General features: G+C 62.1%; 58 protein-coding genes (2 of these 58 running past the window's edge). 31 read left to right on the top strand and 27 right to left on the bottom strand.

All coding sequences use genetic code 11. The features are described 5' to 3' along the window. The 5 genes from mgrA to CO666_RS15385 all read left to right on the top strand — a co-directional run. Positions 1 to 456, top strand: partial view of an L-glyceraldehyde 3-phosphate reductase gene (gene mgrA, locus CO666_RS15405; protein WP_097612961.1) — the end only. 576 nt of this gene lie to the left of the window's left edge; only the last 456 of its 1032 coding nucleotides appear in the window; the start codon falls outside the window, past its left edge; it ends in the stop codon at positions 454 to 456. A gap of 231 nt (positions 457 to 687) precedes the next feature. Further along, positions 688 to 2301, top strand: coding sequence for a glycoside hydrolase family 43 protein (locus tag CO666_RS15400; protein WP_097612960.1), 1614 nt, complete (start codon positions 688 to 690; stop codon positions 2299 to 2301). Positions 2302 to 2954: 653 nt separating this feature from the next. Further along, complete coding sequence (locus tag CO666_RS15395; protein WP_097612959.1) at positions 2955 to 3881, top strand: ABC transporter ATP-binding protein; 927 nt, start codon at positions 2955 to 2957, stop codon at positions 3879 to 3881. Beyond that, positions 3878 to 4639, top strand: coding sequence for an ABC transporter permease (locus CO666_RS15390; RefSeq protein WP_097612958.1), 762 nt, complete (start codon positions 3878 to 3880; stop codon positions 4637 to 4639). The genes CO666_RS15395 and CO666_RS15390 overlap by 4 nt, the downstream gene beginning before the upstream one ends. Positions 4640 to 4747: 108 nt before the next feature. After that, positions 4748 to 5485, top strand: coding sequence for an SDR family oxidoreductase (locus CO666_RS15385; RefSeq protein ID WP_097612957.1), 738 nt, complete (start codon positions 4748 to 4750; stop codon positions 5483 to 5485). On the opposite strand, the gene CO666_RS15380 is transcribed toward CO666_RS15385, so the two are convergent. The 5 genes from CO666_RS15380 to CO666_RS15360 all read right to left on the bottom strand — a co-directional run bounded on the left by CO666_RS15380 (position 5448) and on the right by CO666_RS15360 (position 8804). Beyond that, positions 5448 to 6365, bottom strand: a complete 918-nt coding sequence (locus CO666_RS15380) for a LysR family transcriptional regulator (protein WP_097612956.1) — start codon at positions 6363 to 6365, stop codon at positions 5448 to 5450. The genes CO666_RS15385 and CO666_RS15380 overlap by 38 nt on opposite strands. 116 nt (positions 6366 to 6481) lie before the next feature. Further along, complete coding sequence (locus CO666_RS15375) at positions 6482 to 6919, bottom strand: EamA family transporter (RefSeq protein WP_097612955.1); 438 nt, start codon at positions 6917 to 6919, stop codon at positions 6482 to 6484. A 161-nt stretch (positions 6920 to 7080) separates the two neighbouring features. Beyond that, complete coding sequence (locus CO666_RS15370) at positions 7081 to 7788, bottom strand: TIGR02281 family clan AA aspartic protease (protein WP_097612954.1); 708 nt, start codon at positions 7786 to 7788, stop codon at positions 7081 to 7083. After that, positions 7788 to 8003, bottom strand: a complete 216-nt coding sequence (locus CO666_RS15365) for a DUF1289 domain-containing protein (protein ID WP_097612953.1) — start codon at positions 8001 to 8003, stop codon at positions 7788 to 7790. Before CO666_RS15365 ends, CO666_RS15370 begins: the two co-directional genes overlap by 1 nt. 18 nt (positions 8004 to 8021) lie before the next feature. Continuing rightward, a complete protein-coding gene (locus CO666_RS15360; protein ID WP_097612952.1) occupies positions 8022 to 8804 on the bottom strand; it encodes an adenosylcobinamide-GDP ribazoletransferase in 783 nt (260 codons plus the stop codon). A 189-nt stretch (positions 8805 to 8993) separates the two neighbouring features. Here CO666_RS15360 and cobT point away from each other — a divergent pair, with 189 nt between their 5' ends. Together cobT and CO666_RS15350 are read left to right on the top strand one after the other, a co-directional pair. Next, positions 8994 to 10010 (top strand): nicotinate-nucleotide--dimethylbenzimidazole phosphoribosyltransferase, encoded by a 1017-nt coding sequence (gene cobT / locus CO666_RS15355; RefSeq protein ID WP_097612951.1) that lies wholly within the window; start codon positions 8994 to 8996, stop codon positions 10008 to 10010. Between the two features lie 159 nt (positions 10011 to 10169). Then, complete coding sequence (locus CO666_RS15350; protein ID WP_097612950.1) at positions 10170 to 10559, top strand: diacylglycerol kinase; 390 nt, start codon at positions 10170 to 10172, stop codon at positions 10557 to 10559. Between the two features lie 34 nt (positions 10560 to 10593). Here CO666_RS15350 and CO666_RS15345 read toward each other — a convergent pair whose 3' ends face one another. Beyond that, positions 10594 to 12129, bottom strand: coding sequence for a sensor histidine kinase (locus tag CO666_RS15345; protein ID WP_097612949.1), 1536 nt, complete (start codon positions 12127 to 12129; stop codon positions 10594 to 10596). A 106-nt stretch (positions 12130 to 12235) separates the two neighbouring features. Here CO666_RS15345 and CO666_RS15340 point away from each other — a divergent pair, with 106 nt between their 5' ends. From CO666_RS15340 to CO666_RS15315, 5 genes are all read left to right on the top strand, one after another. After that, on the top strand, positions 12236 to 12793 hold the full coding sequence (locus tag CO666_RS15340; RefSeq protein ID WP_097612948.1) for a thermonuclease family protein: 558 nt from the start codon (positions 12236 to 12238) through the stop codon (positions 12791 to 12793). Positions 12794 to 12797: 4 nt separating this feature from the next. After that, complete coding sequence (locus CO666_RS15335) at positions 12798 to 13430, top strand: uracil-DNA glycosylase family protein (protein WP_097612947.1); 633 nt, start codon at positions 12798 to 12800, stop codon at positions 13428 to 13430. 70 nt (positions 13431 to 13500) lie between these two features. After that, positions 13501 to 13989, top strand: coding sequence for an Lrp/AsnC family transcriptional regulator (locus CO666_RS15330; RefSeq protein ID WP_097612946.1), 489 nt, complete (start codon positions 13501 to 13503; stop codon positions 13987 to 13989). Between the two features lie 666 nt (positions 13990 to 14655). After that, a complete protein-coding gene (locus CO666_RS15320) occupies positions 14656 to 15678 on the top strand; it encodes a porin (RefSeq protein ID WP_097612945.1) in 1023 nt (340 codons plus the stop codon). A gap of 455 nt (positions 15679 to 16133) precedes the next feature. After that, positions 16134 to 17030 (top strand): LysR substrate-binding domain-containing protein, encoded by an 897-nt coding sequence (locus tag CO666_RS15315; RefSeq protein ID WP_097612944.1) that lies wholly within the window; start codon positions 16134 to 16136, stop codon positions 17028 to 17030. A 79-nt stretch (positions 17031 to 17109) separates the two neighbouring features. Here the strand turns inward: CO666_RS15315 and CO666_RS15310 are convergent, their stop codons facing one another. After that, positions 17110 to 17793, bottom strand: a complete 684-nt coding sequence (locus tag CO666_RS15310; RefSeq protein WP_097612943.1) for a DNA alkylation repair protein — start codon at positions 17791 to 17793, stop codon at positions 17110 to 17112. Continuing rightward, on the bottom strand, positions 17790 to 18659 hold the full coding sequence (locus CO666_RS15305; RefSeq protein WP_097612942.1) for an NAD(P)-dependent oxidoreductase: 870 nt from the start codon (positions 18657 to 18659) through the stop codon (positions 17790 to 17792). Before CO666_RS15305 ends, CO666_RS15310 begins: the two co-directional genes overlap by 4 nt. Before the next feature lie 163 nt (positions 18660 to 18822). Between CO666_RS15305 and CO666_RS15300 the strand changes: the two genes are divergently transcribed. The 7 genes from CO666_RS15300 to CO666_RS15265 all read left to right on the top strand — a co-directional run bounded on the left by CO666_RS15300 (position 18823) and on the right by CO666_RS15265 (position 23015). Continuing rightward, positions 18823 to 19194, top strand: a complete 372-nt coding sequence (locus CO666_RS15300) for a hypothetical protein (RefSeq protein WP_097612941.1) — start codon at positions 18823 to 18825, stop codon at positions 19192 to 19194. 337 nt (positions 19195 to 19531) lie between these two features. Then, positions 19532 to 20707, top strand: coding sequence for an FMNH2-dependent alkanesulfonate monooxygenase (gene ssuD / locus CO666_RS15290; protein WP_097612939.1), 1176 nt, complete (start codon positions 19532 to 19534; stop codon positions 20705 to 20707). 303 nt (positions 20708 to 21010) lie between these two features. After that, positions 21011 to 21334: an ArsR/SmtB family transcription factor gene (locus CO666_RS15285; protein ID WP_097612938.1), complete on the top strand. Its 324-nt coding sequence runs from the start codon at positions 21011 to 21013 to the stop codon at positions 21332 to 21334. After that, entirely contained in the window at positions 21331 to 21741 is a 411-nt protein-coding gene (locus CO666_RS15280) for an SRPBCC family protein (protein WP_097612937.1), read from the top strand. The genes CO666_RS15285 and CO666_RS15280 overlap by 4 nt, the downstream gene beginning before the upstream one ends. Positions 21742 to 21781: 40 nt before the next feature. After that, positions 21782 to 21988: a hypothetical protein gene (locus CO666_RS15275; RefSeq protein WP_097612936.1), complete on the top strand. Its 207-nt coding sequence runs from the start codon at positions 21782 to 21784 to the stop codon at positions 21986 to 21988. 11 nt (positions 21989 to 21999) lie between these two features. Next, positions 22000 to 22470: a DUF1801 domain-containing protein gene (locus CO666_RS15270; protein ID WP_097613050.1), complete on the top strand. Its 471-nt coding sequence runs from the start codon at positions 22000 to 22002 to the stop codon at positions 22468 to 22470. Between the two features lie 95 nt (positions 22471 to 22565). Beyond that, positions 22566 to 23015: a DUF1801 domain-containing protein gene (locus CO666_RS15265; protein ID WP_097612935.1), complete on the top strand. Its 450-nt coding sequence runs from the start codon at positions 22566 to 22568 to the stop codon at positions 23013 to 23015. Between the two features lie 11 nt (positions 23016 to 23026). Here the strand turns inward: CO666_RS15265 and CO666_RS15260 are convergent, their stop codons facing one another. The 4 genes from CO666_RS15260 to CO666_RS15245 form a co-directional block, all read right to left on the bottom strand. Further along, a complete protein-coding gene (locus CO666_RS15260; RefSeq protein ID WP_097612934.1) occupies positions 23027 to 23503 on the bottom strand; it encodes an SRPBCC family protein in 477 nt (158 codons plus the stop codon). Then, entirely contained in the window at positions 23500 to 23838 is a 339-nt protein-coding gene (locus CO666_RS15255; protein ID WP_097612933.1) for an ArsR/SmtB family transcription factor, read from the bottom strand. Before CO666_RS15255 ends, CO666_RS15260 begins: the two co-directional genes overlap by 4 nt. Continuing rightward, positions 23835 to 24521: a glutathione S-transferase family protein gene (locus CO666_RS15250; RefSeq protein ID WP_097612932.1), complete on the bottom strand. Its 687-nt coding sequence runs from the start codon at positions 24519 to 24521 to the stop codon at positions 23835 to 23837. The genes CO666_RS15255 and CO666_RS15250 overlap by 4 nt, the downstream gene beginning before the upstream one ends. 103 nt (positions 24522 to 24624) lie before the next feature. Further along, entirely contained in the window at positions 24625 to 25443 is an 819-nt protein-coding gene (locus CO666_RS15245) for a class I SAM-dependent methyltransferase (protein WP_097612931.1), read from the bottom strand. Between the two features lie 136 nt (positions 25444 to 25579). Between CO666_RS15245 and CO666_RS15240 the strand changes: the two genes are divergently transcribed. Then, positions 25580 to 26317, top strand: a complete 738-nt coding sequence (locus tag CO666_RS15240; RefSeq protein WP_097612930.1) for a DUF2270 domain-containing protein — start codon at positions 25580 to 25582, stop codon at positions 26315 to 26317. Positions 26318 to 26332: 15 nt separating this feature from the next. On the opposite strand, the gene CO666_RS15235 is transcribed toward CO666_RS15240, so the two are convergent. The 4 genes from CO666_RS15235 to CO666_RS15220 all read right to left on the bottom strand — a co-directional run bounded on the left by CO666_RS15235 (position 26333) and on the right by CO666_RS15220 (position 29341). Then, complete coding sequence (locus tag CO666_RS15235; RefSeq protein WP_097612929.1) at positions 26333 to 26599, bottom strand: usg protein; 267 nt, start codon at positions 26597 to 26599, stop codon at positions 26333 to 26335. Positions 26600 to 26819: 220 nt separating this feature from the next. Further along, complete coding sequence (locus tag CO666_RS15230; protein ID WP_097612928.1) at positions 26820 to 27650, bottom strand: ABC transporter permease; 831 nt, start codon at positions 27648 to 27650, stop codon at positions 26820 to 26822. Further along, the gene (locus tag CO666_RS15225) at positions 27647 to 28453 is read right to left on the bottom strand and encodes an ABC transporter permease (protein WP_097612927.1); all 807 of its coding nucleotides are present in this window, start codon (positions 28451 to 28453) and stop codon (positions 27647 to 27649) included. Before CO666_RS15225 ends, CO666_RS15230 begins: the two co-directional genes overlap by 4 nt. A 114-nt stretch (positions 28454 to 28567) precedes the next feature. Continuing rightward, entirely contained in the window at positions 28568 to 29341 is a 774-nt protein-coding gene (locus CO666_RS15220; protein WP_097612926.1) for a transporter substrate-binding domain-containing protein, read from the bottom strand. Between the two features lie 333 nt (positions 29342 to 29674). On the opposite strand from CO666_RS15220, the gene CO666_RS15215 reads away from it, so the two are divergent. Further along, positions 29675 to 31924 (top strand): OmpA family protein, encoded by a 2250-nt coding sequence (locus tag CO666_RS15215; RefSeq protein WP_097612925.1) that lies wholly within the window; start codon positions 29675 to 29677, stop codon positions 31922 to 31924. Between the two features lie 72 nt (positions 31925 to 31996). On the opposite strand, the gene CO666_RS15210 is transcribed toward CO666_RS15215, so the two are convergent. Continuing rightward, complete coding sequence (locus CO666_RS15210) at positions 31997 to 33760, bottom strand: cytochrome c biogenesis protein DipZ (RefSeq protein ID WP_097612924.1); 1764 nt, start codon at positions 33758 to 33760, stop codon at positions 31997 to 31999. A 358-nt stretch (positions 33761 to 34118) separates the two neighbouring features. Here CO666_RS15210 and CO666_RS15205 point away from each other — a divergent pair, with 358 nt between their 5' ends. The 4 genes from CO666_RS15205 (at position 34119) to maiA (ending at position 38025) form a co-directional block, all read left to right on the top strand. Then, positions 34119 to 35165: an alpha/beta fold hydrolase gene (locus tag CO666_RS15205; protein WP_097612923.1), complete on the top strand. Its 1047-nt coding sequence runs from the start codon at positions 34119 to 34121 to the stop codon at positions 35163 to 35165. A 90-nt stretch (positions 35166 to 35255) separates the two neighbouring features. Then, positions 35256 to 35996: a response regulator gene (locus tag CO666_RS15200; RefSeq protein WP_097612922.1), complete on the top strand. Its 741-nt coding sequence runs from the start codon at positions 35256 to 35258 to the stop codon at positions 35994 to 35996. Further along, positions 35993 to 37315 carry an ATP-binding protein gene (locus tag CO666_RS15195; protein WP_097612921.1) on the top strand — a complete coding sequence of 441 codons (1323 nt, stop codon included), beginning with the start codon at positions 35993 to 35995 and terminating at the stop codon, positions 37313 to 37315. The genes CO666_RS15200 and CO666_RS15195 overlap by 4 nt, the downstream gene beginning before the upstream one ends. A 74-nt stretch (positions 37316 to 37389) precedes the next feature. Beyond that, positions 37390 to 38025 carry a maleylacetoacetate isomerase gene (gene maiA, locus CO666_RS15190; protein ID WP_097612920.1) on the top strand — a complete coding sequence of 212 codons (636 nt, stop codon included), beginning with the start codon at positions 37390 to 37392 and terminating at the stop codon, positions 38023 to 38025. A 46-nt stretch (positions 38026 to 38071) separates the two neighbouring features. Here the strand turns inward: maiA and CO666_RS15185 are convergent, their stop codons facing one another. Both CO666_RS15185 and CO666_RS15180 read right to left on the bottom strand, forming a co-directional pair. After that, the gene (locus tag CO666_RS15185) at positions 38072 to 39061 is read right to left on the bottom strand and encodes an aldo/keto reductase (RefSeq protein ID WP_097612919.1); all 990 of its coding nucleotides are present in this window, start codon (positions 39059 to 39061) and stop codon (positions 38072 to 38074) included. Further along, positions 39048 to 39470, bottom strand: a complete 423-nt coding sequence (locus CO666_RS15180; RefSeq protein WP_097612918.1) for a (R)-mandelonitrile lyase — start codon at positions 39468 to 39470, stop codon at positions 39048 to 39050. Before CO666_RS15180 ends, CO666_RS15185 begins: the two co-directional genes overlap by 14 nt. Positions 39471 to 39617: 147 nt before the next feature. On the opposite strand from CO666_RS15180, the gene CO666_RS15175 reads away from it, so the two are divergent. The 3 genes from CO666_RS15175 (at position 39618) to CO666_RS15165 (ending at position 44316) form a co-directional block, all read left to right on the top strand. After that, the gene (locus CO666_RS15175) at positions 39618 to 40511 is read left to right on the top strand and encodes a LysR family transcriptional regulator (RefSeq protein ID WP_097612917.1); all 894 of its coding nucleotides are present in this window, start codon (positions 39618 to 39620) and stop codon (positions 40509 to 40511) included. A gap of 156 nt (positions 40512 to 40667) precedes the next feature. Beyond that, positions 40668 to 42179 carry an ATPase domain-containing protein gene (locus CO666_RS15170; RefSeq protein WP_097612916.1) on the top strand — a complete coding sequence of 504 codons (1512 nt, stop codon included), beginning with the start codon at positions 40668 to 40670 and terminating at the stop codon, positions 42177 to 42179. Continuing rightward, positions 42154 to 44316 carry a hybrid sensor histidine kinase/response regulator gene (locus CO666_RS15165; RefSeq protein ID WP_097612915.1) on the top strand — a complete coding sequence of 721 codons (2163 nt, stop codon included), beginning with the start codon at positions 42154 to 42156 and terminating at the stop codon, positions 44314 to 44316. The genes CO666_RS15170 and CO666_RS15165 overlap by 26 nt, the downstream gene beginning before the upstream one ends. On the opposite strand, the gene mobB is transcribed toward CO666_RS15165, so the two are convergent. The 3 genes from mobB to CO666_RS15150 are packed head-to-tail and all read right to left on the bottom strand — an operon-like array spanning position 44248 to position 46313. Beyond that, positions 44248 to 44769 carry a molybdopterin-guanine dinucleotide biosynthesis protein B gene (gene mobB, locus CO666_RS15160; RefSeq protein ID WP_097612914.1) on the bottom strand — a complete coding sequence of 174 codons (522 nt, stop codon included), beginning with the start codon at positions 44767 to 44769 and terminating at the stop codon, positions 44248 to 44250. The genes CO666_RS15165 and mobB overlap by 69 nt on opposite strands. Next, positions 44766 to 45395: a molybdenum cofactor guanylyltransferase MobA gene (gene mobA, locus CO666_RS15155; protein ID WP_097612913.1), complete on the bottom strand. Its 630-nt coding sequence runs from the start codon at positions 45393 to 45395 to the stop codon at positions 44766 to 44768. The genes mobB and mobA overlap by 4 nt, the downstream gene beginning before the upstream one ends. 9 nt (positions 45396 to 45404) lie before the next feature. Further along, on the bottom strand, positions 45405 to 46313 hold the full coding sequence (locus CO666_RS15150) for a DMT family transporter (protein WP_097612912.1): 909 nt from the start codon (positions 46311 to 46313) through the stop codon (positions 45405 to 45407). 340 nt (positions 46314 to 46653) lie between these two features. Here CO666_RS15150 and CO666_RS15145 point away from each other — a divergent pair, with 340 nt between their 5' ends. After that, on the top strand, positions 46654 to 47421 hold the full coding sequence (locus CO666_RS15145) for an SDR family oxidoreductase (RefSeq protein ID WP_097612911.1): 768 nt from the start codon (positions 46654 to 46656) through the stop codon (positions 47419 to 47421). 226 nt (positions 47422 to 47647) lie between these two features. Here CO666_RS15145 and CO666_RS15140 read toward each other — a convergent pair whose 3' ends face one another. The 5 genes from CO666_RS15140 to CO666_RS15115 all read right to left on the bottom strand — a co-directional run bounded on the left by CO666_RS15140 (position 47648) and on the right by CO666_RS15115 (position 53134). Next, entirely contained in the window at positions 47648 to 48430 is a 783-nt protein-coding gene (locus CO666_RS15140; RefSeq protein WP_097612910.1) for a glucose 1-dehydrogenase, read from the bottom strand. 180 nt (positions 48431 to 48610) lie between these two features. Next, positions 48611 to 49399, bottom strand: a complete 789-nt coding sequence (locus CO666_RS15130) for an SDR family oxidoreductase (protein WP_097612909.1) — start codon at positions 49397 to 49399, stop codon at positions 48611 to 48613. A gap of 99 nt (positions 49400 to 49498) precedes the next feature. Continuing rightward, positions 49499 to 50977 carry a sugar ABC transporter ATP-binding protein gene (locus CO666_RS15125; protein WP_097612908.1) on the bottom strand — a complete coding sequence of 493 codons (1479 nt, stop codon included), beginning with the start codon at positions 50975 to 50977 and terminating at the stop codon, positions 49499 to 49501. A 130-nt stretch (positions 50978 to 51107) separates the two neighbouring features. After that, on the bottom strand, positions 51108 to 52037 hold the full coding sequence (locus CO666_RS15120) for a sugar ABC transporter substrate-binding protein (RefSeq protein WP_003540275.1): 930 nt from the start codon (positions 52035 to 52037) through the stop codon (positions 51108 to 51110). Between the two features lie 116 nt (positions 52038 to 52153). Further along, the gene (locus CO666_RS15115; protein WP_097612907.1) at positions 52154 to 53134 is read right to left on the bottom strand and encodes an ABC transporter permease; all 981 of its coding nucleotides are present in this window, start codon (positions 53132 to 53134) and stop codon (positions 52154 to 52156) included. A 211-nt stretch (positions 53135 to 53345) separates the two neighbouring features. On the opposite strand from CO666_RS15115, the gene CO666_RS15110 reads away from it, so the two are divergent. Together CO666_RS15110 and CO666_RS15105 are read left to right on the top strand one after the other, a co-directional pair. Next, positions 53346 to 54158: a transketolase gene (locus CO666_RS15110; RefSeq protein WP_097612906.1), complete on the top strand. Its 813-nt coding sequence runs from the start codon at positions 53346 to 53348 to the stop codon at positions 54156 to 54158. Next, positions 54155 to 54950 carry the 5' portion of a transketolase family protein gene (locus CO666_RS15105; protein ID WP_097612905.1) on the top strand. It continues 161 nt past the right edge of the window, so 796 of the gene's 957 nt are visible here — the first part of the coding sequence; it begins with the start codon at positions 54155 to 54157; its stop codon lies beyond the right edge, outside the window. The genes CO666_RS15110 and CO666_RS15105 overlap by 4 nt, the downstream gene beginning before the upstream one ends.

Raw genomic sequence — 54950 nt, 5'->3', positions numbered from 1 at the left:
CAGCCGAGCTATTCCATGCTCAACCGCTGGGTGGAGGATGACAAGCTGCTCGATACGCTCGACGATGTCGGCATGGGGTCGATCGTGTTCTCGCCGCTTGCCCAGGGCATGCTGACGACCAAATATCTCGCCGGCATTCCCGAGGACAGCCGTGCGGCGCAGAACCATTTCCTCAAGCGCGATTTCATCCGCCCCTCGATCATCGACAATATCAGGAAGCTCAACGGGATCGCCGAGAAGCGCGGGCAGACCCTGGCCCAGATGGCGATTGCCTGGGTGCTGCGCGGCGGCCGCGTCACCTCGGCACTGATCGGCGCCAGCCGCTCGTCGCAGATCGTCGATTGCGTCAAGGCGCTGGATAACCTTGAATTCTCGGCTGAGGAGCTTGCAGAGATCGATGTCTATGCCAAGGAGGCAGACATCAACCTCTGGGCGAAGTCGGCGGAGCGGGAATAGGGAAGGCAGACTCGGAGTTTAAGGCAGCACGCTGCCACACCCTCCCTCATCTCTGTGCTCGTCACAGAGATCCAGCCAGCCCAAGTCTTTGGGCTGAAAAGACTCTTCTCGCCGCGCAGACGCGCGGCGGCCGGATTCCTGTGACGAGCACAGGAATGAGGGCGGAGCGGTGGGGCGACCCTCCGCTTTGACGTACGTACCACAACTATAATCTTGGAGGAGGCCGCATCCATGATCCGCAATCCCATCCTGCCCGGGTTCAACCCCGATCCGTCGATCTGCCGCGTCGGCGCGGACTATTACATCGCCACCTCGACCTTCGAATGGTATCCCGGCGTGCAGATCCACCATTCCCGCGATCTGGTGAACTGGACGCTGGTGCGCCGGCCGCTGGAGCGCCGATCGCAGCTCGATATGCGCGGCAATCCCGACAGCTGCGGCATCTGGGCGCCATGCCTGTCCTATGCCGACGGGCAGTTCTGGCTCGTTTATACCGACGTCAAGCGTTTCGACGGCAGTTTCAAGGACGCGCCGAACTACATCGTCACCGCGCCCTCGATCGAGGCCGAATGGTCGGATCCCGTCTATGTCAATTCCTCCGGCTTCGATCCGTCGCTCTTCCACGATGACGACGGCCGCAAATGGTTCGTCAACATGCAGTGGAACCACCGCACCGAGAGCTATGGCGGCTCGCCGAAATCGCCTGCTTTCGACGGCATCCTGCTGCAGGAATGGGACCCGGCAACGAAGGCGCTGAAGGGCCCGATCCGCAATATCTTCGCCGGCAGTCCGCTCGGCCTCGTCGAGGGGCCGCATCTCTTCAAGCGCAACGGCTGGTATTATCTGACGACCGCCGAGGGCGGTACCGGCTACGACCACGCCGTCACCATGGCCCGCTCACCCCGCATCGAAGGGCCTTATGAGATGCATCCGAACATGCACCTCATCACCTCCAAGGATCATCCCGGTGCGGTGCTGCAGCGGGCGGGGCATGGCCAATATGTCGAAACGCCCGATGGCGAGGCCTATCATACCCATCTCTGCGGCCGGCCGCTGCCGCCGAAGCGGCGCTGTACGCTGGGGCGCGAGACATCCTTGCAGAAATGCGTCTGGCGCGGTGATGACTGGCTCTATCTCGAAAACGGCACCTCAGTGCCCGATGTCGATGTGCCGGGCCTCTTTGGTGCTGTGCCAGTGGAAAAGCCGATGCGCAGTGAATACAGCTTCGATGGCGCGACATTGCCGGCCGATTTCCAGTGGCTGCGCACGCCCGAACCCGCGCGCATCTTCAACCTGACGGATCGTCCCGGCCATCTGCGTCTGATTGCGCGCGAAAGTATCGGTTCCTGGTTCGAGCAGTCGCTGGTCGCCCGCCGACAGGAGCATCACAGCTTCCGCGCCGAGACCGTGGTCGAATTCGCGCCCGACACCTATCAGCAGGTCGCCGGGCTGACGCATTATTACAATCGTCACAAGTTCCACGGCGTCGCCGTGACGCTGCACGAAACGCTCGGTCGCTGCGTCACGATCCTTTCCTGCAACGGCGACTATCCGAACGGACGTCTGAGCTTCCCCGCCGAAAGCGGCGTCGCCATCCCCGCCGAGGGCCGCGTGCAGATCGCCATGGAAATTCGCGAAAACGACCTGCAATTCTTCTGGCAGACGGAAGGCAAGGGCGCCTGGCAGCCGATCGGCCCGGTTCTCGACGCCGGCGTGATTTCCGACGAGGGCGGGCGCGGCGAACACGGCTCCTTCACCGGCGCCTTCGCCGGCGTGTTTGCGTTTGATACGTCGGGTTGGGCGAAGGTCGCGGATTTCGACTGGTTTGTTTATGACGAGTTGTGAGGGGTACCTGACCACCCGCCCTCGTCCTTCGAGGCTCCGGCCCTTGGCCTCCGCGCCTCAGGATGAGGGCTGATCGCTGTGCCGTGGGTGGTTATCCATCCGCCTCGTCGCGCTTGCTGTTGAGCCAAACGTCGCCCTCTCTCCGACCTCATCCTGAGGTGCCCCGCAGGGGCCTCGAAGGACGAGGGCGGCCACCGTGTTGGGATGCCCGTCCTGACGCTCCCAGCTATAAAAAGAAAGCCGGCGCAGAGGCCGGCTAAGACGAACGCGGCTGAACAGGGGATACTGGCCGGTTCCAAGCACTTGGTGACTGACAATAACTTTCACTACATGCCGAGGCAGCGGAAAAGGGCGCAACGAGAACGCCGGGAAGACGGCTCCGCAAAGAAGTGGGCGGCGGGCGGATGCCGCTGCTTGCCTCGGCTCTCTTATCGGGGATGAACATCACCGGATGATGACATTCCAAACCGGCCATAACTTTCTTTTCGAAGCAGGACCGGCCGCGGCGACATCACGGTGCGGTGACTTCGTAGTCGTTGGTGACGGTGTTGGTGCTGTGTGAATGCAGTGTTCACGTTCCCGAAGGATGTCAAAGCGACACGGACGAACTATATAGCGGCCGAAATACTTCCGAGAATCCGCAAGAGTTCCGCATGGCCCCCATCATTTCCGTTCAGAACCTCACCAAGACCTACGCCAATGGGTTCGAGGCCCTGAAAGGCATCACCCTCGACGTCGAAAAGGGCGAGATCCTGGCGCTGCTCGGGCCGAACGGCGCGGGCAAGACCACGCTGATCTCGATCATCTGCGGTATCGCCAATCCGAGCGGCGGCCAGGTGCTGGTCGCAGGCCACGACGTCGTCAAGGATTTTCGCGCCACGCGCGGGATGATCGGGCTGGTGCCGCAGGAACTGACCACCGATCAGTTCGAGACGGTGTTCAATACAGTGAGTTTTTCGCGCGGGCTGCACGGCAAGAAGGCCAACCCGGCCCATATCGAGAAGGTGCTGCGCGCACTTTCGCTCTGGGACAAGAAGGACAATATGCTGCGCCAGCTTTCCGGCGGCATGAAACGGCGGGTGCTGATCGCCAAGGCGCTGTCCCATGAGCCAGACATTCTTTTCCTCGACGAACCCACCGCCGGCGTCGACGTGACGCTGCGCAAGGACATGTGGCATGTCGTTCAGGAGCTCCGGGCCTCGGGCGTCACCATCATCCTGACCACCCACTATATCGAAGAAGCCGAGGAGATCGCCGATCGCGTCGGCGTCATCAATGGCGGGCAATTGCTGCTTGTCGAAGACAAGGCGGCGCTGATGGCCAAGCTCGGCCGCAAGCAGCTCATTCTCGATCTCGCCGAACCGCTCGAGCGGCTTCCGGATTGTTTTGCCGGCAACGGACTGACGCTGGAAGCGGACGGCAGCCGGCTGACCTATGATTTCGACGCCGACAACGAGCAAGAGAGCATCGCGGCACTCCTGACCCGCCTCGGTGAGAACAACATCCATTTCAAGGATCTCTCGACGCGGCAGAGTTCGCTCGAAGACATCTTCGTCGCGCTGGTGGGGGCGGGTAAATGAACGTCGAAGCGATCAAATCCATCTATTTTTTCGAGATGGCCCGCACGCGCCGTACGCTGCTGCAGAGTGTCATCTCGCCCGTCATCTCGACATCGCTCTATTTCATCGTTTTCGGTGCCGCGATCGGTTCGCGCATCCAGGAGGTGGAGGGGGTCTCTTACGGCGCTTTCATCACGCCCGGCCTGATCATGCTGACGCTGCTCGGCCAGTGCATCAGCAACGGCTCCTTCGGCATTTATTTCCCGAAATTCACCGGCACGATCTACGAAGTGCTTTCCGCGCCGGTGGCGATGGCCGAAATCCTGATCGGTTATGTCGGGGCAGCGGCGACCAAGGGCATGATCATCGGCTTCATCATCCTTCTCACCGCCAATTTCTTTGTCGATGTCAGGATCGAGCATCCTTTCATGATGATCCTGTTCTTCCTGCTGACGGCGATCACCTTCAGCCTGTTCGGCTTCATGATCGGCATCTGGGCCGGCAATTTCGAACAGCTGAACCTCATTCCGATGCTGGTCGTGCCGCCGCTGACCTTCCTCGGCGGCAGCTTCTATTCGGTCAACATGCTGCCGCCTTTCTGGCAGGCGGTCAGCCACCTCAATCCGGTGCTCTATCTCGTCAGCGGCTTCCGTTGGAGTTTCTACGGGATCGCCGACGTCAATCCGGCGATCAGCCTGGCGATGATTGCGGTGTTCTTGGGCGTATGCCTTGGAACGCTCGGCTGGATCTTCAAGACCGGTTATCGGCTGCGCAACTGATCGCTCCAAATAGCATCATCGGAAAATCCGATGATGCTATCGATTTCTTCCGTTTTTCTTCCGCTTCGGTCCAAGGCATCTGCTCTCCCAGCCAAAAGGAGAAGCGAGATGACTGGTATCGGGATCGAAGGTGCGAAGGTGATAATCGTCGGCGGCAGCTCCGGCATGGGGCTGGCGCTTGCCATGCGCCTGCTTGAGGAGGGGGCGTCGGTGACGATTGCGGGACGCAGCGAAGACAGGCTTGCTGCGGCGTGCCGTCACCTTGGCGGGCATTCGAAGCTTGTAACACATGTCGTGGATATAGCGCGGGAGGAAGAGGTCGCGGCGCTGTTTCGAAAGAGCGGGTCGGTCGACCATATCGTCAGCACGGCCGCCGATATCGAAGGAGCCTACCAGTTCCTGCCGTCGATCGAACTTGCGGCGGCGCAACGGGTGGTCGAGAGCAAGTTCTACGGGCCGCTGCTGCTGGCGAAATATGGCGCGGCCCGTCTGCCGCCATCAGGATCGATCACCTTTACCTCGGGTGTCGCGGCCTATCGGCCGGCGGCACGCGGATCGGTGGTCGCTGCCGTCAATGCGGCCCTCGAAGGCCTGGTCAGGGCGCTTGCCGTCGAACTGGCGCCGATCCGCATCAATGCTGTATCGCCGGGTTGGGTGGATACACCAATCTGGAACTTCGTTGCCGGAGACGCCAGGCAGGCGACGCTGGAGGCGATGGCGCAGCGCCTGCTGGCAGGGCGCGTCGGCCAGCCCGAAGACATCGCCGATGCGATCCGCTTCCTGATCGGTAACGGCTTCACCACCGGTACTATCCTGCATGTCGAAGGCGGGCATCGTCTGGTCTGATCGGCGAGAAGTGCTTGCTTGCCGATTGCAGCATGAGGGCGAGCGCCGGCGGCTGCACGCGCCGGCGCCGCCACATCATCACCAGCGTGGCGATGGGTGGTTCACCCGGCCATGGCAGCTCGATGACATCACCGCGTGCCGCCCCGACCGCAAGACCAGGGACCAGCCCGCAACCGGCGCCTGAGGCAACGAGCCGGATGATCGTCGCGATGCTGTCGACTTCCGTAACGATAGTCGGTGCGGGCACACCCGCCTCGGCAAAGGCGGTCTCAAACAAGTGGCGGTAAACGCAGCCGGATTCGGTGGCGATGAAGGGCGCAGTGCTCAATGCCGCGAGGCTTTCGTGTGGCAGGGCGCGCGCATTGCGGCTGGTGATCAGTACCAGTGGCTCGCTGGAGACTCGGCGCATGGCGAAGCGCTCATCCCGCTGCCCGCGATCGAAGGTGAAGGCAACGTCGATCGAGCCCTCATGCAACTGAGTAAGTAATTCGCCGCTGCCGCCGATCTTGAGCTTCAGGCCAAGACCCGGGTTCTGCTTGCCAAAGAGCGACAGCCACGGCGCCAGCCTTTCGGCGGCGATGGTTTCGAGGGTGCCCACGCTGACGGACTGTTCGACGTTGCCGGCGGCGGCACGGACGGCGCCTTTTGCCTCGTCGTTCAGCGCCAGGATTTCTTCCGCATAGGTCTTCAGCGCCGCCCCTGCCGCTGTCAGGGCAACGCCCTGCCGGGAGCGGAGGAAGAGTTCTGTGCCAAGCTCGTCTTCCAGCGCCTGTATCTGATCGCTGAGGCTCGACTGGGCGAGATTGACCTCGGCAGCGGCGCGCGTGAGATTTTCATGCCGGATGACCGCAAGGAATGTCTTCAATTGTCGTGGATTCATCTCGAACTCCGGTGGGCGCGCAGGCGCCTCGACGCAGGATATCAACAAAGCAGAACGTGCTGCAATGCAGGAGCGTTTTGGCGACGAAGGGCCAGTCTGTATTGGGCCAATCCCCCTCAGGCACTGCTGACGAGCAGGGCGCCCGACAGGATGAGGAGGGTGCCGGCGGCGAGCTTCATCACGTTAAGCTCGGAGGCTTCGCCGAGAAAGACGGCGCCGATTGCCAGCGTCACCAGCACGTTACAGCTCCAGATCGGCGCGAGTTTGGAGACCGGGACACCGTAGGCGGAGAGCGCGAAACTGATGAGGCCGGTGCCGGCGGCGAAGCAGGCGCCTGCTGTGGCGGCAAAACCGAGACCCCCGGCGGTCCAGGGGGCAGGTCGCCAGATCAGCGCGGCGGCCAGGCCGACGAGGGCGCAGGCGACGCCGAAGGCGATCAGATAGACGGCGGAACCGGTGGCGGCGACCGCGCTCTGCTTCTGAAAGATGGCGGTAATGCCCCAGAACAGGGCGGGCAGAATGCCGCCGATGACGATCGGCCAGAGTGAATGCATCGCGAAACTCCTGTCGCACCCATAGATCAAAGCCTCGCCGAAGGCGAAGGCCGGTCGAACCTGCGGTGCCACCAGACTAGGAGTTTCTTTTTGCTCTTTGTGGTCTTGTTGTTGCGCGTGAAGGTGACAGATCCGAATGCCGGCGTAAAGCTGCGCCGGGCTCAATCCCGCATACGCAATTCGTCGGTCTGCATCTGCAGCGAGCCCAGCGTTTCCAGGAAGCTCATGCCGAGCAGGCTCTGGTCGAGCCGGCCGTCCTCGGCGACGCTGGCTGCAACATTGTTGCGGACGATCGGGCCGATCGCCACCTGGTCGAGGGTGACGGGTGCCGCGCGGCCGCGGCCGTTGGCGGTCATGACGGTCATGGAATAGGTGAGGCGGGTAAGGTCGATGCCGATCCGCTCGGCATCTTCGCGCGAGAGCGCCACCATGCTGGCGCCGGTATCGACGAGCATCTCGATCGTTTGGCCGTTGACAGCGACATCGGCCTCGAAATGGCCGTTCAGCAGCTTGTGCAGGATAATTTCCTGGCCGCCCTCGCTTGTCGTGACGACGACCGCGTGACCGGGCACAAGGCCGGCAAGCAGCCGGTTGCCGACGGCAAGCGCTTCCTGGCGATAGAGATAGGTGGTGGCAAGTGCCAGGATGAGGACCAGCCATATCATCATCTGGCGCATCGTTTCACTGAGGCTGCGCCGGCTTGTCCAAATGCCGGCCGACAGCATCAATGCGATCGGCATGAGATAGACGACGCGGCCGAAATCATCGCTCTGCAGGCCGAGGATGCGCCCGCTGTCATTGTTGACGATCAGCATGGCAAGGCCGATGCCGATGCCGATGACGAAGAGGAAGACGATCAAACGCATCATCAAGGCCGCTCCGGCCCGCCGGCGAGAGTTGTATTCATGTGGTTCGACACTGCGGCGACGCCTGCAAGCCTTGCCGGCAGCAGCGCCATGATCTGTCTTCGCTCGGTGTCGGAGTAGTTCATCCAGCTGCCGATTTCCTGAAGAGTCCGGCCGCAGCCGGCGCAAAATCCGGTGGCGGAAACCAGGGAGCAGACGTGAATGCAGGGTGTTTGCATGAGCGATATATCGGGGTTTCAAAGAGCCGTGGCAAGGGCGCAAAGGGTGGCCACTTCACAAATCTGCTGCGTCGCGCCCAGCGTGTCGCCGGTGTGGCCGTCAAGCTTGCGACGGATGAAGGCGGTGAAGGCAAGGGCTGCGATGCCGGTCGCGAGCAGGCTTGCGACCAGCGGCCGCAGGCCGAATGCCGGCCAGATCAGAATGGCTGCGAGGAAGCCGGCCGAGGCGAGCGCAAATTGCATCGCCGCCTCGTCAGGCCGGCCGGTCGAGGGGGCCACGCCCTCGGCCTTGGCCGGCGGCAGTCGCTGCCAGTGCCAGGCGATGGCGCCGCGGCTGAGCGCGGCAACCGCGGGAACGGCAAGGGCTGCGGCAAGCGGCGAGGCGTGGCGGGCGAGGGCGGCAAGTGCCGCTGCGCGGATCGCGAAGGAGAGGATCAACGCTATCGCTGCATAGGTGCCGATCCGGCTATCCTTCATGATGATAAGGCTCTGCTCGCGGCTCTTGCCGCCGCCGATGCCGTCGGCCGTATCGGCCAGGCCGTCCTCATGCAGCGCGCCGGTGACGAGGACCTGGATGGAAAGCGTGATCAGGGCCGCCATCAGCGGATCGGCGCTGAGCCCCAAAAGCAGCAGCAGGGCGAGGGCGGGCGCGACACCGATGACGATGCCGGCGAAGGGAAAGGCGCGCACCAGCGGGCCGAGCCTGCCGTCATAGCCTTTGAACAGCGACTGCGGCATGGGAATGCGGCTGAGAAAGGCGACGGCGCGGGCGGTATCGACCGCATGGTCCTTGATCTTCATTCTGCTTCGTTCTGCCAGAGGTCTCGGCTTGTGGTCTCGGCTTATGGTCGCGGCGGCGCTTTTGCAGTTGTTCGCCTCGTCCGCCCGCTTTAAGAGAGTTGCCACCCGCAAGGAAGCTGATTTGCTCGACGCAAACAAGTGGTTTGCGTGGAAAAGACAGAATACCGGATTCATAGGAAAACCGCACAGATGAGCGTTTCAGGCCTGCCGTTCGACGATTTCCGTACCCTGCTCCGCGACCTGCCGGGGCCGGATGCCCGCGCGCTGGTGACCGCGCGCGAACGTGACGCGCAATTGACCAAGCCGCCGGGTGCGCTTGGAAGGCTGGAGGAAATCGCCTTCTGGCTTGCCGCCTGGACGGGCCGCGCCCCTGCCGTCAACCGGCCGCTGGTGGCAATCTTTGCCGGCAATCACGGCGTCACCCGGCAGGGTATCACGCCCTTTCCGCCCGCCGTGACCCAGCAGATGGTCGAGAATTTTGCGGCCGGAGGGGCTGCGATCAACCAGATCTGCGTCGCTTATGATCTCGGGCTGAAAGTCTTCGATCTGGCGCTCGAATATCCCACCGGCGACATCACCGAGGAGGCAGCACTTTCCGAGCGCGATTGCGCTGCCACCATGGCCTTCGGCATGGAGGCGATCGCCGGCGGCACCGACCTGCTCTGCATCGGTGAAATGGGCATCGGCAACACGACGATTGCCGCGGCGATCAACTATGCGCTCTACGGCGGTTCTGCGCGCGACTGGGTTGGACCCGGCACCGGTTCGGCAGGCGAGATGCTGGAGCGCAAGATCGCGGCGGTGGAAAAGGCGGTGGCGCTGCACAGCGATCATCTCGACGATCCCCTGGAGATCATGCGCCGGCTCGGAGGCCGCGAGATCGCGGCCATGGCCGGCGCCATCCTTGCCGCCCGCATGGAGCGCATTCCGGTGCTGATCGACGGTTATGTCGCGACGGCCGCTGCGGCAATCCTGAAAGCCGCCAATCCATCCGCGCTCGACCATTGCCTGATCGGACATGTTTCCGGCGAGCCCGGACATCTGCGCGCGATCGAGATGCTCGGCAAGACGCCGCTTCTGGCGCTCGGCATGCGGCTCGGCGAAGGTACGGGGGCCGCTCTTGCCGCCGGCATCGTCAAGGCGGCGGCGGCTTGCCATTCCGGCATGGCGACCTTCGCCCAGGCGGGTGTGACCAACAAGCATTGAGGCCGCGGTCGGCACCGCCGATCCCGCGGTCGGCACCGCCGATCCGCCTGCGTTCGCTTGCGCCGCCCAGGGGGATTCGCTATTTGCGTATTCGCTCATTGAAGGGGAGACGGCAAGCCTTCCCGGGTCTGTGACGCAACGGCAAGAGGAGAGGGCGTCTTGACCAAGCCTGCGGTGACGAAAGAGACCGGATTTCGGCATTTCTTCGCCGCGGCCAGCTATTCCTGGGCGGGCTTCCTGCGCGTGCTGAAAGAGGCGGCGTTCCGCCAGGAGCTTGGTTTCTTCGTTGTATCGATCGCAGCACTGGCGCTTGTTGGTGCAAGTGCCGGCGAGATCGTTGTCGCAGTGCTGCTGTTTCTCGGGCTGTTTTCGATGGAGGCGATGAATACCGCCGTCGAAGAGGTGATCGACCGGATATCACCGGAGATTTCGATCGTCGGCAAACATGCCAAGGATCTCGGTTCCTTTGCTGTGACCTGCATGATCGCCGCCTGCTGCCTCTATCTCGGCTTCGTCCTCGGCAAGCACCTGTTTTTCAGCCCCGCCTGATTTAGACTGGATCGGCCGAAATCACGCGGCTGAATCAGGCAAAACTCTTGCGTTTGCGAGAGACGGGATGAGCTTCTTCGACCGCCGGCAGGCTCTGGAGCACGCGCTTGGCCGGCAGGATGGCGATGACCTCGGTGCCCTCGCGCAGCTTCGATTTCAACAGGAACTGCCCGTCATGCTTGGCAAGGATCGCCTGCACGATCGGCAGGCCGAGGCCGGTGCCCTGTTCGGCGCTCTTGATGGCGATCGAGCCCTGACCGAAGGCCGAGAGCACGACGGGAATCTCTTCTTCCGGAATGCCGGGACCGTTGTCCTTGATCGAGATGTATTGTCCGCCGCCGGCCGTCCAGCCGACCTTGACGTGGATTTCGCCGCCTTGCGGCGTGAACTTGACGGCGTTGGAGAGAAGGTTGAGCACCACCTGGCGCATCGACTTCTCGTCTGCCCAGATGGCCGGCAGCTGCCGCTCGAATTGATCCGAAATGGCGATGTTCTTGGCGCGGGCGCGCAGCTGGACCATACCGATGCAATCTTCGGTGATATCGAGAAGCGAGATCGCCTCCTCGCTCAGCTCGTATTTGCCGGCCTCGATGCGGGAAAGGTCGAGGATCTCGTTGATGAGATCAAGCAGATGCTGGCCGGAGCGGTGGATATCGCCGGCATATTCCTTGTAGGTCGGATTGGCGAGCGGCCCCATGACTTCCGCCGACATCACTTCGGAGAAACCGAGAATGGCGTTGAGCGGGGTTCTGAGTTCGTGCGACATGGAGGCAAGGAAGCGGGATTTGGCGAGGTTTGCCTCCTCGGCGCGGCGGCGAGCCTCGTCCGACATCGATTTCGCCACTTCGAGCTCTGCGATCAGGTCGTCCTTCTCCGACTGGTAGGAAAGGATTCTGAGGTTCGACTTGAAGAGCCGGTCGCTGATATAATTGAAGAAGACGACGGTGGTGGTGAAGGCGCCGGTCAGGCTGATTTCAAGCAGGTCACGCGACAGGCCGCTCTTGCCGGCGAGTGCCAAAATCGCCGGCGCGAAGGCGACGAGCACGGCAGGCGTCAGCATGAAGTTCGACATTGCCGTGACGGAGAGTGCGATCAACAGCGTCGCACCCTTATAGAGGATGAAGCTCGACGGCTCGCAGCTATCGCAGCCCTGCAGCGCGAAGATGGCCCAGCAGCAGCCGAGCAGGAACTGGCCGGCGAGCAGCAAGCGGCGCCATTTGCGGGCGTTCTCGGAGGTGATTTCCTGCCGTCGTGCGCGCCGTGCGAGCAGGATATTACCGGCATGACAGGTGAGCGTCAGCAGCGCCCAGAAAAGCAATTGCGTGTTTTGAGTGAAATAGACGCCGAGGGCGGTGATGATGACGACGAAGAGCGGCATGATCGTCGCGCCCTGCAGCATCGACGCCACATACATCTTGAGCACGTCGCGGTCGAAGGAGGAATTGGACGCATGGCCGGACTGAAGACGTTCGCGCGTTTGCCGCACGGCCTTGGAAACGGCCTTGTTGCGGTGGCTGCGCGACCTGTCGACGATAATCTTGTCGGTCGATGTGCTTACGCCGGTACTCATGTGCACGTTGAAACTTCATCCCAGGGTGGATAAGAGCTTAACCGGCAATTCTTAAGAAGATGTTTGCCATCTTTGCCAAGGATTTGTTTTTTAAGGAGGCGAAAGCGTGACACGGGGCCTGCGCCTGATTCGCGACGGCGTGATTGCTTTTGCCCTGCTGGCGCTCTTGGCGCTGATGGCCGCCAAGCTCAACGACGCAGCGAGAATCGAGCGTTCTGGCGCTTTCCATGCTGCCGACGGCGACAGTTTGCTATTGGGAGACGAACGTTTGCGCCTCGAAGGCATAGATGCACCGGAACTCCACCAGAGCTGCGAAAGGGCAGGGAAGGCCTGGGCTTGCGGGCGGGCGGCGCGCGAGGCGCTGCAGGGCATGGTCCTGCCATCGGGAACGCTTTGCCAGGGCCGCCGGCGCGACCGCTACGAAAGGCTGCTTGTCGTCTGCCGGAGCGGGACGGGTGGCGATATCAATGCCGCCATGGTGCGCCTGGGCATGGCCATCTCCTATGGCGGTTATGGCAAGGAGGAGGCCGAGGCGAGGGCCGCGAAGGCGGGCCTCTGGGCCGGGGCTTTCGAGCGGCCGCGTGATGTGCGCGATCACGCGCGCCACAAATCCGGCTTCGACGGCGCCCTGCGTTTCATCCGGCAGATCGCCGGGTGGGAGTAAAGACATGACCGACGAAGCCACCCTGGAGATGCTGCGGAGCGAAATCGCGTCCTGCCGCATCTGTCGGGATATGCCGGCGAAAGGTCCTGAATATCGGCTGCCGCACGAGCCGCGGCCGGTGGCCGTGATCTCCTCGAAGGCGCGCATCCTGATCGCTGGGCAAGCGCCGGGGCTCAGGGTGCATGAGAGCGGCCTGCCGTTTGACGATGCCTCGGGCGACCGGTTGCGGTCCTGGCTCGACGTCGACAGGGCAAGCTTCTACGACCGCGACCGATTCGCCATCGTGCCGATGGGGTTCTGCTTTCCCGGCTATGACGACAAGGGCGCGGATCTGCCGCCGCGCCGCGAATGTGCGCCATTCTGGCGGCAAAGGGTGATTTCGGCGATGCCGCAGATCGAACTCGTGCTGGTCATCGGCCAATATGCGCAGGCCTGGCATATGGCTGACGAAAAGCAAGCCAATATGACCGAGACGGTGCGGGCATGGCGCGACAGCCTTCTGTCCGGCCGGTCGCCGGCGGTGCTGCCGCTGCCGCATCCGAGCTGGCGCAACAGCGGCTGGCTGAGCCGTAATCCCTGGTTCGAGGGCGAACTGCTACCGGTCTTGCGAGAACGGACGAAAAACCTGCTTTCCTGAAACAAAATTCTTTTCGTTGCGCGGAATCGCGCTATACAAAGAAAAATAATTCGAAAGGACTGTTGTGCGCATGGACCGCCTCGACCGCAAAATACTGCGTCTGCTGCAAGAAGATTCGACCCTCGCCGTGGCCGATCTCGCCAAGAAAGTCGGGCTTTCGACGACGCCTTGCTGGCGGCGCATCCAGAAGATGGAGGAAGACGGCGTCATCAAGCGGCGAGTCGCCATCCTTGATCCGGAGAAGGTCAACACCAAAGTCACCGTCTTCGTGTCGATTCGCACCGCCACACATTCGATCGAATGGCTGCGACGCTTTTCCGAGGTGGTTGCCGAATTCCCCGAAGTGGTCGAATTCTACCGGATGAGCGGGGATGTCGACTATCTCTTGCGAGTCGTCGTTCCCGATATCGCCGCCTATGACGCTTTCTACAAGCGGATGATTGCCAAGATCGAGATCCGCGACGTTTCTTCCGCCTTTGCAATGGAGCAGATCAAGTATTCGACCCAGCTGCCGCTCGAGTACATGATTCTGGAGAATGCCAAATCCAACGAGGATTGAAATCGGCGTGCGGCCTGCGGTCGCACGCCACAATTGCGCGAGGATCGAGCTGCCGGAGGCCATCCGGCCACATTTGAGCCCGATCTGGGAAGCGAGGGTGAGGCTGACTGTGGTTGCCACTGCAGAAAAGCCCTGGAAATAGCGAAAAAACGCTCGAATCGTGCCAAACTCTCAAAAATAAATAGCCTGGTAACGAATGTGAGGCTATGCTTATCGACAACCAGTGAGTGATGCGTCATCGTTTTGTCTCATTGGTATCGAATTCAGGACACCATGTTCTAAGCCGCTGCCTTGTATGTGTTGGTTAGCCGGCGGTAGAGTTTGCGCACTTCACCATTATGTTCGACGGGGGTCGAACGGTGGAGAAATTGACGAATGGGGTATAGTGTTTGCGGCTTGCGATGGGAGATTTCCGTCGCGGGGCCGTTTTCTGTTTTTGTCGTTTAAATAATTGAAATTGTTGTATAAAAATCACGCCTACGGGGAAAGTAACTTCGGTAGGCCCATCTCACGTGTATCGAGAATTGCTTGATAAGGCGGTGTATGGGATGACGGTTTGGCGGTTCGATCGATCCGCACGCCGAGATGGCTGTTCAAACTGGGCCGGCTTCAAATCGACTACCCGATTGGAAGCCAGCCCCGATCGACAAAGGAATGGATTGGTAAATGAACATCAGAATGGTTTTGCTTGCATCAGCAGCAGCATTTGCTGCATCGACGCCGGTTCTTGCAGCTGACGCTATTGTTGCTGCTGAGCCGGAACCGGTTGAATATGTTCGCGTCTGCGACGCTTACGGCACCGGCTACTTCTACATCCCGGGCACCGAAACCTGCCTCAAGATCGAAGGCTACATCCGTTTCCAGGTTAACGTTGGCGAAGACGTCGGCGGCGATTCGGACTGGGATGCAGTGACCCGCGGTCAGGTTCAGTTCACGGCCAAGAGCGACACCGAGTACGGTCCGCTGACCGGCGTTATCGTCATGCAGTTCAATGCTGACAACGCTACCGATCAGGACGCCGTCCTCGACTCCGCTTACCTCGACGTCGCGGGCTTCCGCGCCGGTCTCTTCTACAGCTGGTGGGACGATGGCCTCTCCGGCGAAACCGATGACATCGGTTCGGTCGTAACGCTGCACAACTCCCTCCGTTATCAGTACGAAAGCGGCACCTTCTACGCTGGCCTCAGCGTCGATGAACTGGAAGACGGCGTTTACAAGACCGGCGAAGAAGCCAACAACGTTGGTGTTGCCTTCGGCGTTGGCGGCACTGCCGGTGCGTTCAGCTACCAGGTTACCGGTGGCTGGGACTTCGACAACGAAGACGGCGCAATCCGTGCAATGGGTACGGTTGACATCGGTCCCGGTACGCTCGGCCTCGCTGGCGTATACTCTTCCGGCCCGAACTCCTACTACTCGTCGGCTGAATGGGCTGTTGCTGCTGAATACGCTATCAAGGCAACCGACAAGCTGAAGATCACCCCGGCCGTTCAGTACTACGGCAACTACTTCGGTGGCGACAAGGCTGTTCCGGACAACTTCGACGGTCTCGGCGATGCTTGGAAGGTCGGTCTGACGGTTGATTACCAGATCGTCGACAACTTCTACGCCAAGGCTTCGGTTCAGTACCTCGATCCGGATGATGGCGACGACTCCACGACGGGCTACTTCCGTCTGCAGCGTTCGTTCTAATCCACTTAGTGGATGCCCCCGGTTTTCGGGCCGGGGGCACTTCAAATCAGTTTCTGATCCGAGTGACCTCCGATCAGCTACGGGGACGGGTCCGGTCTTCCCTGCCGGACCGTCCTTGCAGCGTTTTGGCGCGCAGTCTTCAAGGCGGTCTCTCAGGATGGCCTTTTCCGAGGCGGTAGAACCGGCACCTTTGCGTATTGCATGTCGGTTTCTTGGAAACCCCGTTTCTCGCTGAACTCCCTTTTAAATTTCAAGAGCGCCGGCGCGATTGATCGCGTCATTGCGCGGACGGGAGCTGTTGGCCGCTTCTCGTCTTCGCCGTCGGCTGGTTTTGCCGCAACAGGTCGCGAAAAGAAAATCCAATGCCGACAATGTGATTACAGCTTTTGGTGAGAGTGGATACAACCCTTACAGAGGGGGCGGCATTCATTCCTTCACTCGGATAGCTTGTTCTTATGGACGATCTCAACGATTACTATTATTTCGCCGCTGTCGTCTCTAGCGGCGGCTTTGCTTCCGCAAGTCGCGATCTCAAGATACCGCGTTCTAAGCTGAGCAGGCGGGTCAGCCGGCTCGAGGACGGGCTTGGCGCAAGGCTGATAGAGCGCTCGACGCGTCACTTCCGGGTGACGGAGATCGGCCAGGCCTTCTACGAAAGATGCCAGACCATCCTGCAGGAGGCCGACCGCGCCAAGTCGATCGTCAGCGAGGCTCAGTCCGACCCGCAAGGTGTGGTCCGGATGGCTTGTCCGCTCGGTCTCGTCGATATTTCGGTCGGCGGAATCCTGCCTGAATTCCTGGAACGTTATCCGAAGATCAAGCTGCAGATCATCGGCTCCGACCGGCGCGCCGATCTCATCAACGAACGGATCGATCTTGAGGTGAGGGCGACCAACGAGCCGGAGACGCAGACGAGCCTGACGATGCGCAAGCTCGACCGTATCAGGCGCATCCTCGTTGCAAGTCCCTCGCTCATCGAGCGCACCGGCGGCCTGAATTGCGTGGACGAACTCGCCGAATTGCCGACGCTGGCAATGACCTCATGGGTGTCGTTCCACAGCTGGGAATTGATCGGCCCGAATGATGCCAGGCGGGTGATTCGGCATCAACCGCGGCTCACCTGCCGCAGTATGACCGCCATCCTCGACGCGGCCCGTGCCGGCCTCGGCTTTGGCCTTCTGCTCGAAAGTGCCTGCGAGGCGGATCTGCAGGCCGGCAGGCTGGTGCGGGTGCTGCCGGAATGGCAGTCGGAGGAAAGCCAGTTTTATATCGTCTTCACGACCGCCAAGGGTATGCCGCCGGCGGTCCGGGTGCTGATCGATTTCCTGGTCGAAAAATCCAAACATCATTGACGAAGAGCGAGGGCTTCGGCGTTGCTGCCGCGCGTCCGAAGAGATGCGCAAAGAGGGATGCGGTGGAGCCGGCTCCGCTCTATCTCAGCCGTGCCAGCAGCTTTTCGCCGGTCAGTTCCCTGCCGGCATCCTTGCCGATCCAGCGGGCGGTTTTGTCAGGGCTTTCCGCCAGGGTCCTTGCGAGTGCGAGCGCCGGCGCATGACAGGCAAGATTGCGCTTGCCGATACTGCGCAGTGCCCAATTGACGGCCTTGCGCACGAAGTTTCGAGGATCGCCGGAATGGGCTTCGATCAGCGGCATCCAGGCAAGGATGGCGGCGTCGGGCTCTTTCTTCCGATGAACGGCGGCGCCTGATATCATGGCGAAGGCCGCGCGTCTGACAAATTCGCGTTCATCGGCGGCGAATTCCGACACGAGCTCGTCGAGTCGGGCCTCGACGAAGAGATCGGCAGCGCAATCGACGATCTCCCAGGAGTTGAAATCATTGGCCCAATTCCGCGCATCATCCGCCGTCAACTGCTTCGGCTCTGAAGTAAAGAGGGCGAGCAGGCGGGCTTCGCGGATGTCACTGCGCCAGAGCTGCCTTGCCCTGGCGTGATCCTTTTTCGCTTGCCTGGCAACCGCCTTGACATCGGGATTGGGGATGCCGAGGGCGCGGTTCGTGGCAATGCCGAAGCGCGCCATGCCGACGATATTCTCCTCCGAACGCAGCGTTTCGAGATGTGCGATCAGTTCGGTTGCATCGGAGGAGGGGCCGATCATTTCTCGAGGCGGGCGAGCAGCGAGGATGTGTCCCAGCGATTGCCGCCCATCGCCTGGACGTCGCCGTAGAACTGATCGACGACGGCGGTGACCGGGAGCTTGGCGCCGTTGCGGCGGGCTTCGGTGAGCACGATGCCGAGATCCTTGCGCATCCAGTCCACAGCGAAGCCGAAATCATATTTACCGGCGTTCATCGTCTTGTGGCGGTTTTCCATCTGCCAGGAGCCGGCCGCCCCCTTGGAAATCACCTCGACGACTTTTTCGATATCGAGACCGGCGCGTTTGCCGAAATGCAGGCCTTCGGCAAGTCCCTGGACGAGGCCGGCGATGCAGATCTGGTTGACCATCTTGGTCAGTTGGCCCGCGCCCGCCGGCCCCATCAGCCCGACCATGCGGGCATAGGCGTCGATGACGGGTCTGGCGCGTTCGAAGACGGCCTCGTCGCCGCCGCACATGACGGTCAGGACACCGTTTTCGGCGCCGGCCTGGCCACCGGAGACCGGAGCGTCGATGAAGTCGACGCCTTTCTCCTTGGCCGCAGCATAAAGTTCGCGGGCGACCTCGGCGCTGGCGGTGGTGTTGTCGATCAGTGTCGAACCGGGCTTCATGCCGTGCAGGGCGCCATTCTCGCCCGATGTCACCGATCGGAGATCTTCGTCATTGCCGACGCAGACGAAAACGAAATCGGCCCCGGTGGCAGCCTCGGCCGGGGTGGGAGCGGACTTGCCGGAGAATTTCTCGGCCCAGGCGGCGGCTTTTTCGGCCGTCCGATTGTAGACGGTGACATCGTGGCCGCCCTTCGTCTTCAGATGACCGGCCATGGGAAAACCCATGACGCCGAGACCGATGAATGCGACTTTAGCCATATGTCCTATCCTTATCCCGAGTGCGAGGCTTCGAGGATTAACCGAAACGGCGAGAGCAGAAAAGCCGTGAAGGCCGACTTCGTTCCGATTGGCGCATCGAAGCTGGCCGTCATTCGCTCGAACCCTAGATTGAGAGGAAAGCACAATGTTTGCGGGAGGAGACATGGACGAAGTTCCGATGATCGAGCCGCGGCGCAGGGGCCGCAGCGGAATGCAGGCGATGCTTATTCCATCGCAGCAGATGGTCGCAGAGCAGATCAGGTCGGCGCCGGAAGGTGTTTTCACCGAGGTCGGCGTCCTTCGCCGCCGCCTCGCTGCCCAATATGGGGCGGATGCCTGTTGCCCGGTGACCGTGCAGCGGCATTTGCGCGCGATTGCCGAAATGTCCTTCGATGCGCTGGAAAAGGGTGAGCCGGTTTCGACCGTTACGCCCTATTGGCGCATGGTGGATCCTGCGAGCTTGCTTGCGACGCGCCTTGCAGGCGGCCCCGGCTTTATCCGGGAGCGGCTAGCCGTCGAACGTCGGGAGGTTTGACGGCAGGCGCTTGCCGAGGAGCGCCCGAACGGGGAAAATTATTCCTCGAAGCGGATGACAATGAAAAATTGATATTGTCGATATAATTCATAGTCTATGTCAGTATTCTGACCACCGAAGGCGACTCTCGAGTGCATCCGCCAGCCGCCATCGATCGACAGGATATTGCAAATGTTCACGCGCAGACAAAGCCCGGCATTCTTCCCATCGTTACCGCGATCCTCCCGAGCATGCGCGCGGGCGCGGTGGGCAGGCCCGTGCTGCACGTCGTCGCCCGACAAAGGCCGGCTTAGCCGCGCGAACTGAATTTCGAATTTCGCAGCAAAGGACCGTTTCCATGACCGCCACATCCGATCCCATTAATTTCCTCTGGTTCATCCCGACGTCGGGCGACGGCACCTATCTCGGTTCCGCGGATCTCAACCGCGCGCCCGAGATCGGCTATCTCACGCAGATCGCCCAGGCGGTCGACCGGCTCGGCTATTCCGGCGTGCTGCTGCCGACCGGGGTTGCCTGCGAGGAATCCTTCGTGACGGCGGCGGCTCTTGCCGCCAAGACCGAAAAACTGCAGTTTCTGGTGGCGATCCGTCCCGGCACTGCGTCACCCGCTTACTACGCTCGTCTTGCGACGACGCTCGACCGCATTTCCAACGGCCGTCTGTTGCTTAACATCGTCGTCGGCGGCAGCCCGGCGGAGCTTGCGGGCGACGGCATTCATCTTGAGCATGACGAGCGTTATGCCCATGCCGAGGAGTTCTTCACCGTCTTCGAGGAACTGCTGGACAAGGGGACTGCGAGTTTCGACGGCAAATACATCAAGGCGACCAATGCGCGCCTCGGCTTTCCCTCGGTGCAGAACCCGCGTCCGCCGCTTTATTTCGGCGGCTCGTCGGATGCCGGCATCGATTTCTCCGTCGGCCGCGTCGACAAGTACCTGACCTGGGGCGAACCGCCGGCGCAGGTGGCCGAGAAGGTCGCCAAGGTGCGCAAGGCCGCCGCCGAGCGTGGCCGCGAGGTGAGCTTCGGTATCCGCCTGCACTTCATCGTGCGCGAAACCGATGAGGAGGCATGGGAGGCGGCCGAGCGGCTGATCCGCCATCTCGACGACGATACGATCCGCGAGGCGCAGGAGCGCTTCGTCCATGAATCCGACTCGGTCGGCCAGAAGCGCATGGCAGCCCTTCATGGCGGCCGCCGTGACAAGCTCGAGGTCTCGCCGAACCTGTGGGCCGGCGTCGGCCTGGTACGTGCCGGCGCAGGCACTGCGCTTGTGGGTTCACCGAAAACGGTGGCCGCGCGCCTGCGCGAATATCAGGAGATCGGCATCGATACGGTGATCGGCTCCGGCTATCCGCACTTGGAGGAAGCCTATCGCGTCGCCGAGCTGCTCTTCCCCGAGCTCGGCATCACCCGCGAGCAGCAGCGCCTGGCCTTCAACAACGAGTTCGGCCGCAAGCAGATTTTTGCAGGCGGCAGCCATGGCGGCAATCTGAAAGTCGTTTCCGGTTCCTGAACCCGAACAAAGACGCCGAGCTTGATATCGCCGGAAGCCGTTTGCGGCTTTCGGCATTTTGTTGCCATCGACAGGGTCCTCCGCAGCCCGGGGGCCATCGGGAATGCGATCCGGTGATCCGGCAAAAGTCGATGCATAGCCAACAAGCTATGCACGGTCAGCGAATGATTTCTCGAACTTGTCTACGCTGTATGGCAGGCAACGCCTGTTACGGCTTGCTCTCTCTTTTTTTATTTATTGCTTGACGAACATATGTCTTTGCAGCTATGGGTTTATTCATAGCTAACGAGGTATGGGTTCCAAATGTCCAATGCTCCGGACGTACTGTTCAGGACACTTGCCGACCCCACCCGGCGGGCTCTTTTCGAGCGGCTGTGCCGGGAAGGCGAGAAGACGGTCGGGGCTCTGACTGCGCGGGCCGGGGTCTCGCAGCCGGTCGTCTCAAAGCATCTTGGCATTCTGAAGCAAGCCGGATTGGTGCGCGACCGGCACGAAGGCCGTCAGACCCATTATAGCGCGCAGCTCGGCGCACTTGCTCCGCTCATCGATTGGACGAGCGAGATGGCCGGGTTCTGGCAAAACCGCTTCAACGATCTCGAAGATTTGCTGAAAAGGATGGATCAATGACCGACATATCGACAGAAACGCGCTCCGTCGTCATCGAACGGGAATTTCCTTTTCCTTCGGAAAAGATCTGGCGGGCGCTGACCCAGCCGCACTTGATTCAGGAGTGGCTGATGAAGAGCGACTTCAAGCCGGTCGCGGACCATCGCTTCCGCTTCAACGCCGATTGGGGTTCGGTCGACTGCAAGGTTCTGGAGGTCGAGCCGAACAGGACCCTGTCCTATAGCTGGGATGCCTACGGTCTCGAAAGCACGGTCACCTGGACGCTCACCCCGACCGGCACGGGCACGCATCTGCGTATGGAGCAAGCGGGTTTCCGGCCGGATCAGCGGCAGGCTTTCGGCGGCGCCAGAAGTGGGTGGACACAGTTCCTTGCAAATCTGGAGCAGGTGCTGGCGCGGACGGAGTGAGGCCGCCCAAGCCGGGCTGATTTTAACGCGGGCGGTTCCATTGGACTTGAACAACTGGTTGCGGCAGATCCACTGCGGGCTGTCCGTTGCCTTTACCGTGGTGGTCATTCTCAATATTATCGCCATGGTACAGGAGAAATCGACCGTCTGGGTGGGCCTCTTGGCGCTGCTGCCGCTCGGCCTGCTTCTCGTGACCGGTCTCCACCTGTTCGTGCTGCCCTATGCTGCGAGGTGGGGCGGGAGATAGGAGTGAAGGCAATGGCCGGCAAGACCTCCAAGACCGCAGCGAAGCTCGGAAAGACGATAGCCGCCAAGCCGACCGCGGCGGAGCCGAAACTTCTCTCGGGCGGCAACCCGCAAATCCCCAAGGGCTACGGTGAGGCTCCGGTGCAAGCCTACATCGCCGCCATGCCGGGCTGGAAAAGCAACCTCGGGCGTCGGCTCGACGCGCTGATCACGCGCACCGTGCCTGGAGTATGCAAGGCGGTGAAATGGAACTCGCCCTTCTACGGCATCGAAGGACAGGGCTGGTTCCTCGGCGTTCATTGCTTCACGAAATACGTCAAGGTGGCGTTCTTCCGGGGCATGTCGCTGCATCCTCTTCCACCCGGCCAATCCAAACAGAAGGAAGTGCGCTATCTCGACATCCGTGAGGACGACGAAATCGACGAAGCCCAACTCGCCGCCTGGGTGGAGCAGGCCAGCCGATTGCCCGGCGAACGGATGTGAGCGGACAAGAATTCAAAGCGTTACAGCGTCCTTTATGCGTCCCAGAAGAGGCGCGGCGTCGTCGGTTATCGGCATACGGGCGGGCAATGACAACCATGAAGAAGGCGACAGCAACCATGAAGAGCGATACCGGGGACGGAAACGAGGGAACCTCTCCCTCTCGGCTGATCGATGCAAGGATCGAGGAACTGGCCGATTGGCGAGGTAAGATGCTCGCCGAGGTTCGAGCGCTCATCAGGCAGGCCGAGCCCGAGGTGGTTGAGGAATGGAAGTGGCGAGGGGTTCCGGTGTGGGAGCGTTCCGGCATCATCTGCACTGGAGAGACTTACAAGGGCGCGGTCAAGCTGACCTTCGCCAAGGGCGCCTCACTGGAAGACCCTTCGGGGCTTTTCAACTCCAGCCTGGAGGGCAACACCCGCCGTGCGATCGATTTCCATGAGGGCGATACGATCGACGAGGAGGCGTTGAAGTCGCTCGTTCGCGCCGCCGCTGCGCTGAACATGTCAGCAAAGGCTGCCGGTTCCCGGAAAAAAACAAGCGACTGACCATTGCTCGCCTAATGGATCGGTTTCGTCTCGCGCTCGAGGAAAAGTTCGAGATTGTCGAGGCCGATCTCGGTGCCTTGGAGGCGGGCGCCGTTGTCGGCGTAGCCATCGAGGAAGACGACCTGCTCGGTAAAGACCATTTTGGTGCCGGCGGGTTCGGCTTCGAAGGCGACGGTTGCGAGCGAGGCGGAGATCCGCCTTTCTCCGAGCTTCATCTCGTAGGCATAGATGATGCGGGCATTGGTCACGATATCGATATACTGCGCGTCAAAAGCGTGCAGGAGGCCGTCGGAATCGGCGACGTGGTTCCGCTCGGCGCCGCCGGGGCGGAAATCGAGCGCGTAATCCAGTGTCACCCATTCACCGTGGCAGGCGAACCATTGGCGCTTGGATTCCGGCGTCGACCAGGCACGGAAGACCCGGGCGAGCGGCGCCCTCAGGTGGCGCTCGATGACGAAGGTGGCATGTTCGGCGGATGGTGTGGTCATTCTCGGGTTTCCGTTTCATCGGCCAGAAATCGATCCAGCCTGTCGAAGGTGGTCGTCCATTGGATCTTTCTCTGTTCCACCCAGCGCTCGACGGCGCCCAGCGCATCACGCTGCAGGCGGTATGTCCGCACCCGGCCGGCCTTTTCGGAGAGCACGAGACCGCTATCCTCCAGCACCTGCAGATGTTTCATCACCGTCGGCAGGGCAACCGCAAGCGGCGCGGCGAGTTCGGTCACCGAAGCCGGGCCGCGGCCGAGACGGTCGATCATGCCGCGCCGGCTGCGGTCGGACAGCGCATGGAACATGCGGTCGAGATCGGCCTGGCTTTCGATCATTCCGCCGCATCCCGGAAGCGGGCCGGCAGCCTGTCGTGATAGGGGTAGAATTTGAAGTAGGGGCGGGCCTCGTCCAGCGCTCTTGCAAAGGACGGGCGAGCCAGCAGCCGATTATAATAGGCGCGAAGCATCGGTTGGTCCTGCGAGAACGGCACCAGAGTCTCGGCATAGAACAGGGCGGGGGCCGCGGCGCAATCGGCCATGGTGAAGGCTTCACCCGTGATCCATTGCTTGTCGGCGAGCTGCTTTTCGATCATCGCATAGGCGGTGGCGAGTGTCGTCCTGGCGGCCGCCATTTCGATCTCATCGGCCTTGCCCTCGGGCCGCCGGCGATTGCTGACGAGCGTCTGCATCGGCGCCTGGACATAGTGGTCGAAGAAACGGTCCCATAGTCGGACCTGCAGTGCCCGGTCGATCTCCAGCGGCAGCAGGCGAACGGGACCGGGATAGTAGTGATCGAGATATTCGATGATGATCGAGGTCTCGGGAATGGTGCTGTCGCGCGCTTCGTCCCTGAGCAGCGGCATCTTGCCGATCGGCCAGAAGCGGAAGAGATCGGCGCTCGAGCTCTCGTCGGAAAGATCGACGAGACGATTGTCGAAGGGCGTACCGTTTTCATAAAGCGCGATCAGCACCTTGTGGCAGAAGGAGGCGAGCGGATGTCCATAGAAAACGAGCGACATGCGGCGACCTTTCCTATCGTTGCGGTAAACTTTACCGATCGACTAAGTATCAGGTCGGAAGAAATTGCGCAAGAGATACTTCGCCAATCGCGAAACTATTCCGTCAACCGAGATATTTGGCGATCACCAGATGGCCGGGGGTCGGCTGGCCGTCTTCCATGCGCACGTTGATATCGGTTATTTCGACGAGTTCGAACCCGGTGGCTGTCAGCCGCTCTCTCACATAGGCATCGGCATGGGCGAAGCGCTGGTGCGGGCCGACCATGTAAGCGCGGCCGGCGAGGGTCTCTTCCGGCAGGGTCTCCGACGAGAAGATGAACAAACCGCCGGGCGCCAAGTTCTCGGCGGCGCCGAAAAACAGCGGTTCGAGCGCGCCGAGATAGGGCAGGACGTCGGTGGCGGTGATGATGTCGAAGGCTTCCTCGTCATTGTCGTCGAGGAAATCCTCGACCTCGGCGACGAAGAGCGTCTCGTAGAGATCTTTCTCATGGGCGATCTCGACCATATTCTCCGATAGATCGATGCCGGTCATATCCTCGCAGAGGTCGCGCAGGGCGCCGCCGGTCAGGCCCGTACCGCAACCGAGATCAAGCAGCCGCTTGAACGGCCCGAGCTTCAGCGCTTGCAGATGCTGGCGTACCAGCATCGGCACGTGATAGCCGAGCTGCTCGACGAGTACGTCCTCGAAAACCTCGGCATGCTGGTCGAACAAGGTCTCGACATAGGCGTCGGGCGCCTTGACGGGCGTTTCGCCGCGACCCATCGCGGCGATGCGCACGGCCGCGCCACCGTGATCGTCGGGGTCGATTGCCAGGACTTCCTCATAGGCTGCCACGGCCGCGTCGACATCGCCGGTCTTTTCCAGCGCCAGCGCGCGGTTATAGGCTTCGCCCAGGGCTTCTTCGTCGATCTTCTTTGCCATCGCAATTCACCGTCTCTTTGTTTCAGTCATGGCTCTAAGGCCGCTTTCGATGTTTTGCAATGGCGCGCCGGCAGGCGCAGAATGGCCGGTGCTCTGTGATTGGCCGGCTGAAAAGAACACGAAGGGAGGAAAAGCCATGGAGACGAAGCAAGACGGGATGGCATCGGCAAGGGAGACGGCAAGGGAGGGAGAGGGCATGCGGGTGCCGTTGCTGCCCGGCACGCCTGGTGAGATCACCAATTCGCTCAGCCATTATTACCGCGGCGAACTCGGGCGGATGACGAGCTGGCGCGATCGCATCGACCGGACGTCGAACTGGGCGATCACCGTTGTGGCAGCGCTGCTTTCGGTGTCACTGTCGACACCGACCTCGCATCACGGTGTGCTGCTGTTCGGGATCATGCTGGTGACGCTGCTGCTGATGATAGAGGCGCGACGCTACCGCTTCTTCGACATTTACCGGGCTCGCATTCGCCAGGTCGAGCGCTGCTATTTCGCTCAGATCATGGCGCCCGACGCCAAAGCCGGCAGCGAATGGGCTACGGTTATCGCAAATAGCCTGCGCAAGCCGCGTTTCCTGCTGAGCTATCACGAGGCGATGCACCGCCGTCTCAAGCGCAATTATGGCTGGATGTACCTGATCCTGTTGCTGGCCTGGTGCCTGAAGATCTCGACGCCGAAACTGCAGACGGAAGGCATGCCGGCATTGCAGGCGCAGTCATGGACCTATGTCATCGACAATGCCGTGCTCGGGCCGATTCCTGGCCTTGTCGTCATTGCCATCGTCCTCACCTTCTATCTCGGCATGCTCGCTTTCGCCCTGCGTCCCGACCGCGACGAGGGCGAGTTCGGTCATGGCGAGGCGCATGTGTGACGTAGCGGGCTCCGATCAATGCAGGATGAACTCGCCTTTCAGCGCGCGCCACTCGGTTGCCGAGATCAGCTTGCGGTGGACGTAGCGCACCGAATGCAGCGGCCCGTCGAGCTTTTCTTCCCAGAATTTCAGGAAGCCGCGCATTTCGGGAAAATCGGGGGCGAGGTCGTATTCCTGCCAGACGTAGCTTTGCAGGATCGCCGGGTGGTCCGGCATGTGGTAGAGGATCTGGGCTGTCGTCAGACCGTAGCCCTGCAGTTGTTTTTCCAAGTCCTTGTGCATCGTATTCCACTTCTTCTCGTTCCCACTCGCGCGCTTATGAGCGCTACGTGATATGGAAACATGCGAGTGGTTAACGAAAACTTTACAGAACCTTGAGGAAAGAACAATTGATTTTTAATATCAAGGACTTGGCAGCAGATTGCCGAGAGTGCTGCCAAGCCGCTTCCTGTTCATCCACGCCGTGATCCCAAAACCTCGACACAGTTTTGGGCGTTATGCATCAGCGCTTGAGATGGCGGGTCAGGCGGCGCTCGATCCAGGCCCAGAGATGGCGCAATGCCTCGACGATGGAGAGGTAGAAGATCGCCGCCCAAAGATAGGTCTGATAGTCGAAGGTGCGGGAGAAGGCGTAGCGGGTTTCGCCCATCAGGTCGAGCACGGTGATAATGGCGACGACCGCCGAGCCCTTGATCAGCAGGATGATCTCGTTGCCGTAGGGGCGAAGTGCGACGATGAGAGCCTGCGGCAGGATGATTTTGCGGAAGGCGATGAACTTGTGGATGCCGAGTGCCGCGGCTGCCTCCCGTTGGCCGTGCGGTACGCTTTGGATAGCGCCGCGCAGGATTTCCGCCTGGTAGGCCGCAGTATTGATGGTCATGGCGAAAAGGCCGCAATACCAGGCGTCGCGGAAGAACCACCAGATGCCGACGGCCTCCAGCTGCGGCCGGAATATGCCGAGGCCGTAATAGACCAGGAACAGCTGGGCAAGCAGCGGCGTGCCGCGGAAGAAATAGATATAGCCGTAGGCCAGCCAGTTCAGCACCCGGCTGCTCGACAGGCGCGCCATGGCGAGCGGCAGCGACAGCAGGGCGCCGCAGACGACGGAGATGGCAACGAGGCTCAGTGTTATCCCGAGACCGTGCAGGTAGCGCGGTCCGTAGCGGGTGAACTTCTCCGGATCCCAGCCATTGACGACGGTATAGACCAGCAGCGCGGCAAACAGCGCCCAAATCGCAACGAGGATATAGCCGGCAAGGCGGGCACCCGTTATCGGCTTTGCCACTTTACGGGGGGCGGGCTGCGGCGGGATCAATGTTTCAGCGTAGCTCATCGCCGGATCTCCGAACGCTTGGCCCAGCGCTCGACATAGACGAGCAGAAAGGAGGAGAGGACGGCGAGCACCAGATAGAGACAGCAGGCCAGGCCATAAAAGAAGAAGGGTTCCTTGGTTACGCGCACCGCCACGCTCGTCTGGCGCAGAATATCGGCAAGGCTGATGATCGAGACGTAGGAAGTGTCCTTCAAGAGCACCATCCAGAGGTTCGTCAGGCCCGGCAGCGCGATGCGCACGAGCTGTGGCAGAATGATCAGCCGCAGCGTGCGGCCGTGATGCAGCCCAAGCGCGTCGCCCGCCTCATATTGGCCCTTGGGAATGGCGCGAAAGGCCGAGAGCAGCACTTCCGAACAATAAGCGGAGAAGACCACCGACAGCGCGATGACGCCGGCGAGGAAGGCGTTGATCTCGACCGGCGGTCCATCATAACCGACGAAGGTCAGCAGAGACTGGATCAGCATCTGCATGCCGTAATAGATGATGAAGAGCGTCAGAAGCTCCGGCAGGCCGCGGAAAATCGTGGTGTAGATGCCGGCCGCCAGCCGCAGCGGCTTTTCCTCCGACTGCTGGCCCAGCGCCACGAGAAAACCGATGGCGAGCCCGATCGGCAAGGTGACGATCGCCACCGAAACGGTAACCTGCAAGCCGAGCGCGATCTCGTCGCCCCAGCCTGTATCGCCGCACGCAAGAAGCGTCGACTGACCAAACCAGGTGAAGATGCCGACGGGTCCGCACAGCGGATCGAAGATGTGCACAAGTGAGCTCCAGAAGGAGCCGAGCGCGGAAAACAATCCGCCCATGCGTGGATTCCCCTCACGGCTTTTGCCGTTTTGATCTTGCTACCTTTGTCAAACAAAAATGGCGGAAGAGCAAGCCTTCCGCCATTCGCTTTTGTCGGCCAGATACCGAATTTCTTATTCGCCGTAAACGTCGAAATCGAAGTACTTGTCCTGGATCTTCTTGTACTCACCGCTGGCGCGGATCGCGGCGATCGCGGTGTTGAGCTTTTCCTTGAGCGGATCGCCCTTGCGAATGGCGATACCGGCGCCGTTGCCGTTGATTTCCTTGTCGACCGGCAGGGTCGTCAGGATCTTGCAGCAGGAGCCTGCGTCGGACTTGACCCACTCGGAGAGCACGACGACGTCGTCGATGACGGCGTCGACGCGGCCGCTGGAAACGTCGAGCTTGTATTCGTCAGCCGTCGGGTAGAGCTTCAGCTCGGTGTCCGGGAGGTGCTTCTCGGCGTAGTTGGCATGCGTCGTCGAGGTCTGTGCGCCAATGACCTTGCCCTTCAGGCCGGCAACGTCGGTGATCGTCGAATCCTTCGGCACGGCAACGGCCGGCGGGGTGTTGTAGTACTTGTTGGAGAAGTCGACGAGTTTGAGGCGCTCCGGCGTGATCGACATCGAGGAGACGATCATGTCGAACTTCTTGGCGTTGAGCGCCGGGATGATGCCGTCCCAATCGGTGCTGACGAAGGAGCATTCGGCCTTCATCTCGGCACAGAGCGCCTTGGTGATGTCGATGTCGAAGCCCTGGATCGTGCCGCTCGCGTCGACGAATTCGAAGGGCGGATAGGTCGAATCGGTGCCGATCACATACTTCTCGCCATCGGCCATGGCCGAACCGGCGAAAAGGGACATCGCCGCGATTGAGGCTGCCGCGAAAATACGGGTGGAGATATGCATGAGGATCCTCTCTGTTGGTAGCCGTCGCGCATTTTTCTCTTGGGCTGACGGCTGCTGTTCAACGGTGACGGGGCACCGCCTTGCCGCGATAATCAGACTTTTTTTCATGGAAATGCAACAGAAATTCCCGCGCGATTTGCCGCGCAAACAGCGGGCGAGATGAACGGCGCCGGACTGCAACATTCATGTAAGGTTAATCCCCGAATTCCTAGAACCGGAACAAATCGGCAGCTTGGCGCTTTGCCATTTCGCCGTTTCGCCTCAATGCGACGCTAGGGGCGGAAGCAGGGCCTGTCGGCCTTTAGGAAGTTCAAACAGGATCGAGGAAACCCGATGGGCATGAAATCAAGATTGTTTGCAAGCGCGGCTTTTCCGCTGCTTTCTCTCTCGCTGGCTTTCCAGCCGGCATCGGCGCTGGCCGCCATACGCGGCGTTCAGACGCAGGCCGAGGCCGTGCGGCAAGTTGAGCAGGGAAGCTTCGAAGTGGCGCAGGATGCGCCTGCCGACGCACCCTCCGAAGAGGAACTGCTGAAGAAGAAAAAGCATAAGGAGAAGGAAGAGGCTCCGGCTGAAAAGGCTCCGGCCGCCGAGCAGCCGAAGGAAGCGCCCGCCGAAAAGCCGAAAGCGGAGCGGAAGGAGGCGCCGGCGCCTGAACCCAAGGCAGAGCCGGAACCGCCGAAGGCCGAAGCGCCGAAGGAGGCGCCCGCGCCCAAGGCCGAAAGCAAACCCGAGCGGAAAGCCAAGCAGGAAGCCCAGCCCGAGGCGAAGCCGGAGGCCGCGCCGCAGCAGGAGCAGCAGCCGGTAACGCAGGAAAAACCGAAAAAGCCTAAGAAGCAGGAAGCCCAGCCGGCCGAGCCGGAGGCTCAGCCGGCACAGGAACAGCAGCCGGCGGCGAAGGAGGCTCAGCCCGCGACCGAGCAGGCTCAGCCCGAACCCAAGCCGGATGGAGGCAAGCAGCGGCCGCGCGACAAGCAGGATAAGGGACAGGACAAGGCCCAGGGCAAAGAGAAAGGCAAGGGCAAGGCGGAGACCGCTGCGCCTGAGGCGGTGACGCCGGCCGAGGAGCAGGCCAAGCCCGAAGTCAAGCCGGAGGCAAAACCTGCCGCCGAGGCGCCGGCCGAGCAAAAGCCGGCAAAGGGGGAGGCCGCAGCCCCCGCCGATAAGACGACTGGCGAGAAGCCGGCCGCCGACAAGACGACGGAAGAAAAGGCGACCGAAGAAAAGGCGGCTGCGCCTGCTGTCGCACCCGCAGAAAAGCCGAAGGATGGCACTGCGGTAAAACCTGCCGGCGAACAGCCCGCAGGCGAGCAGCCGGCCGCACCGGCGACCGACACCGCCCAGCCGCTACCGGATGCCAGTGGCGGCCAACAGGCGCAGCAAGCCATTCCGGCGCCTGAGAAAGTATCGCCCGAGGAGCTAGAGCGCCGCAAGAAGATTGCCGCAGATCCGGCCAAGAGCAATGAGACCGTCGTGCTGCCGGTCGAGAACGGTGCCGCCGTGCTCGACAGTGACAAGGATGCCGACCGCAGCAAGGGCCGGGAAGGCCGCCGCGACCGCGACAAGCAGCGCGCCGACAGCCAGGACGTCAAGGTGCCGACCTCGGATGCCGATGCGCAGGCCGCTACCGGCGCCAAGGCGCCGGCGCCGGTCAAGCTCGAGGCGGTCACCAGCGAGAAGGGCACGCGGCTCAACGAGCGGCCGCAATTTGCCCGCCCTGACGGTGCCCGGTATAGCGACAGCCAGGACGACAGCCGCGTGATCATTCAGTACAACAATCAGGTGATCGTGCGCGGCGACGACGACAGGCGGTTCCTGCGCGACGGCGAGCGGCCGACCTACGAGGAGCTGTCGGGTGATCGCTACCGCGAGACGATCATGCGGCCGGAGGGCTACCGCATCGTCACCATCCGCAATCGCTACGGTGACATCATCCAGCGGTCGCGCGTCGATGCCCGCGGACGCGAGCACGTGCTCTATTACTCCCAGGACCTTTATGAGGATCCGGACCGCGATTACTTCGAGGATCCGGGCGCCGACCTGCCGCCGATGCGGCTGCGCGTGCCGCTCAGCGATTACATCATCGACACCCGCAGCGACCCGGACCGGGATTATTACGAGTTCCTGAGCGAGCCGCCCGTCGAGCCGGTGGAGCGCGTCTATTCGCTTGACGAGGTGAAATATTCGGCCCGTATCCGCGACAAGGTGCGCCGCATCGACCTCGATACGGTAACCTTTGCGACCGGCAGCGCCGAGATCCCGATGACCCAGGCGCGCACCCTGCGCAAGGTCGCCGACGCGATCAGCCAGGTGCTGAAGAAGGATCCGAGCGAGACCTTCCTGATCGAGGGCCATACGGATGCCGTCGGCACCGATCAGAGCAATCTCGTCCTCTCCGACCAGCGGGCCGAATCGGTCGCCAACGTGCTCTCCGACGTCTATGGCATTCCGCCGGAGAACCTGGCGACCCAGGGCTACGGCGAGCGCTACCTGAAGGTCAACACGTCAGGCCCCGAACAGGAAAACCGCCGCGTCACCATCCGCCGTGTCACGGCGCTGGTCCGCCCGGTGGCAGCCAACCAGTAAAGATGTTTTGCCCCTCTCCATTCGTGGAGAGGGGCAATTCAATTCGGCGGTCGTCATCGCCGCCGGTTTTATTCAGCCGAATGTGAAGGCGTAGGCCTGGACGCCGGGATCGAGAAAACGGATCTCGAAGTTGCGGGCGGCGACGGTGCCGGACTGGCGGACGAGCTGGTAGAGCCTGGTTGCCGTTACTGTGCCGTTGCCATCGGCATCGATGTCGGAGCCATGGTCCGCCCCGGGCGTCTTGCCGTCGACCATCACCTGGAAGCGGATCGGTTTGCCGTCGGCGCCAGGCCCGAGAACGAGATGCAGGTCACGGGCACTGAAGCGGTAGGTGATGCCGCCGCCGGACTGATCAAGCGTCGCCTGATCCTTGCCGACAGTCCAGGTTCCAGACAAACCCCATCCATTGAGGCCTGGTTCGGCGATCGAGTAGCTGTGTGGGGCGTCGGCTTGCAGGCCTTCGGGAGAGGCGAAGTTCGCCGCCTGTTCGTAGCCGAGATAGGTTTCGCCGGAGCGGATATTGCTAAGGTCCGGACTGGCTTCCACACCCTTGGCATTCGGTGCGACCGGCGCACTTGACGTCATCTGGCTTCCGGCCTCGCGCAGCAGGTCCTGGATGGCTTTCTCGGTCCTGCCGTAGTTGCCTTCGCCGAAGTGGTGATAGCGGATCTGGCCCTTGGCATCGATCAGATAGCCGGCGGGCCAGTAGCTGTTTTCGAAGGCCCGCCAGATTTTGTAGTCATTGTCGATCGCGACGGGATAGCCGATCTCGAAGTCGCCGACCGCCTTCCTGACGTTGTCGATCTTCTTTTCGAAGGCAAATTCCGGGGCGTGGACGCCGATCACGACGAGACCCTGATCGGCGTATTTTTCCGCCCAGGCCCTGACATAGGGGATCGTGCGAATGCAGTTGATACAGGAATAGGTCCAGAAATCGACGAGCACCACCTTGCCGCGCAGCTGCTCCGTTGTCAGCGGTTTGGAATTCAGCCACTCGACGGCGCCATCGAGCGAAGGCGCATAACCTTCGACCGGCAAATCGGCGCGGAACGGTTTCTTCGCATCGGTAATCACATCGTTGCCGGCGACCTCGGACGGTATGCCGCCGGGCTTGGCGTGCAGCCTGTCGAGCACGGCCTGTTCCAGCGATGCGGTGCTGGCATAGGAAAGCCGCGCCAGCAGGCTGGTGTCGAGGCCGAGCGCGATGACGGCGACGCCGGCCAGGACGGCTGCGCCGAGCCCCTGACGGATCCGGTCGCCGAGGCCGAGCGAACGCTTCATGGCGGCGAATATCCTGCCACCGACAAGCAGGGCGACGGCAAGCGAGGTTGCGGCACCGGCGGCATAGGCGATCAGCAGGAAGGTTGTCTGCAGGTTGGCGCCCTGCAAGGCGGCGCCGGTGAGAACCAAACCGAGGATCGGCCCGGCGCAGGGCGCCCAGAGCAGGCCGGTGGCGACGCCGAGAATGAGTGCGCTCTTCACCGTCGGCGCGACGCGTCCGCCGGCGCTGGCATTGAGGAGATTGTTGCCGAGATCGACGATCGGTCGCGCAAGCGTGCTCGCAAAGCGCGACGAAAGCAGGCTTGCGCCGAAGAGCGCCAGCAGGACGATTGCGGCAAGCCGGCCATATTCATTGGCGCGAATGGCCCAGCTGCCGCCGACCGCCGCAAGCGTGGCGACGAGCGCGAAGGTGGCGGCCATGCCCGCCAGCATCGGCAGCGTGCTCCTGACGAAGGGCTGTCCTGCACGGGCGAAGACGAAGGGGAGGATGGGCAGGATGCAGGGGCTGAGGATCGTCAGCGCGCCTCCGAGATAGGCAACGATCAGCAGTGTCATCATCGTTTCCTTTGAAACCGATTGATCGGGCTCTGGACGGCAATGGGGCCTGAACCAGCAACGGCGGGGATATGGCCGGGCGGACGTATCTCCGATGTGTCCGGTTTTGCGGGGAAATGTACCGAACTATTGCGGTCGGGGCGGGCGATACACAGCGATACAAACTGCCGTCCCGGCGATGGGCTGTGGCGAAAACGCCGCGGCCGGTGCCAGGCTTTGCCCGGTCGGCGCGATTGTATCAGAATGTATCGCGGCGGCCGGAAGCTACATGCGCATGCAAAACCGACGGCTCGCGACATATGGGGGATACAAGCGCAACGCCATACCAGCACCGTGATCCATTCGACAGGAGAGACCGATGTCAGAGCAAATCAACCATCACCGCCGCCGCTTCTTCGGCATGACGGCGATCGCCCTTGCGGCGGTCGAGTTCGGCGTGACCGGCACGGCCGCCGCCCAGTCAGCGCCCGCCGCAGCCTTGCCTGATGTGAAGGCTGGAACCAATAGGTCCTTCGAAGCGCTGAAGCAGGTGAAGGCCGGCGTGCTCGATATCGGTTATGCCGAGGCGGGGAAGGCGGATGGCCCGGTCGTATTGCTGCTGCATGGCTGGCCTTATGACATCTATAGTTTCGTCGATGTCGCACCGCTGCTGGCCGCGGCGGGCTACAGGGTTATCGTGCCCTATCTGCGCGGTTACGGGATGACCCGGTTTCTGGACCAGGCAACAGCGCGCAACGGTCAGCCGTCGGCGATCGCTGCCGATATGATTGCGCTGCTCGATGCGCTCGACATCCAGAAGGCTGTCATTGCCGGCTACGACTGGGGCGGGCGGACTGCCAACATTATGGCGGCATTGTGGCCGGAGCGCTGCAAGGCGATGGTCTCGGTGAGCGGCTACCTGATCGGCAGCCAGGAGGCCAACCTGAAGCCGTTGCCGCCGAAGGCCGAACTTTCCTGGTGGTATCAATTTTATTTTGCAACCGAACGTGGGCGGCTGGGTTACGAGAGCAATACCCATGATTTCGCAAAGCTCATCTGGCAGACGGCTTCGCCGAAGTGGAATTTCGATGATGCGACGTTCGACAGATCCGCCGCCGCGTTCGACAATCCCGACCATGTCGACATCGTCATCCACAATTACCGCTGGCGCCTGGGGCTTGTCGAAGGCGAGGCCAAATATGATGCCTATGAGACGACGCTTGCCGCATTGCCTGTCCTTTCGGTGCCGACAATCACCATGGAAGGCGATGCAAACGGCGCGCCGCATCCGGAACCCTCCGCCTATGCCGGAAAGTTTTCCGGCAGATACGAGCATCGCACGATCGGCGGCGGCATCGGCCACAATCTGCCGCAGGAGGCGCCGCAGGCCTTCGCGCAGGCGGTCATCGACGTCGACCGCTTCTAATCGACGAGGCCGGTTGCAGAGCCGCGTTGCTCCGGCCGGCCGGATATGCGTAGGTCGGGGCTGCTACTATCGGTAAGGGAACAGGGACATATGGATCATGTCGATCACATCCTGGTCGTCGACGACGATCGCGAAATCCGCGAGCTGGTTTCGGGTTATCTGCAGAAGAACGGCCTGAGGACCAGCATTGCCGCGGACGGGCGGCAGATGCGCAGCTTTCTCGACGCCAATGCCGTCGACCTGATCGTGCTCGACGTGATGATGCCCGGCGACGACGGGCTGGTGCTGTGCCGCGAGCTGCGCTCCGGCCGGCACAAGGCGATCCCGATCCTGATGCTGACGGCCCGCACCGACGAAATGGACAGGATCCTCGGGCTGGAGATGGGCGCCGACGACTATCTCGCCAAGCCCTTCGCCGCGCGTGAGCTGCTGGCCCGCATCAAAGCGGTGCTGCGGCGCACACGCATGCTGCCGCCCAACCTGCAGATCAGCGAGGCCGGACAGCTGCTGACTTTCGGCGACTGGCGGCTCGACACGGTTGCCCGGCATCTTCTCGACAGGGAGGGGACCGCGATTGCGCTCAGCGGCGCCGAATACCGCCTGCTTCGCGTCTTCATCGACCACCCGCAACGGGTGCTCAACCGCGACCAGCTTCTCAGCCTGACGCAAGGCCGCGACGCCGACCTCTTCGATCGCTCGATCGACCTCCTGGTCAGCCGCCTGCGCCAGCGACTGGGGGACGATGCACGCGAACCCACCTACATCAAGACGGTGCGCAGCGAAGGCTATGTCTTTTCCGTTCCGGTCGAGATCACGGAGCTGCGGCAATGAGGGCGACGATCCCCCTATTCTTGGGTTTGACGTGGCCGAGGACGTTGCGGTCGCGGATCTTCCTCATCCTGCTGGTCGGTCTCGCCCTTGCCTACGGGCTGTCCTTCAGCGTGCTCTACATGGAGCGCACCATGTCGGCCAAGGCCGTGATGCTCGGCACGCTGGAGAATGACGTCGCGACATCGATTGCCGTTCTCGACCGGCTTCCGCCCGGCGAACGCGGCGATCTCCTGGATCGGCTGAGCCGCGGCAACTACCGCTTCGTGCTCGGAACCGGTCTTCCCGGCGTGCCCGACACGTCAAGCAAAGGCACGGAGATATCGGGCAAGATCGAAGCGGCCGTCGGCCACAAATTTCCGATCAGCATCGAACGGATTCCGGGTGAGGTGAACCGATTGCAGGCGCATCTGACGCTGAGCGACGGAAGCCCGCTGACGATCGACGTCACGCCGAAGGGCGTCATGCCGATCGCCGCATGGCTGCCCTATGTCTTCGTCATCCAGATGCTGCTCCTCATCCTCTGTACCTGGTTTGCGGTTCGCCAGGCGATCCGGCCGCTCGGCGCGCTGGCCGCCGCCGCCGATGCCCTCGACCCCAACAAGGATGGTCCTGCCTTGAGCGAGGCGGGTCCGAGCGAGGTCGCGCATGCGGCGCGGGCGTTCAACGCAATGCGGGAGAGGATCGCCCACTACCTCGAAGAGCGCGTGCAGATCCTGGCGGCGATCTCGCACGATCTGCAGACGCCGATCACCCGCATGCGGCTGCGCGCCGATATGGCGGAGGATTCGCCTGAAAAGGACAAGCTGGTGCACGATCTCGGCGAGATCCAGCGCCTCGTCCAGGACGGCATCGCCTATGCGCGCAGCGCCCATGGCAGCGGCGAGAAGAACGCCCGGATCGATCTCGCCTCGTTCATCGACAGCGTAGCCTACGACTATCAGGACACCGGAAAGGCGGTCACGGTCGTCGGGTTGGTTCAGGGCGCCGCCTTGACCAAGCCGCACGCGCTTCGCCGCATCCTGTCGAACTTCATCGACAATGCGTTGAAATTTGCGGGTGCCGCCGAAATCAGCGTCGCGCACAACGCCGAAAACAATGTCGTCATCACGGTGACGGATCGGGGGCCCGGAATTCCCGACGATATGCTGGACGCCGCCATGCAGCCTTTTTTCCGGCTGGAGCAATCCCGCAACCGCGAGACCGGCGGCACGGGCCTCGGCCTTGCGATCGCCCAGCAGCTGACGGCCAAGATCGGCGGGTCCCTTCGGCTCTACAATCGCGCCGGCGGCGGCCTTGCGGCGGAAGTCACGCTTCGGTGACGATTGGAGCGGCCAAGAGTTTTCCGGCAGTTTTCATAGGAAATGTCCTGGATAGGCCATCAAGGAGAAAGACAGTGAAACTCTATCAGAACGAAATTTCCTCGGCGACCTCAAGAGTCCGGATCGCGCTCGCCGCGAAGGGGCTGACGGCGGAGGCGCTGCCGGTGACCATCCTCGGGGAAGAGGCGGAGAGCCGCCAGGCCGGATATCGCAGCGTCAATCCGCAAGGGCTGGTGCCGGCCTTGCTGACGGATGGCGGCGTCCTCATCACCCAGTCGCTGGCGATCATCGAATATCTCGATGAACTTCAGCCTGAGCCGCCGCTGCTGCCCGACACGGCGGAGGACAGGGCGCTGGCGCGCTCGATCGCGCTGGCGATTGCAGCCGAGATCCATGCACTGCTGCCGCCGCGGATCGGCCTGCATCTCAAATCGGCCTTCCAGGCCGATGCCGATGCGATTGCCGCCTGGAGCCGTCACTGGGTCGGCGAGGGAATGGCTGCCGTGGAGACGATGATCGCCGGCCGCAGGCAAGGCGCTTTCGCCGTCGGCGACCGGCCCGGTATTGCCGATATTTTCCTCTTCCCGCAGGCGATCAGCGCCCGGCGCATGGGCTTCGATCTCGGCCGATGGCCTGATATCGCGGAGATTGTCGGCAAGCTCGAGGCGATCCCGGCTTTCCAGGAGAACGCGCCGGCGCCGAGACGGTGATGCGGTCAGAAGAAGCGACCGCCAGAGAAGGCGGCCGTTTCTCTTCTCAGCGGTTGACCCTTGCCTGCAGATGCGCGGGATAGCGGTCGCCTTCCACCTTGACGGTGGCGAGCGCGCTTTCGATGCTGGCGAGATCCTCGGCTGTCAATTCGACCTCTGCGGCCCGGATGTTCTCTTCCAGGCGATGCAGCTTGGTGGTGCCGGGGATCGGTACGATCCAGGGTTTTTGCGCCAGCAGCCAGGCGAGGGCGACCTGGGCGGAGGTGGCCTTCTTGTGCGCGGCGATCTCTGCGAGGAGATCGACGAGCGCCTGGTTGGCCTTTCGCGCTTCCTGAGAAAAGCGCGGCACGATGTTGCGGAAGTCCTTGCTGTCGAAGGTGGTCGTCTCGCTGATCGCGCCGGTGAGGAAGCCTTTGCCGAGCGGGCTGAACGGCACGAAGCCGATGCCGAGCTCTTCGAGCACCGGCAGGATTTCCTGCTCGGGCTCGCGCCACCACAGCGAATATTCGCTCTGCAGCGCCGTCACCGGCTGGACGGCATGGGCGCGGCGGATCGTCCGGGCGCCGGCTTCCGAGAGGCCGAAATGTCTGACCTTGCCTTCCGACATCAACGTCTTGACCGTGCCGGCGACATCTTCGATCGGAACATCCGGATCGACGCGATGCTGGTAGAACAGGTCGATGACGTCGGTCTTCAAGCGTTTCAGCGCCTGATCGGCAACCGCGCGGATCTGTTCCGGCCGGCTGTTCATGCCGCTCTGGCCGCCATTGGCATCGAAATTGAAGCCGAATTTCGTGGCAATCACCACCTCGCTGCGGAAGGGAGCAAGCGCCTCTCCCAAAAGCTCTTCGTTCTTATAGGGCCCGTAGGCCTCGGCGGTGTCGAAGAAGGTCACGCCGCGTTCGAACGCCTGCCGGATCAGTGTAACCGCTTCCTGGATGTCCGTCGCCGGGCCATAACCATAACTCAGCCCCATGCAGCCGAGCCCGATGGCCGAGACTTCGAGACCGCTCTTTCCGAGTTCACGCTTCTGCATGGCCGTTTCCTTTCAAAGCTTGGTATTCACTGTCGGTGACATGCTCCATCCAGTCGACGACCTTGCCGTCGAGCTGTTCCTGGACGGCGATATGGGTCATTGCCGTCGTCGGCGATGCGCCATGCCAATGGCGTTCACCGGGTGCGAAGCAGACGACGTCGCCGGCGCGGATTTCCTCGACGGGTCCGCCTTCGCGCTGCACGCGGCCGCAGCCGGATGTGACGATCAGCGTCTGGCCGAGCGGATGGGTGTGCCAGGCGGTGCGGGCGCCGGGCTCGAAAGTAACGCTGGCGCCCGCCGCGCGGGCCGGGTGCGTCACCTGAAAGAGAGGATCGACGCGCACCGCGCCGGTGAACCAGTCCGCCGGTCCCTTGGCAGAAGGCTGCGAGCCGCTTCGCTTGATTTCCATGATCGTGCTTTCCTATGTCGGAGAGTGCAGAACGGTTCGTCCGCCCGCAGCGGATGTCTTCGTCCTGAGATGACAGCATATTTAGCGCGTGCCCTTGATCGCGATTAGATGGTAGTTGTGGCACGGACCTATGAGAAAGTTTCATAAATGTCGCGTCCTGCCGTCAATGACCTGATCGCCTTCCTTGCCGTGGCCCGCGCACAGAGCTTCACGAAGGCGGCGGCGAGGCTCGGCGTGTCGCAATCGGCGCTCAGCCATACCATCCGGGGGCTCGAGGAGCGGCTTGGATTGCGATTGCTGACACGCACGACGCGCAGCGTCTCGCCAACGGAGGCCGGTCAACGCCTGCTTCTCACCATCGGTCCTCGGCTCGACGAGATCGAGGCCGAGCTTGCCGCCTTGAGCGCGTTTCGGGAGAAGCCGGCCGGCACCATCCGCATCAATGCCGGTGAACACGCGGCGGATTCGATCCTCTGGCCCGCCCTGGAAAAGCTCCTGCCTGATTATCCCGACATCAATGTCGAGATCATCGTCGATTACGGCCTAACCGACATCGTCGCGGAACGCTACGATGCCGGCGTGCGGCTGGGGGAGCAGGTGGCGAAGGACATGATTGCGGTGCGCATCGGTCCCGACATGCGCATGGCCGTGGTCGGTGCTCCCGCCTATTTCGAAAGACGCCCGAAACCGGCGACGCCGCAGGATCTCACCGATCACAACTGCATCAATTTGCGGCTGCCGACCTATGGCAGTGTCTATGCATGGGAGTTCGAGCGGGACGGGCACGAGTTGAAGGTTCGCGTCGAGGGACAATTGACCTTCAACAATATCGCGCTCAGGCTGAATGCGGCACTCGCCGGGGCGGGGCTGGCCTATCTGCCGGAAGACGCCGTGCAGGCGCATCTAACGAATGGACGGCTGGTGCGCGTGCTCGAAGACTGGTGTCCGCCGTTTCCCGGCTACCATCTCTATTATCCGAGCCGCCGGCACGCCTCGGCGGCTTTCGCTCTGGTCGTCGACGCGCTTCGCTATCGAGGATAGACCAGGCGGATTTTCAGGTCTCGTTAGCGAGCAGGTTTTCGGGCCGGCCATAACACTCCGCCAGGCGTTTTGCCGGGAGCGAAAACATGCCGTGCCGGCGATTTGACATTCCATCACTCCCCGCTAATTCACACCTGAAACTGAAGGAAACAGTGAATGAATACTGCGTTGCCTGCCACGAAAGCCCGGACCGGAGTGTCCGGTTTGGACACAATTCTGGCGGGAGGGCTTTCGACGGGCCACGTGTTCCTGCTGGAGGGAAATCCGGGGGCAGGCAAGACCACCATTGCGCTGCAGTTTCTGATCGAAGGCGCGCGGCTCGGCGAACAGGGGCTCTACATCACCCTTTCGGAAACCGAGAGCGAATTGCGGGCGGGTGCGGCATCGCATGGCATGGTGGTCGACGGCAATATCGAGGTCTTCGAAGTCGTGCCTCCGGAAAGCCTGCTGGACGCCGACCAGCAGCAGAGCCTGCTTTATTCGTCGGATCTCGAACTTGGAGAGACGACCAAGGAAATCTTCGCCGCTTTCGAGCGGGTAAAGCCACGGCGCGTCGTGCTCGACAGCCTGTCGGAGATAAGGCTGCTGGCGCAAAGTTCGCTGCGCTATCGCCGGCAGATCCTGGCGCTCAAACATTATTTTGCCCGGCAGGGAGCGACCGTCCTCTTGCTCGACGACCTCACGTCCGACGTGCTCGACAAGACGGTGCACAGCGTCGTGCATGGTGTCATTCATCTTGAGGAACTGGCGCCGAGCTATGGCTCCGAACGCCGCCGTCTGAGGATCATCAAATATCGCGGACAGGCCTTTCGCGGCGGTTATCACGATTTCATCATCCAGACCGGCGGCGTCATGGTGTTTCCGCGCCTCGTCGCCGCCGAACATAAATCAAGCTACCTCCGCGATCAGATTTCCTGCGATATTCCGAAACTGGACCTTCTCTTGGGAGGCGGCCTCGAGCGAGGATCCAGCACACTCATCCTCGGTCCGGCCGGCACAGGCAAAAGCACTTTTTCATTCCAGTTTCTGGCGGCAGCGGTCGCGCGCGGCGAGAAGGCGGCGGCCTTCGTTTTCGACGAGGAACTCGGTCTGCTCTTTGCCAGGCTGAAGGCGCTTGGAATGGATCTCGAAGCGATGAGGGATGCGGGTCGGATCCACATCGAACAGCTCGATGCCGCCGAACTGTCGCCGGGCGAATTCGCTCATCGCGTGCGCGACTGCGTCGACAAGTCGGATGCGAAAACCGTCATCATCGACAGCATCAACGGTTATCAGGCTTCGATGCCGGATGAGAATTCGCTGATCCTTCATATGCATGAATTGCTGCAATATTTGAACAGGCAAGGCGCCAACACCTTCCTCACCGTTGCCCAGCACGGGCTGGTCGGTGACATGAAGGCACCTGTCGACGTTACCTATCTCGCCGATACCGTCATTCTGCTACGTTACTTCGAGGCCGCCGGAAAAGTGCGCCGCGCGGTCTCCGTTATCAAGAAGAGGACCGGCTTTCATGAGGATACCATCCGGGAGTATCGCATCGACGGTTCCGGCCTGACGTTCGGAGATCCTCTCGTCGGGTTCCAGGGCGTGCTTCGCGGCGTTCCCGAATTCATCGGGACCTCAGCGCCGCTCCTGTCGAACGATGGCGAGGATGGCAGCGATTCCTAATTCCGGCAAACCGAAAGCATTGATCTACACCCCTGCCGGCCGGGATGCCTGGGTGGCGATATCGCTGGTCGACGAGGCCGGACTGGCCTCGATCGCCGCCACCGACCTTTCCATGTTCGCGTCATCGCTCAGCGATGACATCGCGCTCGGCGTCCTGACGGAAGAGGCCGTTCGCTCGAGCGATCTCAAGCCGATCGCCGCCTGGGTTTCAGCCCAGCCGAGCTGGTCGGACCTGCCGTTCATCGTGCTCACACAACGTGGCGGCGGGCCTGAACGAAATCCGGCCGCTGCCAGGCTTTCCGAGGTTCTCGGCAACGTCACCTTCCTGGAGCGGCCGTTCCATGCGACCTCCTTCGTCAGCATTGCCCGGACCGCGTTGAAGGGGCGCCTGCGCCAGTATGAAGCGCGCGCCCGGCTTGAAGCTCTGAGCGAGGGGGAGCGGCGGTTGCAGACGGCGCTTGCCGCCGGCCGTCTCGGGGCGTGGGAGCTGGAACTGTCGTCGATGGCCTTGTCCGCCTCAGCGACCTGCAAGGCTGTCTTCGGCCGAGGACCGGATGACGATGTCACACGCGACGATCTGGTCGCCAGCATCCACCCCGACGACCGAGACCTTGTGCTGGCGCGCCTGCGCCAGACGATCGACACCGGACGCGACTATTCGATCGAGCACAGGACGATCTGGCCGGATGGATCGCTGCATTGGACCGAGGTCCATGCGCAGCTCTACGCCGATAGATATGGTTCCGCCAGGAAGCTCGTCGGCGTTTGCTCCGATACCACGGCCCGCAAGACGGCCGAGGAGAACCTGAGACGGCTCAACGAAAACCTTGAAGAGCGCGTCAGGGAGCGGACAAGAGAGGTCAACGCCGCTCACCAGACGCTGCTCGAGGAGGTTGCCCAGCGCGAGAGAGCCGAGGAGCAGCTTCGCCAATCCCAGAAAATGGAAGCGATCGGTCAGCTCACCGGCGGCGTTGCGCATGATTTCAACAATCTGCTGATGGTGGTTCTCGGAAATCTGGAGCTGCTCGGCAAGCATGTCGCCGGCGACGCCAAGGCGACGCGCCTGGTCGACGGGGCTGTTCAGGGTGCGCGGCGCGGAGCGGCGCTGACGCAGCGGCTGCTGGCTTTTGCCAGACAGCAGGATCTGCAGGTCAAGCCTGTCGATCTTGCCGATCTGGTGACCGGCATGAACGACCTGCTGCGGCGTTCGGTCGGCCCCTCGGTGAGCATCGAAACCATCCTGCCGCCGACGCTGCCGCCGGCGCTTGTCGATGCGAACCAGCTCGAACTGGCGCTGCTCAATCTTGCTGTCAATGCTCGCGATGCGATGCCGGTCGGCGGGACACTGTCCATATCTTTGCGCGAGGAAAAGGTTGTCGGCAATGGCGGCGATCTCAACGAGGGAATCTATCTCGTGTTGGCGGTGGCCGACAGCGGCACCGGCATGGATGCGGAGACGCTGAAGAAGGCCGTCGATCCGTTTTTCTCGACCAAGGAACTCGGAAAGGGCACGGGCCTCGGTCTGTCGATGATCCACGGACTTGCCGTTCAGCTCAATGGCGCGCTCCTTCTGACAAGCGAACCGGGGGTGGGAACGACCGCCGAATTGTGGCTGCCGGCGACCGAACAGCGTCCCGAGCAGGCGAAGGAAACAGCTCCGCTTGTTTCGGAAACAGCGCCGAGGCTGAAGATCCTCCTGGTCGATGACGATGCCTTGATCGCCATGAGTTCGGTCGACATGCTCGAAGATCTCGGTCACGAGGTCGTCGAGGCAAATTCCGGTTCGCAGGCGCTCGAGCTGATCAGGAGCGGCCAGCCTTTCGATCTGATGATCACCGATTACTCGATGCCCGGTATGACCGGCGCGCAGCTCGCGATGGCGGCGCGGGACATTCTGCCAGCGCTGCCGGTCGTGCTGGCCACGGGTTATGCCGATCTACCCGCCGGTACCGATATCGATCTTCCGAGACTGGGAAAGCCCTATAATCAGGCGCAGCTCGCCAAGGAAATCAGCAAGTTGGCAGGCGAAGCGGGCCCGGTTCCCGGATCCGGCAGAGGCGCCGGCGCTTCAGGGGCTCGCCTGGCCAAGGCCGACGATCGTTGCGATGAAATCGGCGATGGCGCCTGTGTCGTCTAGATCGAAGACGGGCAGGGCCGTATCCGTGACGGGGTGATCGGCGGCGATGGCCGAGATATGGGGATCGCTCGGCGCCAGCGGCTGGCGATTGGCGGCCTCGAGGCGGCGGGCCTCGATCTTCGGGATCGGTTCGCGTTTGTAGCCTTCGATCAGGACGAGATCGCAGGGGGCGAGACGGGCAAGGATTTCTTCGAATGCGGGTTCTGGCGCGCCGCGCAGTTCGTGCATGATGGCGTAACGCGTGCCGGAGACGATGGTGACCTCGTGGGCGCCGGCCTCGCGGTGGCGGTAGCTGTCGGCGCCGACCTTGTCGATGTCGAAATCATGATGGGCATGCTTGATCGTCGAGATCCTGTAGCCGCGGCGAGTGAATTCCGTCACCAGGCGGACGGCGAGCCCCGTCTTGCCCGAGTTCTTCCAGCCGGCGATACCGAAGACTTTGGGTGCGGTCATGCGCGAAGGGCCTCCAGCCAGCGTTCCGCCTCGACGAGATCGTCGGGCGTGTTGATGTTGAAGAAGGGATCGAGCAGGCTGGCCCGCGTCGGATGCAGCGGAAATGCGACTTCCGTGACGTCATGCCGCCGCAGGAAGTCACGGACGCGCCGCTTTTCGTCGGTGGCGATCCAGGCTTCGAGATCGGCGGCGAGCGTCACCGGCCAGAGACCGAAGACCGGGTGGCTGCGGCCTTCGGAGGCGGCGATGGCAATCTGCGAGGGATGTTCGAGCGCTGCCGCCAGCCGGGCGACGAGATCGGCCGGGAAGAACGGGCAATCCACGGAGACGGTGACGACATGGGTGATCGCCGGAAGGCCGGCGGCATAGACCATCGCCGCATGAATGCCGGCCAGTGGCCCCGCCTTGCCGGGAAAACGGTCGGGAACGACGGGCACATCCTCGGCGGCGGCATCGGCATTGACGGCAACGGGGAGGACCTGCTGCGACAGGCGGGTCAGCACAAGGCGGAGCAGGCTTTCGGCCCCGAGCATAACGCCCGCCTTGTCGCGGCCCATGCGTTGCGAGCGGCCGCCGGCCAGCACGACGCCTGCTATATCGGATCTGTCGAGCGGAAATTCAGTCATCGTCCTGCCTCAAACCGGTGAGCGCGGCGCGGATTCCTGCGCGATCGGGGGGACGCGGCGCTTGGCTTCACGATAGAACGTATAGAGACCGGAAGCGATGACGATTGCAGCACCGAAGAGCGTCCAGCTGTCGGGCAGTTCGGCGAAGAAGAAAAAGCCGAGCAGCGAGGAGAAGATCAGGCTGGTATAGCGGAACGGTGCGACGAAGGAGATTTCGCCGGTGCGCATGGCGAGGATGACCGACTGGTAGCCGACGAGCACCAGCACCGAAGCCAGCAGGATGTGCCCGAGCGAAGTCGCGCTGACCGGCTGCCAGCCGCCGAGCACGGGGATGAGCAAGGCGCCGAAGAAGGAGATGGAGATGGCGGTGATGACGGTGATCATCAGCGAGGGAATCTCCGGATCGATCGATCGGGTGGCGAGATCGCGGCCGGCTGTCGTCAGCACGGCGCCGACGCAGAGCAGGGCGGCGGCGGTGAATCCCTCCGGTCCGGGGCGGATGATGATCATGACGCCGACAAGACCGACTGTTATCGCCGACCAGCGCCGCCAGCCGACAGGCTCGCGAAAGAAGAGCGCTGCGCCGAAGGTGACGACCAGCGGCAGCGATTGCAGGATCGCCGAGGCATTGGCGATCGGCATCATGCCGAGGGCGGTGATATAGGTGACGGCGGAGAACATCTCGCAGACGATGCGCAGGATGATGATCGGCTGCAGCACGATGCGCCAGGAGCGCAGCGCGCCCATTTTCCGGGCGATCAGATAGACGAGCAGGCTGGTGAAGAGGCCGCGCAGGAACATGATCTCGCCGGCATTCATATAAACGACGACCGATTTGGAGAGGGCATCGCTCGCGGAAAAGCCGGCCATCGCCATGCTCATATAGATGGCGCCCTCAGTATTGCGTGACCGCGGCATGAAGAGATTCCCTTTACCAGTGCGCCCCTTCTTAGTCGGGAAGAACCATGAAGGGAATCGGATGAATGTCACACCCGGGATAAATCGATGGTGCGGCGCACAATGGTGCTGACGCTGCGGCAGGCACCTGTTTGGAAACCGGAGCAAGGCAGCATTTTACAACGCGAATTCCAATATTCCGATGGGATGATCGAGGCCTCCATTCTCCTTCGGCTGGCGGAGAGATTGCCGGCGAAAGCATCGGCTGTCTGCAGTTTTCGTTTGTCCGCGCGGGAAACGGGTGGCTGCATCGGCGGATGTCTGAGATCTCAGATGCCTCGACAACCGAGGAGAAACGGACATGACACTTCTGAACGACAAGGTCGCGATCATCACCGGCGCAAGCTCCGGTATCGGCCGCGCGGCGGCGAAGCTCTTTGCCCGGGAGGGTGCGAAGCTGGTGGTCACCGGCCGGCGACAGGAGGCGCTCGATGCCGTCGTCGCCGAAATCGAGGCGGAGGGCGGAAAGGCTGTCGCCGTTGCCGGCGATGTCAGGGACGAGGCGCTGCAGGCAAGGCTCACCGACACGGCGGTCTCGCGCTTCGGCGGGCTCGACATCGCCTTCAACAATGCGGGCAGCCTCGGCGAGATGGGGCCGATTGCCGGCCTTTCCGTGGAAGGCTGGCGCGAGACGATCGAGACCAATCTCACCGCCGCCTTCCTGGGCGCCAAATACCAGTCGGCGGCGATGGGAAAAAGCGGCGGATCGCTGATCTTCACCTCCACCTTCGTCGGCCACACCGCCGGCATGCCCGGCATGGCCGCCTATGCGGCGGGTAAGGCAGGGCTGATCGGCTTCGTGCAGGTGCTCGCCGCCGAACTCGGGCGACAGAACATCCGCGTCAACGCCCTGCTGCCCGGCGGCACCGATACACCGGCCAGCATCACCAACGCGCCCGACGCAACGCCGGATCTGCTTGCCTTCGTCGAGGGACTGCATGCGCTGAAACGCATGGCGCGACCGGAAGAGATCGCCAATGCGGCGCTGTTCCTGGCGTCGGATCTGTCGAGTTTCGTGACGGGGACGGCGATGCTGGCGGATGGTGGGGTTTCGATTAGTCGGACTTAGGATGGGTGAGGGGCGGGGATCGGCAGTGTATAAGGTCGTGCCACCCGCCCTCGTCCTTCGAGGCTCCGGCCTTCGGCCTGTGCACCTCAGGATGAGGGCTGATCGTTGTGCCGTGTTGGCTGGCAGACTGATCGGGGTGCCACTGGCTGCGATCTCTCTCCAGCCTCATCCTGAGGTGCCCCGCAGGGGCCTCGAAGGACGGGGCTGGCCACCATTGCGCTGGGAGTCAGGACATAATCAACCCGCCGTCGACATTGATCGTCTGGCCGGTGATGTAAGCGGCGTCGTCGCTGGCGAGGAAGGTGACCAGTCCGGCGACGTCCTCGCCGGAGCCGGCGCGTTTCATCGGAATGCCCTCGACCCATTCCTTCATCAGTTCGCCGGGGGCGTAGTTGCCGAGCAGCTTGCCCCAGGCCTGGTCATTATAGGCCCACATATCCGTCTCGATGATGCCGGGGCAGAAGGCGTTGACGGTGATGTTGTCGGTGGCAACTTCCTTCGCCAGGCTCTGGGTGATGCCGACGACGCCCATTTTCGAGGCGGCGTAATGCGGGGTGTAGATGAAGCCGTCGCGGGCCTGGCCGGAGGCGGTGTTGATGATGCGGCCGCCGCGCCTGTGCTTGCGGATTCTTGCAATGGCCTCCTGGGCGCAGAGGAAGACGCCCTTGGTGTTGACGGCCATCACTTTGTCCCACTCGTTTTCGGTCAGATCCTCGACGCGGGCGATGGTGATGACGCCGGCGTTCTGGATCGAGACGTCGACGGTGCCGAATTCCCTTTCGGCGGCATCGTAGAGCGCTGTGACGCTTGCCTTGTCGGTGACGTCGCCGATGAAGGAGATCGCCTTGCCGCCTTCGGCCCTGATCGCTTCGGCAACGCCGTGGACCAGATCCTCATTGGCCGAGACCACGAGATTGGCGCCTTCGCGGGCGAAGCGCCTGGCGATGGCAGCGCCGATGCCGCGGCTGGCCCCGGTTATGACGACAGTCTTGTTTTCGAAGCGTTTCATGCTCTTTCCTCGTATCCTGACATAAACAGCAAATCCGGGTGCGGCCTACGGCTGCTCGGCGTGAAGGGCGGGCAGGCGACGATAGTGCACGCCGTCTGCCCGTTATTCCCTTCAGCCTCGGTCTCAGCCAGGGAGGGAGCGAGACCGTTCATTTTCCAGCGGCGGCAATGAGCTTCCGGCTCACCAGCAGCAGAAACCGCCGTCGACGAGAAGATCGACGCCGGTGACGAAACTTGCCGCATTCGACAGCAGGAATACCGCCGGGCCGACCATCTCATCGACCGTTGCCATGCGCTGCATCGGCGTCTGCTCTTCGAAGAGCTTGGTCTGGTGGACCATCTCCGGACGGGTGTTCATGGGGGTTGCCGTGTATCCGGGGGAGATGGTGTTGACGCGGATGCCGCGGCCGACCCATTCCATCGCCAGAGACTTCGACATATGGATGACACCCGCCTTGGAGGCGTTGTAATGCGCCTGGCTTAAGCCCCGGTTGACGATGACGCCGGACATGGAGGCGATGTTGACGATGGCGCCGCGTCCATTCTTCAGCATGGCGCGAGCCTCGGCCTGGCAGGACAGGAATATGCCTTTGAGGTTGATATCCATCAGCGTCTGATACTGATCCTCCTCCATCTCCTCCGCCGGATTGGCGTTGGCGATGCCGGCAGCGTTGACGGCAAGCGTCAGCGCGCCGAGATCCGCTTCGGTACGGGCGACGGCGTCTGCAAGGGAAGATTTGCTGGTGACGTCAGCCGCGATCTGGATCGAGCGGCGGCCGGCGGCGCTGATATGTTCAGCCGTCCTGGCCAATCCGTCGTCGGTCCGCCGGTCGAGCAGCGCGACGTCGGCGCCGCATTGCGCAAGGCCGATGGCAATGCGCTGCCCGATGCCGCTGCCGGCGCCGGTGACGATGGCAACCTGGCCGCTGAGATCGAAAAGCTTCGGGGCGTTCAGAGTGATGTCGGACACCGCTCTTCCTTTCTCTGTCTGTTTTGTTTTCACGCAATTCTCGGCAAAAGCGCTTCGTGCTTTGCCAGGCAAAACTGCTGCACACTTTCGCTGGTTGCTTTAGATAGTAGCCAGCTCCATGACCGAAACGTCGTTTGCCTGGTCACGATTGAGGATCCCCGCCTGCTTGCCCTGGGCAAGCACGAGAATGCGATTGGAGATGCCGAGAACTTCCTCGAGGTCGGAGCTGACGACGATGACCGCCACGCCCTGTTTGGCAAGATTGACGATGATGTCGTAGATGCCGGCGCGCGCGCCGACATCGATGCCTCGCGTCGGTTCGTCAAGCACGACGACCTTGGGATCGCGCATCAGCCACTTGGCGATCACGACCTTCTGCTGGTTGCCGCCCGACAGGTCCGAGGCGTACTGCTCGGCACGGCCCTTGACGCCGAACTTGGCCACGGCCTTTTCTGCAAAGGCGCGTTTGATGCGCGGCGTGATCCAACCGCCGCCGAGCTTGTCGAGATTGGCGTAGATGATGTTCTCGCTGATCCGGTGCCCGACGATCAGACCCTGTTCCTTGCGGTCCTCCGGAACCATCACGATACCCCTGGCGATGGCGTCCGCCGGGTCGCGCAGGCTCAGTTCCTCGCCTTCCAGCTTGATCGAACCGGCGCTGATCGGATCTGCGCCCGAAATCGCCCGCACCAGTTCGGTGCGGCCGGCGCCGACCAATCCGGCGATGCCGAGAATTTCGCCTGCCCGCACCTCGAAGGTGACGTTGCGGAACGAGTCGTCCGGCGAACTCAGCCCGGATACCTGAAGGACCGGACGATCCGTCGGAACGGGCAGGGTGGGGAACAGGCGGTCAAGCGGGCGTCCGACCATGCTCTCGACAATGGTTCGCACCGGGGTGGCGCTGTCCGAGAATTCCTGCACCCGCTCGCCGTCGCGAAGAACGACGATGCGGTCGGTGATCTGCTTGATCTCCTCCATGCGGTGGGAAATGTAGACGATGCCGACGCCTTCCGAGCGGAGCTTGCGAACCTGCTCGAAGAGAGCTTCGGTCTCGGCGCCGCCAAGCGCGGCTGTCGGCTCATCGAGGATCAGGAGCTTTGCGTTGAGAGCCAGCGCCTTGGCGATCTCGATGAGCTGCTGATTGGCTGTCGAAAGGCCGGCGACCGTGCGCGTTGCGGGTATGTGAAGGTTCAAGCGGGCGAGCTGGTCCTGGGCTCGGCGAACCATCTGGGCGCGGTCGACGGCGCCGTTCTTCATCGGCCAGCGCCCGATGAAGACGTTTTCCGCGATCGAAAGCTGCGGCAGAAGCTGCAGCTCCTGGTGGATCAGGACAACGCCCTTGTCGATCGCTTCCCTTGGGGTGGCCGGGGCATAAGGCTGCCCCAGCCATCTCATCGATCCTTCGGAGGGCGTGCGGGATCCGGCAATAATGCCCGACAGCGTCGACTTGCCCGCTCCGTTTTCACCGAGAAGTGCCACCACTTCGCCCGGATAGACGTCCAGGCTGACATCCTTCAGAACCTGGAGCGGCCCATACCACTTGGATATGCCTCTCAGGGAAAGAACGGGATCAGTCACGGCACACCTCCTCAAGACCTTGGTTCATTAGAGCGCCGTGCGTCCGTTCGGACGCACAAAGGACGCTCTAACGCTTTGAATCTACGCATCGTGCTTTCCGAAAATCGATTCCGATTTTCGGACCGATGCGTTACGGATGGTTGGCGATGAAGCCTGCCACATTTTCCTTGGTCGTCAGCGTGGCATCCAGGAGCTGGACCGGCGGCACCTTTTCTCCGGCGACAAGCTTGGCGGCATTTTCAACCGCATCGCGGCCCATCTTCTGCGTCTGCTGCGTCGCAGTCACGTTGAAGACACCCTTGCTGAGGGCTTCGAGCGCTGCGGTGTCGCCATCGAAGCCGCCGACCACGATCTTCTGCGACGGATTGGCGACCTTGATCGCCTGGGCGGCGCCAAGGGCGAGACCATCGGCCTGGGCGAACACGATCGAAACGTCCGGGTTTGCCTGCAGCATATTCTGCATGATCTGGAAGCCTTCGTCCTGGCTCCAAATGTTGGAGAACTGTTCGGCGACGACCTTCACGTCCGGATAGGCCTTGAGGGATTCGGCGCAGCCCTTCGAGCGATCGACTTCCGGCGTCGTGCCCTTCTGGCCGTGGATGATGACCATCTTACCCTTGCCGCCGGCTTCCTTGAGAATGTAGTCGCACACGGCCTTGGCAGAGGCGACTGAATCGGTTGCCAGAAAGGTATCGCCCGGTGCTCCTTCGGCGTTGCGGTCAACGTTTACGACCGGGATGCCGGCGCTCTTTGCGAGCTTGACCGGAACGGTCGCAGCCGCCGCACCGGCCGGGATGTAGATCAGCGCGTCGATTTTCTGGGTCAGGAGATCCTGGATCTGGTTGACCTGTGTCGGCCCGTCGCCCTTGGCGTCGACCGTGATGACTTCGATGCCGCGCTTCTTGGCTTCGGCCTCGACCGATTGCTTGATCTGGTTGAAGAAGTTTGCCTGAAGATTGGCAACGGCGAGGCCGAGCTTCTTCAGTTCCGCCGCGTGTACGGGACCGAGCATGAGACCGAGCAGTGCGGCAGATGCGAGCATGGTGCGCGCTATTTTCATTGTATTTCCTCCGTTGTTTGATGGAACCCTCGGGTATGTCCTCCCCCTCGGGGTATTGATCCGCCCCATCATTGCGGGGCGGAATTCCGGGTCCGCCAACCGGCGGACCTTGCTCGTCAGGCGCGACGCCGGCGAATGGTCTCCGCACCGACCGCAAGCACGATGACGATGCCGATGATCACCTGCTGCAGGAACGGCGAGACGTTGAGAAGGTTGAGACCGTTGCGCAGCACGCCGATGATCAGAACGCCGATCAGCGTTCCGCCGATGCCGCCGGCGCCGCCGGAGAGCGACGTCCCGCCGATGACGACCGCGGCGATGGTATCGAGTTCATAGCCCAGGCCACTGGACGGTTGGACGGAATCCAGCCGGGCGGCGAGCACGACGCCGGCAAGTCCTGCAAGGACGGCGCTCATGACATAGACGCCGATCGTCACCAGCGGGACGTTGATACCGGCGAGCCGCGCGACTTCGGCGTTTCCGCCGACCGCATAGAGCATGCGTCCTTCGGAGCGGAAGTGCAGGAACAGCCAGGCCGCCAGAACCACCGCCAGCATCAGGAAAACCGTAGCCGTCATGACGCCGAAATGGCGATCGATCGCCAGCATCATGAACCAGTCGGGGAAGCCGACGATCTGCTGGCCGTCCGTGATCATGTTGGCCACGCCGCGGGCCGCCGACATCATCGCCAGAGTGGCGATAAAGGCCGGAACCCTGAACTGCGTCACCAGAAGCCCGACGATCAGGCCTGATACGGCCGAGGCGATCAGCGCAAAGGCGATCCCGACGGGCAGCGGCAGGCCGGCGACATTGGCGGTCCAGCCCATGACCATCATCGCCAGGGCGAGCGCCGAGCCGACCGAGAGGTCGATGCCGCCGATCAGGATGACGAATGTCATTCCCACAGCCATGATGCCGAGAACCGTGATCTGGTCGAGGATGTTGAGGCCGTTTCGAACCGAAAGAAACGTATCCGTGCTGACGCTCAGAAAGACGCACAGCACGAGCAGTCCGACGAGCGGGCCGGTCGCTCCCTTGAGCTTGCTCAACCACGCACCGGACGACAGCCTGTGTTCGTTGATATCGAGCGCCACCATTGCTCCTCCCTCTGCGTAGGCTTGTATCCGATATTTGGTCAGGATAGAATAATTATTCATGCCTGCTGGAAAATTCATTAACAACTTGCTTTCCGGCTGTCAACAAGATTTCATCCGGCTCATGCTCCCGATGCTTGGCTTAAGGGGCTTGACTAATCGGCTTTGTGTGCAAAAATATTGAAGACTGAATATTTATGCACACGAGGAATCGATGGATACGACAGAACTTGAGCGCATCGCCCGCGAGATCCGATTGCGCGATCTTCAGGCGGTCTTTGAAGCGGGCGCCGGCCATATCGGCGGCGAGATGTCGGTCATCGACATTTTGACGGCGCTCTATTTTCGTGTGCTGAATATCTGGCCGGATCAGCCCAAGCATCCCGACCGCGACAGGTTCGTGCTTTCCAAGGGACATACGGCCTGCGCTCTGTATGTGACGCTCGCAAAACGCGGCTTCATCCCGGAGGAGGAGATTTCCACCTTCCTGCAGCCGCATTCGAGGCTGAACGGGCATCCGAATTGCAACAAGGTTCCCGGCGTCGAAACCAATACCGGGCCGCTCGGCCATGGTCTGCCGGTCGCCGTCGGAATGGCGAAAGCCGCCAAGCTCTCGGGCGCTGGATTTCACACCTACGTCGTTACCGGCGACGGCGAGATGCAGGAGGGCTCCAACTGGGAAGCGATCATGGCGGCAGCCCAGTTCAAGCTCGACAACTTGACGCTGGTCATCGACCACAACAGGTTCCAGCAGGGCGCAGCACTCGCCGAAACCAACGATCTCGCGCCGCTTCGTCCGAAGCTCGAAGCCTTCGATTGGGAGGTCACCGAGATCAACGGCAACGCTATGAGCGAAATCGTTCCTGCTCTCGAACACCGGGGCGCAAGACCGCATTGCATCGTCGCCCATACCAACAAGGGCCATGGGATCTCGTTTATGCAGGACCGGGTCGACTGGCACCACAAGGTGCCGAGCAGGGAACAATACGAAATCGCATTGGCAGAATTGTCGGAGGCCTTGTCATGAACGCGCCAATCAACCCACCCAAGCTCTATGATTGCCGCGACGCATTCGCCGCCACGCTGGAGCGGCTGGCCGTCGAAAACGACAGGATCGTTGCCGTCTGCAACGACTCCGTCGGTTCCTCCAAGCTCGGCGGCTTCAAGTCGAAATTTCCCGAGCGGCTCGTCAATGTCGGCATCGCAGAGCAGAACATGGTCGGCGTCGGAGCTGGCCTTGCCAACGGCGGACGACTTCCGTTCGTCTGCGCCGCAGCTCCGTTTCTCACCGGGCGGTCGCTGGAGCAGATCAAGGCCGATATTTCCTACTCGAACGCCAACGTGAAGCTGGTGGGCATTTCTTCCGGAATGGCCTATGGCGAACTCGGTCCGACCCATCACTCGATCGAAGACTTTGCCTGGACGCGGGTGCTGCCCAATCTTCCGGTGATTGCGCCTTGCGACCGCATCGAAACCGCTGCCGCCGTTGCGTGGGCCGCGACCTATGACGGGCCCTGTTTCCTGCGCCTGTCGCGGGTCGGCGTGCCCGACCTGCTTCCGGAAGGTCATCAGTTCGAACTTGGCAAGGCCAATCTTCTTCGCCAGGGTTCAGACGTTACCCTGATCGCCAACGGCACTTTGACCCATCGCATTCTGAAGGCGGCCGAAATCCTTGCGGAGCGCGGCGTCGATGCCAGAGTGCTCAACCTTGCAACGGTTCGCCCGATCGACGAAGAGGCGATCATCGCCGCGGCGAGGGAAACCGGAGCGATCGTCACGGCCGAAGAGCATTCGATCTTCGGCGGACTGGGTTCGGCGG

Origin of the sequence: Rhizobium chutanense (genome assembly GCF_002531935.1) — a bacterium.
Lineage (GTDB): Bacteria > Pseudomonadota > Alphaproteobacteria > Rhizobiales > Rhizobiaceae > Rhizobium > Rhizobium chutanense.
The sequence above is the reverse complement of the archived record's forward strand: the minus strand, read 5'-3'. Positions and strand labels throughout refer to the sequence as shown.

Excerpts from the sequence above, each read along its gene's own strand:
- CO666_RS15175 (WP_097612917.1), top strand. The coding sequence starts at position 39,618 with ATGTCGCGTCCTGCCGTCAATGACCTGATCGCCTTCCTTGCCGTGGCC.
- CO666_RS15260 (WP_097612934.1), bottom strand. The coding sequence starts at position 23,503 with ATGACCACACCATCCGCCGAACATGCCACCTTCGTCATCGAGCGCCAC.
- CO666_RS15400 (WP_097612960.1), top strand. The coding sequence starts at position 688 with ATGATCCGCAATCCCATCCTGCCCGGGTTCAACCCCGATCCGTCGATC.
- CO666_RS15205 (WP_097612923.1), top strand. The coding sequence starts at position 34,119 with ATGTCAGAGCAAATCAACCATCACCGCCGCCGCTTCTTCGGCATGACG.
- ssuD (WP_097612939.1), top strand. The coding sequence starts at position 19,532 with ATGACCGCCACATCCGATCCCATTAATTTCCTCTGGTTCATCCCGACG.
- CO666_RS15370 (WP_097612954.1), bottom strand. The coding sequence starts at position 7,788 with ATGATGCGTTTGATCGTCTTCCTCTTCGTCATCGGCATCGGCATCGGC.
- CO666_RS15180 (WP_097612918.1), bottom strand. The coding sequence starts at position 39,470 with ATGGAAATCAAGCGAAGCGGCTCGCAGCCTTCTGCCAAGGGACCGGCG.
- CO666_RS15210 (WP_097612924.1), bottom strand. The coding sequence starts at position 33,760 with ATGACACTGCTGATCGTTGCCTATCTCGGAGGCGCGCTGACGATCCTC.
- CO666_RS15120 (WP_003540275.1), bottom strand. The coding sequence starts at position 52,037 with ATGAAAATAGCGCGCACCATGCTCGCATCTGCCGCACTGCTCGGTCTC.
- CO666_RS15230 (WP_097612928.1), bottom strand. The coding sequence starts at position 27,650 with ATGAGCTACGCTGAAACATTGATCCCGCCGCAGCCCGCCCCCCGTAAA.
- CO666_RS15225 (WP_097612927.1), bottom strand. The coding sequence starts at position 28,453 with ATGGGCGGATTGTTTTCCGCGCTCGGCTCCTTCTGGAGCTCACTTGTG.
- CO666_RS15245 (WP_097612931.1), bottom strand. The coding sequence starts at position 25,443 with ATGGCAAAGAAGATCGACGAAGAAGCCCTGGGCGAAGCCTATAACCGC.
- CO666_RS15150 (WP_097612912.1), bottom strand. The coding sequence starts at position 46,313 with ATGCCGCGGTCACGCAATACTGAGGGCGCCATCTATATGAGCATGGCG.
- CO666_RS15335 (WP_097612947.1), top strand. The coding sequence starts at position 12,798 with ATGACCGACGAAGCCACCCTGGAGATGCTGCGGAGCGAAATCGCGTCC.
- CO666_RS15310 (WP_097612943.1), bottom strand. The coding sequence starts at position 17,793 with ATGATCGGCCCCTCCTCCGATGCAACCGAACTGATCGCACATCTCGAA.
- CO666_RS15305 (WP_097612942.1), bottom strand. The coding sequence starts at position 18,659 with ATGGCTAAAGTCGCATTCATCGGTCTCGGCGTCATGGGTTTTCCCATG.
- CO666_RS15320 (WP_097612945.1), top strand. The coding sequence starts at position 14,656 with ATGAACATCAGAATGGTTTTGCTTGCATCAGCAGCAGCATTTGCTGCA.
- CO666_RS15385 (WP_097612957.1), top strand. The coding sequence starts at position 4,748 with ATGACTGGTATCGGGATCGAAGGTGCGAAGGTGATAATCGTCGGCGGC.
- CO666_RS15375 (WP_097612955.1), bottom strand. The coding sequence starts at position 6,919 with ATGCATTCACTCTGGCCGATCGTCATCGGCGGCATTCTGCCCGCCCTG.
- CO666_RS15380 (WP_097612956.1), bottom strand. The coding sequence starts at position 6,365 with ATGAATCCACGACAATTGAAGACATTCCTTGCGGTCATCCGGCATGAA.
- CO666_RS15365 (WP_097612953.1), bottom strand. The coding sequence starts at position 8,003 with ATGCAAACACCCTGCATTCACGTCTGCTCCCTGGTTTCCGCCACCGGA.
- CO666_RS15345 (WP_097612949.1), bottom strand. The coding sequence starts at position 12,129 with ATGAGTACCGGCGTAAGCACATCGACCGACAAGATTATCGTCGACAGG.
- CO666_RS15285 (WP_097612938.1), top strand. The coding sequence starts at position 21,011 with ATGTCCAATGCTCCGGACGTACTGTTCAGGACACTTGCCGACCCCACC.
- mobA (WP_097612913.1), bottom strand. The coding sequence starts at position 45,395 with ATGACTGAATTTCCGCTCGACAGATCCGATATAGCAGGCGTCGTGCTG.
- cobT (WP_097612951.1), top strand. The coding sequence starts at position 8,994 with ATGAGCGTTTCAGGCCTGCCGTTCGACGATTTCCGTACCCTGCTCCGC.
- CO666_RS15195 (WP_097612921.1), top strand. The coding sequence starts at position 35,993 with ATGAGGGCGACGATCCCCCTATTCTTGGGTTTGACGTGGCCGAGGACG.
- mobB (WP_097612914.1), bottom strand. The coding sequence starts at position 44,769 with ATGACCGCACCCAAAGTCTTCGGTATCGCCGGCTGGAAGAACTCGGGC.
- CO666_RS15235 (WP_097612929.1), bottom strand. The coding sequence starts at position 26,599 with ATGCACAAGGACTTGGAAAAACAACTGCAGGGCTACGGTCTGACGACA.
- CO666_RS15270 (WP_097613050.1), top strand. The coding sequence starts at position 22,000 with ATGGCCGGCAAGACCTCCAAGACCGCAGCGAAGCTCGGAAAGACGATA.
- CO666_RS15140 (WP_097612910.1), bottom strand. The coding sequence starts at position 48,430 with ATGAAACGCTTCGAAAACAAGACTGTCGTCATAACCGGGGCCAGCCGC.
- CO666_RS15315 (WP_097612944.1), top strand. The coding sequence starts at position 16,134 with ATGGACGATCTCAACGATTACTATTATTTCGCCGCTGTCGTCTCTAGC.
- CO666_RS15110 (WP_097612906.1), top strand. The coding sequence starts at position 53,346 with ATGGATACGACAGAACTTGAGCGCATCGCCCGCGAGATCCGATTGCGC.
- CO666_RS15390 (WP_097612958.1), top strand. The coding sequence starts at position 3,878 with ATGAACGTCGAAGCGATCAAATCCATCTATTTTTTCGAGATGGCCCGC.
- CO666_RS15280 (WP_097612937.1), top strand. The coding sequence starts at position 21,331 with ATGACCGACATATCGACAGAAACGCGCTCCGTCGTCATCGAACGGGAA.
- CO666_RS15165 (WP_097612915.1), top strand. The coding sequence starts at position 42,154 with ATGGCGAGGATGGCAGCGATTCCTAATTCCGGCAAACCGAAAGCATTG.
- CO666_RS15215 (WP_097612925.1), top strand. The coding sequence starts at position 29,675 with ATGGGCATGAAATCAAGATTGTTTGCAAGCGCGGCTTTTCCGCTGCTT.
- CO666_RS15185 (WP_097612919.1), bottom strand. The coding sequence starts at position 39,061 with ATGCAGAAGCGTGAACTCGGAAAGAGCGGTCTCGAAGTCTCGGCCATC.
- CO666_RS15395 (WP_097612959.1), top strand. The coding sequence starts at position 2,955 with ATGGCCCCCATCATTTCCGTTCAGAACCTCACCAAGACCTACGCCAAT.
- CO666_RS15300 (WP_097612941.1), top strand. The coding sequence starts at position 18,823 with ATGGACGAAGTTCCGATGATCGAGCCGCGGCGCAGGGGCCGCAGCGGA.
- CO666_RS15250 (WP_097612932.1), bottom strand. The coding sequence starts at position 24,521 with ATGTCGCTCGTTTTCTATGGACATCCGCTCGCCTCCTTCTGCCACAAG.
- CO666_RS15330 (WP_097612946.1), top strand. The coding sequence starts at position 13,501 with ATGGACCGCCTCGACCGCAAAATACTGCGTCTGCTGCAAGAAGATTCG.
- CO666_RS15265 (WP_097612935.1), top strand. The coding sequence starts at position 22,566 with ATGAAGAAGGCGACAGCAACCATGAAGAGCGATACCGGGGACGGAAAC.
- CO666_RS15170 (WP_097612916.1), top strand. The coding sequence starts at position 40,668 with ATGAATACTGCGTTGCCTGCCACGAAAGCCCGGACCGGAGTGTCCGGT.
- CO666_RS15115 (WP_097612907.1), bottom strand. The coding sequence starts at position 53,134 with ATGGTGGCGCTCGATATCAACGAACACAGGCTGTCGTCCGGTGCGTGG.
- CO666_RS15240 (WP_097612930.1), top strand. The coding sequence starts at position 25,580 with ATGGAGACGAAGCAAGACGGGATGGCATCGGCAAGGGAGACGGCAAGG.
- CO666_RS15220 (WP_097612926.1), bottom strand. The coding sequence starts at position 29,341 with ATGCATATCTCCACCCGTATTTTCGCGGCAGCCTCAATCGCGGCGATG.
- CO666_RS15360 (WP_097612952.1), bottom strand. The coding sequence starts at position 8,804 with ATGAAGATCAAGGACCATGCGGTCGATACCGCCCGCGCCGTCGCCTTT.
- CO666_RS15255 (WP_097612933.1), bottom strand. The coding sequence starts at position 23,838 with ATGATCGAAAGCCAGGCCGATCTCGACCGCATGTTCCATGCGCTGTCC.
- CO666_RS15145 (WP_097612911.1), top strand. The coding sequence starts at position 46,654 with ATGACACTTCTGAACGACAAGGTCGCGATCATCACCGGCGCAAGCTCC.
- CO666_RS15200 (WP_097612922.1), top strand. The coding sequence starts at position 35,256 with ATGGATCATGTCGATCACATCCTGGTCGTCGACGACGATCGCGAAATC.